The organism is Acinetobacter sp. 24-47-62, from assembly GCF_056779765.1.
Genome location: NZ_JBWYIN010000019.1, coordinates 1 through 56,350, shown reverse-complemented (window position 1 = coordinate 56,350; position 56,350 = coordinate 1). Strand labels below are relative to the sequence as shown.

The following is a 56,350-nucleotide window of genomic DNA, read 5'->3' as shown; positions in this document are numbered from 1 at the left end:
ACTTATTCTCAAAACTTAGATCCAACCTATTCAGCTAAATCCTTGTTTTTCAACAAGTTTTAATCAACATCACCGCCGATGGATGTGCATTATAGGCTATTTATTTTCTTACGCAACTACTTTTTTTAATATTTTAGAATTATTTTAAATTATGAGTATTGAGTGGGTATTTAATAATCAAATTCACATCATTCAGTATGATATTGATAAAAAATCGAACACTTTAACTTTACTAAAATTAGATTAGAATAGGAACTATTATTTAACTGACTAGAACTATGTTACTAAATGGCTATATTTAAAATCAAAAAAGCCGTATTGATCTCCCTACTGCTTTTGATGTGCAGCTTTAGCCATGCCAATTCCAACCAGAACATTTATCAAATGACTCTATCTATTTTGAGCTATGCCAAAATTTCATCTCCACAACCAGATTTATGTCTAATTGATAACACTTTGGCATTAGCAGAGTTTAATCAAATAATTCTAAAGCAAAATTCAAAGATCAAAGCACAAAATATTCATGATTACGATTTAAACAAGACTAATTGTGATGTTGTATTTTTTTCTAAATCTTCTCCAACAGTCGAACAAAAGCTCATCGGAGAATCACTAAACAAATCAATTCTCTCATTTTCGACAAATAATGAAGATTGCGAGGTTGGAAGTGTTTTCTGTCTCTATAGCAATAAAGCAGGTATTACAAAATTTAAAGTCAATTTAGACAGTCTTGCAAAAACCAAAATCCACGTTGATCCTCGTGTATTACTTCTTGCACAGAATATGGAGTAATTCAGATGATTGATAAATTTTTTGGATTAACTTCACTCCAATCACTATTTAGAAGATCACAATTTTTAATTTTTGCGATCACTTTTTTGATCTGCACTTTAATTTTTACAACGATTTCAATCTTTACGGTGAAATCATACGCCAATCAAAACTTAACCTTAGTGAGTCGCACAATTGCGGAACGCATTCAACCTGCTCTTGTTTTCCAAGATAAATACACTTTAGACAATATTTTACACGAGTACACACAACAACATTCAATTCGCCTTATCCAAGTATTGGATAGCAATAAAGTTAAAATCACTGAAAGCAGCAAACTGATAGATCGCCATTCAGAACTTCAAACTTGGTTTGATGGATTATTTTTTTCTAAGCCGATTCAAATTGAAGTTACTCACAATGGACAACTGGTCGGTGAGCTTCATCTATTCGGCAGTTCTCAAGATATCATTTTATTCATTATCAAGATTTGCTTAGCCTTGATCCTAGGTATGCTTTTTATGATTTTCGCCTTATGGTGGTCGGTTAATGCAACCTATCGTCATATTATGAATTCTATATCACCAATTATTCATACAGCACAATTAGTGAGTCAACAAAAAGCATATAATCTCCGCTTTCCAAAAAATGATATTCAAGAATTTCATCATCTAAACTCAGTATTTAATCAACTGTTAGAAGAAATTCAATCTTGGCACAATCAGTTACAGTCTGAAAATACCCAGCTTAATTATCAAGTGCAACATGATGAATTAACACAATTACCAAACCGACATTACTTTTATAAAGTTTTGTGTAACCTTTTCGATCAGCCTGATAAACGTGAAAATACTGTTTTGATTTTTATAGATAACAATAAATTTAAGTCTATTAACGATCAATATGGTCATTTAGTGGGGGATGAAGTGTTGAAAGAAATGGCAAAACGATTAAAACAAAACACACGTCAAAATGATTTTGTCGCAAGATTAAGCGGGGATGAATTTGCAATTATCCTAAGTCCTGTCAGCCAGGTTGATCACTTAATTTCGATTGCCGAAAATCTTATAAAATGTTCTGATGAGCCCTTAAAATATAACGGACAATCAATCCATTTTAGTTTTAGTCTTGGTATTGCTTTGGCTAAAGAAGCTCATACCCCTGAGGACTTAATTTCTCAAGCAGACCAAGCGATGTACAAAGCGAAGAATCTAAAACATCATTGGCACATATTTCAACAATAGAATTTTTACTGAGGATTAATACCTATGCTCAATCGTAGTTTCAAACTTTTTATCATGAGCATTCTTTGTATAGGATTAAGTGCATGCTTGGGTATGGGATCTTTAAGCTATAAACAAGTAAAAATGTTAAAACAACAAGGTTTCGTACTCACAGAGGAAGGTTGGAGTTTGGGACTACCCGAACGACTTCTTTTCGATTTCGATCAGGCTGAAATCTCTAAAAAAAATCGTGAACAGATTCAACATCTCGCAGCACAACTACAAAAGTACAATTTAAAGAAAGTCCGTATCGTCGGTCATACCGATCTTATTGGCAATCCAGATTATAATTTTAAACTTTCTGAAAGCCGTGCCCGAAGCGTAAGCACTATTTTTATTGAGGAGGGTTTTAACCCAGCTCATATCCAAACCATTGGTCGCGGTTCAACCCAACCTATTAATACTGCAAATACTGACGCTGCCCATGCAGAAAATAGACGCGTTGCTGTTATTATCGTGCCTTAAACACTCAACAAAAAAAGATCCTGATAGGATCTTTTTTTAACAGCAAAAATCAGACATAAAAAAACCGCTTAACGCGGTATCTTTTATCTGACCATTTATAATGAAATAAATGGTCGGAGCAGTAGGATTCGAACCTACGACCCCCTGGTCCCAAACCAGGTGCACTACCAGGCTGTGCTATACTCCGATTACATCGGTTTGTGTTGGGGTGAATGACGGGATTCGAACCCGCGACAACCGGAATCACAATCCGGGGCTCTACCAACTGAGCTACATCCACCATCACAAAATTTGGTTCTATAAAATCAAGCGACCAATGGCGCGCCTGACAGGATTCGAACCTGTGACCATCCGCTTAGAAGGCGGATGCTCTATCCAACTGAGCTACAGGCGCATTACCCATGATTGCGAGATCATTGGAAAACCTTTGCCTTGAAGAATTGGTCGGAGCAGTAGGATTCGAACCTACGACCCCCTGGTCCCAAACCAGGTGCACTACCAGGCTGTGCTATACTCCGATTCATCTCAGCTTTTGTACCGTTCAACTTATCGTTTGATGTATCGTTCGGTACGGTGTGCATTCTAGGCGTGACGCTGGATAACGTCAACACCTATCTTCAAAAAAATTCAAAAAAACACTTCAAATGTATATTTATCAAGCATTTTGACTAATATTAACGCTTTAATGACGCACTAAAGTTTAACATTCGATCTAATGGTAATTTAGCGCGCTCTGCTAAAGCGGGATCAACATACACTTCCTGATCACCATGTCGTAAAACATGCAAAATGCCATCCAATTCATTCATTGCCATCCATGGACAATGTGCACAAGAACGACAAGTCGCTCCCTCACCTGCCGTAGGAGCCTCAATCAAAGTCTTATTCGGCACCATTTGCTGCATCTTATAAAAAATACCGCGATCGGTCGCAACAATCATTGTTTCATGCGGTAGTTCTTTTGCAGCCTTAATCAATTGCGAAGTACTTCCTACTGCATCAGCAACATTAATCACCGATTCTGGAGATTCAGGATGGACTAAAACTGCAGCATCAGGATAGATGGCTTTCATCTGAGCGATGCCACGTGCTCTAAATTCTTCATGTACAATACAAGAACCATCCCAGAGCAACATATCCGCTCCAGTTTTCTTTTGAATGTAACGTCCTAAATGCTGATCAGGTGCCCAAATAATTTTTTCACCTAAACTATCTAAATGCTCAATAATTTCGACAGCACAACTTGATGTTACCACCCAATCTGCACGTGCTTTTACCGCAGCTGAGGTATTTGCATAAACCACAACAGTATGATCAGGATGAGCATCACAGAACTTGGTAAACTCATCTACAGGACAACCTAGATCGAGTGAACAAGTTGCCTCTAAAGTAGGCATTAAAATGGTTTTGTTAGGTGATAAAATTTTAGAAGTTTCACCCATAAACTTCACACCAGCCACAACGAGTGTTGTCGCATCATGATCACGTCCAAAACGTGCCATTTCAAGTGAATCTGAAACACAACCACCAGTAAGCTCCGCAAGCTCCTGTACGACCGGATCACAATAATAATGAGCAACCAATACCGCATTACGCTTTTCCAATTCAGCCTGGATCTCAGCAAATTTTTGCTGCTTTAACTCTGGTGTTAAATCTTGATTGTTAGATTCACCAATCAGGTCTAAATGAGCTTGAACAATTGCTTTCGCATCATTTGCAATTAAATTGGTTGCATCATTCATTATTTGCATCTCTATCCATAGCGCTTATCAATATAAGCAATTACACACCGATTGGATTTGACCAATCATTAAAATTTGATAAATAAAAAGCCTCAACAGGGAGGCTTAATTTATTTAAGAACGATAATCTGCGTTGATCTTGACATAATCATATGACAAATCACAGGTGTAAACCGTATCTTTGGCAGAACCACGGCCCAAATCAACGCGAATAGTAATTTCTGATTGATTCATCACTTTAGCACCAGCCTCTTCTGTGTAATCTGCCGCTGCACCACCATCTTTACAGATCTGGACATCATCTAACCATACTTGGATTTTGTCGACATTTAAATCTTGGACACCAGCATAACCAATTGCAGCCAAGATACGCCCCCAGTTAGGGTCAGAAGCAAAGAACGCTGTTTTTACCAAAGGTGAATGTGCAATGCTATAAGCGGTATCACAACACTCTTGCGTATTTGCACCACCTTCAACTGAAACAGTTATAAATTTGGTTGCACCCTCACCATCTCGAACGATTAACTGAGCCAAGCGCTTCATGACACGTGTAAGTACATCTAAAACAATAGAATAACGAGCATCTTCTTCAGATGTAATTTCAGCACCACCTGCTTGACCAGTTGCTGCAAAAATACAAGAGTCATTAGTAGATGTATCACCATCAATTGTGATGCGATTAAATGATTGTTCAACCGTGGTTTTTAATAGTTTTTGAACCAATTCACGAGCAATAGGCGCATCTGTCGCTACGAAGGACAACATCGTTGCCATATTAGGACGGATCATTCCTGCACCTTTTGAAATACCCGTCATTGTATAAACAACCCCGTCAATTTCAAATTGTTCAGAAGCGCCCTTAGGCAAAGTATCGGTCGTCATAATACCTGATGCTGCCTGAGACCATACATCATCTTCAAGACTCTCAAATGCTGGTTTTAACCCAGCAATCAAACGCTCCATGGGTAATTGTTCACCAATTACGCCTGTTGAGAATGGCAAAACCTCGTTCTCATTTACAACAGCAATTTTGGCAAATTCAGCACAAGTGTCCTTTGCATTTTTCATACCTGTAGGACCAGTACCTGCATTCGCATTGCCTGTATTAATTACAAGGTAACGTGGATTTGTTTGAGACAAATGCAGTTTTGAAATATGTACTGGCGCTGCGCAAAAAGCATTTTGGGTAAATACACCTGCAACTTGAGTGCCTTGTGCGAATTCAAATACAACCAAGTCACGTCGATTTGGGTAACGTATATACGCTTCTGCTGAGCCAATTTTCACACCCTTTACCACATGCATTTGTGGCATTGATACGTCACCCACCGCCATTTTTGATTGTCCGAATTAAAAAAAATGATGGCTAAGCTTATTAGAAATTAGAAAAAAAATCGAGTGAATAAGGCATTAGGGTTGATTGAAATGAATGATTTGAAATGAATCTCGATCCCTAAAAACAATAAAGCCAGTCAAAGACTGGCTTTTGTACGAAATTCTAAAATTAATTAGATACAGTTTGTTCCAATAAGGCTTGTTTTGCTTTTTCTTGACTTGAACTTGAAAGAGCTGGATTTGATGCAACAATACGATTTGCTGTAGCTGGAGTTGCTGGTGCTATTGCAGCTGTTTGAAGAATGATTGGTCGACCAGCTGTATTACCAAGTGTGTAACGAATACCAGTGCGAGGACTTATCACCGTTGTGGAGTCATTTTTAACTTCAGTTTGTGCTTGAGTAACACCCGCAGCTGCTTGAACTTTCGCTAGAGGTACAGTTTTTGTATCAGTATTGGCAAATGCAAAAGCTGGTAAAGCAAAAACTGCAAATAAAGCCGGTTTTAGTATTTTTTTCATTGTCGCTTCCATATATTCAATCATGCAAAATTAAATAGCATTAACTGAGAAAATTGGCAATGCTTATTCACATGAACTGACCAAGCACTATAATAAAATAAAAAAAGCAGAACCTAAGTTCTGCTTCATGAAATTTAGATTTTACCGTGACACTGCTTGTATTTTAAACCAGAACCACATGGACAAGGTGCATTACGGCTTTGAGGTGGCGTAATCTCAACTTCATTCTGATCCAATTCTTGAGTATTAACTGTTTGCTCACCTGTTATACCATCAACTTCAGCATGAGAAAGTGAAAGTTGCATCGCTTCAGCTTGAGCTTGCTGCTGTGCTTCCATTTCTGCCAGCTCTTCAGGCGTTGGTAAACGTACCAATGAAAGATCTGTCACAACATCAGACTTAATGACAGCTAACATATTTACAAACAGATTGAATGCTTCTTTCTTATATTCCTGCTCAGGATTCTTTTGCGCATAACCGCGTAAATGAATACCTTGACGTAAATAATCCATCGCTGCTAAATGATCTTTCCAGTGGCGATCTAAAGAACTTAACATAAAGTTTCGTTCTAACACTGCTGCAGATTCAGCACCCATTTGTTCACGACGCGCACGATAGCGTTGTAAAACCTCATCAGTGATACGACGTGCTAATGCCTCTTCATCTAATCGACGATCTTGATCCAACCATTGCTGCACAGGAAGATCAATATTAAAGTCTGAGCGTAATGCAGATTCTAGACCTGGGACATCCCACTGATCATGAATTGATTCAGGTGGGATATACGTTTCAATCACCCCTTTCATCACTTCTTCATGCATTGACTCGATGTATTCTTGCAATGTACTTTCTGCCAGAATTTCATCACGCTGTGAGTATATAATTTTACGTTGTTCGTTATTTACATCATCATACTTCAACAGGTTCTTACGAATATCGAAGTTACGTGCTTCAACCTTACGTTGGGCGTTTTCAATCGAACGAGACACCATTTTATGTTCAATGGCTTCATTTTCTTGCAGACCCATTGCACGCATCATTGCGACGACACGATCACCTGCAAAGATACGCATCAAATCATCTTCTAACGATAAGAAGAAACGCGAAACACCTGGATCACCTTGACGACCTGAACGACCACGTAATTGGTTATCAATACGACGAGATTCATGACGTTCAGAACCAATAATGTGTAAACCACCAGAATTCAGCACCAGTTGGTTATTTTGTTCCCATTCTGCTTTTAAACGTGCTTCATCTTCAGGAGTTGGATTTTCAATTTTCGCCAGTTTCGCTTTCCAGTTACCACCGAGCAAGATATCCGTACCACGCCCTGCCATGTTGGTCGCAATAGTCACGGCACGTGGAGAGCCGGCTTGTGCAATAATATCCGCTTCACGCTCATGCTGTTTGGCATTCAGTACTTCGTGTGCGATACCCGCTTCTTTCAGTTTATCCGATAAGATTTCAGAAGCTTCAATTGTTGCCGTACCAATCAAAATCGGTGCAACACCAGCTTCATGAATTTTCTTAATTTCTTCAATAATCGCATTGTATTTACCATTACGATTCAAATAAATTAAGTCATTCAGATCTTTACGAATCATTGGACGATGGGTTGGAATCAACACCACATCTAAGCCATAAATTTCTTTCATTTCAGCAGCTTCAGTATCTGCTGTACCTGTCATACCTGAAAGTTTACGGTATAAACGGAAATAGTTTTGGAATGTGGTCGTTGCAAGCGTTTGGTTTTCAGGTTGAATTTCTAAACCTTCTTTCGCTTCTACCGCTTGATGTAAACCTTCAGACCAACGACGACCAGGCATCGTACGACCTGTATTTTCGTCGACAATAATCACTTCACCGTCATGGACAATATAATGCACGTTACGTTGATACAAGTAATGTGCGCGAATAGAAGCTGTCACATGATGAACAAGATTTAAGTTGGCTGCAGAATATAGACTCTCACCTTCTGCCAATAATCCCATCGCAATAAGTTCACTTTCAATGGCTTCAAAACCAGCTTCTGTGATTTCGACTGAACGTTGCTTTTCATCGATCCAGAAGTGCCCACCATCTGCAACTTTTTCTTCTTTTTGAGCATGTAACTTTGGCGGAATCGCATTCATTGCCGCGTAAAGTTGTGAGGAATCTTCGCTTTGACCCGAAATAATAAGTGGAGTACGTGCTTCGTCAATTAAGATTGAGTCAACCTCATCGATAATCGCATAGGCAAGACCACGTTGTTTTTTCTCGGCTAACGAGAACACCATATTGTCACGAAGATAGTCGAAACCAAATTCGTTGTTTGTACCGTAGGTAATGTCTGCTCGATAAGCTTCTGCTTTTTCGACAGGATTTTGCATGGAGTAAATCACCCCAACAGATAATCCCAAAAATTCATAAAGTGGACGGTTTAACTCAGCATCACGTTGCGCCAGATAATCATTGACAGTAATAACGTGAACACCTTGTTCACTAATTGCATTTAAATATACAGCCAAAGTACCCATTAGGGTTTTACCTTCACCTGTACGCATTTCTGCAATTTTACCTTCATGTAGGGTAATACCACCAATCAACTGTACGTCATAATGACGCATACCCATAATACGCTTACCAGCTTCACGACATACTGCGAAAGCTTCTGGTAACAAGCGATCAAGACTTTCGCCGTTTTTATAACGTTGTTTGAATTCTTCTGTTTTTGCAGATAAGTCTGCATCACTTAACACAGATATCGTCGGCTCGAGCGCATTGATCTTCTCGACAATTTTACGCATACGCTTCAATTCGCGCTCGTTTTTAGTACCGAAGATTCCTCCGATCAGACTTGCCAACATATAGACTCTCTAAAACTTACTTATCAAAATGATTTTTCTCAAACGTTATTATGGTGCTAGAAATTTGAAGTACAAGGGTTTTAAACAAATGCAATAAAAAATTTCTGGATTATTTTCCATGACGCATGAGCAACGGCGAGTTAATGTAGCAAATTTGATCAAAAATATATATCGTTCAAATTCAAATTTATGAACGTTTATTTGCCTTCAGACATTCAAATAAATCTGTTTTTTTCATAACTAAATAAAAAAACACTATTTTTAATTATAAAGAGTTTCCGCCATATTAATTTCAGCACATTAAGGTTTTGATAAAAATAGAGGTTTATATGGCATTACGTTTAGGTGACACTGCTCCAGACTTTGAACAGCAATCGAGCGAAGGAGTAATTAATTTTTATGATTTTTTAGGAGATCATTGGGGAGTTTTATTTTCACACCCTGCCGACTACACTCCCGTATGTACGACGGAATTAGGTTTTACAGCAAAACTAAAAGACGAGTTTGAAAAACGTAATGTTAAAGCGATTGCTCTCTCTGTAGATGATGTTGAATCACATCATGGTTGGATTAAAGATATCAATGAAACTCAGTCTTCCACTGTAAACTTCCCAATCATTGCTGATCAGGATCGTAAAGTTTCGACTTTATATGATTTCATCCATCCCAATGCCAGCGAGACCCTAACCGTCCGATCTCTTGTGATCATTGATCCAAATAAAAAAGTACGCTTGATTATTACATATCCAGCGTCAACTGGTCGAAATTTCCATGAAATTTTACGTGTTATAGATTCATTACAATTAACAGATAACTATAAAGTGGCAACACCTGCCAACTGGCAACATGGTGAAGATGTTGTGATTGTTCCCTCCATTAAAGACGAAAATGAGATTCAACAACGCTTCCCTAAAGGATACAAAGCCGTGACACCTTATTTACGTCTAACACCTCAACCTGATCTTGATTAACTTTGACGAGCCATTAAGTTTCAGCGTTCAGCCTATCCTCAGATAGGCTTTTTTTGATTATGGCTTATATTCTTTAACATATTGATTTAAAAAAAGGATTCAAATTATAGTTTGAATCCTTTTTTCTAAAACAAAGCAAGAAACTATTGACGCTTATCCAGTGGTACCCAATCAATCACCCATGCTGATTTCATATTTAAACTTGCATCACTGTTAATTTTCTTACGTAACGCATCTGCCGAATCACGATCTTTAGATGGACCAACCATAATTCGAATACCTTTCGACGTTGGACTCTTCGTTACCTTATATCCTTTGGCACGAAGCTTAGCCGCAAGCGCATCTGCATTCGCCTCATTCGCAGCCAATGCCACTTGAACCATCCATTGACGATCTCCATTTTCCAGCAGATCACGAGCTTTTTCTGCCTCAGCTTTTTTCTTCGCTTCTTCAGCAGCTTTGCGCTTTTTCTCTTCTGCAGCTTTTTTATCAGCTTCAGCTTTCTTCTTCGCTTCTTCTGCTTTACGTTTTTCCTCAGCAGCTTTTTGCTCTGCTGCTTTCTTTTCAGCTGCACGTTTTTCTGCTTCGGCTTTACGCTTTTGTTCTTCTGAGGATTTCGCCTGTTGTTCTTTTTGCTCAGCTAAACGCTTCTGTTCAGCTATGCGTTTTTCTTCAGCCAAATGCTTTTTCTTTTCAGCTTCATCCTCAACCAATTCAGGAGGAATATTGTCTGAACTTTGCTGAGCAGCGTTTCGACGAGCATTCATTGCAGCATATTCTTCAGCAGCGCGACGTGCGGCTTCAGCTTCGGCCTCTTGTTGCATTCTTAAATATTCAGCAGCACGAGCCTCTTGCTCTGCCACAGCTTTCTCACGAGCACGTCGTTGCTCTTCAAGTAAACGCTTTTCAGTTTCCACATCAACTGTGAGAGGTTGAAGTTGTACTGCTTCAGGTTCATTCTTTTTTTGTTGAACAGCTTCCACCGGTTGTTCAACATTATTTTGGTGGATCTCTTCTTTGCCTTTTAGAAGTAATGCTGCCAATAAAACACCACCACCCAATAAAACAACACCACCCATCCAGCGTTGTTTGTTATTCATTGACATTCTCTAAATACTCCCAGACCGCTTCTAAGGTATGAAACGAACCACACACCAAAATCAGCTGATTATTTTTTGTTTCTTCAAGTGCTGATTTAAATGCGACCTGTACATTTGAATACTGTTGTACTGTCTCACCTTGAAGCGCTGACTCTAATTGTTTTAATGGTGCTGCACGAGGCACATCCATCGGCGCAATTTTCCACATAAATACCGTGTTTTTCAATAAATTAACGACTGAATCTATATCTTTATCCGCTAACATCGAAAACACAGCGATAACTTCTGTGTACTGTTTATTGTATTCTAAATAATTTCGCAATTGCTTTAACAAAAATTCTACACCGTGCGGATTATGTCCCGCATCGAAAATCACTGTTTTTCCTGCGATTTCCCTTATTTCAAATCGACCTGGTAAATGTGCTTGAATAATGCCCTGCTCTAGTGCAGTTTGAGAAATTTTCAATCCACTAACCAATAATGCAGCCACGGCAGTAGAAACATTATCTAGGGCCAACTGACCACATGGTAATTTTAAGGTCAGTGCTGAACTTGAAAATGTCCAAGTTTTACCATCACCATTTGCTTGATAAAAATAATCCTGATTTAGACATGACAGCGTCGCATTACATGCAATGACTTTATCCTGAATTGATGTTGGAAGTATTTGTTGCCCACCAAAAATGACTGGAATATCTGGACGAATAATACCCGCTTTCTCAAAAGCAATTTTTTCAATGGTGTCACCCAGCCAATCTGTGTGATCCAATCCAATATTGGTAATGACCGCAACATTTGGATTAACGACATTCACAACATCCAAACGTCCCCCAAGTCCAACTTCCAATACCCAAACATCACATTTCTGTTGTTTGAAGATGACAAAAGCTGCAAGGGTTGTTGCTTCAAAAAAAGATAAACTCAAATCACATTCACGTCGTGCTTGATCAACTTGAACAAATGCTTCGATCAGAAGCTCATCTGAAACTTCCTGACCTGCGAGTTTTACACGCTCATTGAAACGATGGATATGCGGAGATTGATACAAACCGACTTGATATCCTTGCGCATTCAGAATAGAAGCTAAGGTTGTGGTTGTTGAACCCTTACCATTCGTACCAGCAACGGTAATGACTTTCGCTTGCGGATGTGTGACGCCCAATTTTTCAGCCACAGGAATGACGCGTTCAAGCCCTAAATCAATTCCTGTAACGTGAACATGGCTCCAATAATCGAGCCATGTGTGTAAATTATCTGTACTGAGTGGAGCAGTGAGGTTCAAGGCAAATTCATCAATTTCGCTACGATACGATAAACTGTATCACGTAATGCGTGACGATGAACAATTTGATCGACTACACCATGATCAAGCAAGAATTCAGCACGTTGAAACGGCTCTTCTAACTTTTCGCGTACAGTCTGTTCAATGACACGTTTACCAGCGAAACCAATCATTGCTTTAGGCTCAGCGATATGCACATCACCCAACATGGCTAAAGATGCGGTCACACCACCATATACTGGATGAGTTAATACGACAATGTACGGAATACGAGCATCTTTCATTTTTTGAATCGCTGCTGATGTACGTGCCATCTGCATTAAAGAAAGCATTCCTTCTTGCATACGAGCACCACCAGAGGCAGCAAAACAAATCATTGGCTGTTTGGTTTCAATCGCACGCTCTGCTGCTTGTACAAATCGATCACCAACTACAGTACCCATCGAACCGCCCATGAAATCAAATTCAAATGCACAAGCGATTAATGATAAACCTTTGATTTGTCCTTCCATAACCACGAGTGCTTCAGTTTCGCCAGTTTTCTCTTGTGCTTCTTTCATACGCACAGGATAAGCTTTGCTATCCACAAACTTGAGTGGGTCTTTTGCAACAAACTCTTGACCTAATTCTTTTGCGGTTTGATCAAAGAACCAATTTAAACGGTCACGTGCTTTCATTTTTAAATGCTCATCACATTGAGGACAAACATAAGCATTGAAAGACATCGCCGTACGAGTCACCAGAGCATGACATTCTGGACATTCAATCGTAGGCTCAGTAAACGTCGCTTTTAACGATTGCTGTTGATCAGGGATTTGAATACCTGGTACTGAACGATCTGTCCAAGGTGTTGCAGGTGCTAAAGTTTTCCCTGATTTAACTTCTTGATTCATACTAACTCATCGAGCGCTGCTCGAAGCTCCTTGACTTTATTGACCGCCTGTTCAACTGCTTGATCAGGAGTTGTCTGTGCAAATGGTTTAACAAAAGCACTACCAACAATGACCGCATCCGCTGCGCTTCCGATTGCTTTTGCAGAGGCTGCATCACTAATACCAAAACCTACACCAACAGGTACATCCGTCATCGACTTAATTTTTTCGATGCGTTGAGCAGCTTCATTCACATCTAAAGTCGCTGCACCTGTTACACCCTTCAAAGACACGTAATAAATAAAACCACTCGCATGATTAGCGACATGTTGAATACGTTGATCTGTAGATGTTGGCGCCAACAAGAAGATCTGATCCATATCAAACTTTTTCAAGACAACATCGAGCGCTTGTGCTTCTTCAGGTGGTAAGTCCACCAACAGAATACCGTCCACACCACAGTCATGAGCAGTTGATACAAATTTCTCATATCCAATGACTTCTACAGGATTCAAATAACCCATCAACACCACTGGTGTATCTGTGTCCTTTTCACGGAATTGCTTGACCATTTCCAATGCATCCAATGTATTTGTACCGGCTGCCAATGCACGCTCAGCCGCAAGTGCAATCACTGGACCATCGGCCATTGGATCTGAAAATGGTAAGCCAAGTTCAATTACATCCACACCTGCTTCCACCATTTGATGTAACAAAGGAACCGTTACGTGTGGATGAGGGTCACCTGCCATGACATAAGAAACTAGAGCCTTACGCTGTTGAGATTTAAGCTGTGCAAATCGTGTGGCTAAACGTGACATAGGGATGTACTTTCCTTGAATTGTATAGAATTGAGGAGTTGGTTTTGTAAAATACAAGACGGCCCATTGTAACGCTATTTTTTACTCATTGAACAGAGTGTGATGAAAAGCACCAAACACTCTTTTCAGTTAAGTATTCCAAGTGCATATTTATCAATGTTTTGATTTTTTTAACAATGATCAAAAAGCTCGATTTTTTCTGTTTTTTCTAAATCATGAATATTTATATGAACTTATGTTTATTGATTAAAAATGTTTAAAAACAAATAGCTTAGCACTTACATTTTAACTTTTCTGAATTAGCCAAAGCTGTTCTATACTATACATGCTTACTCTTTTATTTCTTATGTTATGACCACAATCTCCCCAGGCAAAGCTTCTCCGCGAGCGCTTGCCCTTCTACCGCTTATTGTGTTTTTAGCCATTTTTTTGGGCAGCGGTATTTATCACACTCTGATTGGCACTGAGTTTGCCTTCTACCAAATTAAAGCACCCATTGCTGCTATCCCTGCCCTCATTCTTGCGGTATTACTTTATCGTGGCAAATTAAACACAGGTATAGATGAGTTTCTCCGTGGGGCAAGCCATCCTAATCTTATTTTAATGTTTATGGTCTTTATGCTGGCAGGTGCTTTTGCCAGTATTAGTAGCGCCATTGGTAGTGTTGATGCAACAGTACAATTAGGTTTATCTCTCATTCCTTCGGCTTTTGTCCTGCCAATGCTCTTTGTTATTTCAGCATTTATTGCTACCGCGATGGGAACCTCGATGGGTACTATCGCTGCTTGTGCACCGATCGCATTTGGCTTCACTCAAGTCACCGATATAAATCCTGTTGTTGCGATTGGTGCTGTGGTTGGAGGAGCCATGTTTGGTGATAACTTGTCTATGATTTCAGATACCACTATCGCTGCAACTCGTAGCCAACGTGTAGAACTAAAGGATAAATTTAAAGTCAATGTATGGATTGCAGTACCAGCAGCGCTTTTCACGATTTTGATTTATTTTGTGATGAGTCGTGATACGCAACAAATTTCTTTCAATGACTATAATTTTTGGCTGATTTTGCCTTATTTAGCCGTATTTACTTTGGCTTTTAGCCGATTACATGTGTTGGCTGTACTTATGCTGGGCATTGTTATGTCTGGACTCGTCGGTCTGATTCAAGCCCCTGACTTTAACCTACTTAAATTAAATAATGCGATTTACGATGGCTTTTTGGGCATGTTTGAAGTCGCATTGCTTTCAATGTTACTCGGTGGTATTTCAGCCATTATGCGAAAAGAAGGTGGCTTAGAGTGGCTAATACAACGCATTTATCAACTTACGCGTTTATTCAAAGTGGGAACGCAAAGAGCTGGTGAAATCGGAATCTGCCTTCTGGTAATCTTGTCTAATTTCTTTGTGGCAAATAATACGGTTGCCATTATTCTATCTGGCGATATGGCACGTGAAGTTGCTAAAGAATATGGTGTTGACCCAAAACGCTCGGCTGCTTTGTTGGATATTTTTTCTTGTGTTGTTCAAGGCTTAATTCCGTTTGGCGCACAATTATTATTGGCGTGTTCAATTGCAAAATTATCGCCAATGGAAATGATCCAAAACGTTTATTACTGTTGGATCTTAGCGGTGATTGCTATACTCTCCATTGCTTTTAGATATCCCAAAATACAGATGAATCAAATTTAGACTGGCATAAAAATAGAGTCTTTAAAGGTAAGCTAGATGCTTACCTTTTTTATTTTTCATGTTCTAACTTAGATTATGACGATGAATTGGACGTTGTTTAAGTTGTTTTTTAAACTGCAACAGCGTTATTCCATTATACATTTTAAATGCTCTAGCAAGCGCAGACTGATCTGAGTAACCGAGTTGCACGGCGATATCCGTTAACTCTAGCCCCTGATTTAATAGGCGCTCACATTGTGACATCCGTTCTTGCTCAAGTATGCGTTTAAATGATGTTCCGCGATCTTTTAATTGTCGTTGCAAAGTCCTCACCGACAAACATAATTCTGTCGCAATATCTTCAATCTTTGGCGCTTCGTGACGAATACGCAAATACTCAGCAATAATTAAGTGGAGTTGCCGATCAAGACTCGATTGCACGGGTTTTGATGCAATCGCCTCTTCCGCTTGTTGAACCAACAATTGCATAAGTGAAGGATCTGCTTGTTGAGGTTTTAGCTGCAACCCCTGCGTGCGAATTTGAAACTGATATTCAACTTGGCTGAACTCTACCTGACAACCATAGAACTTTTGATATTCATACAATGGTGCGATAGCTTCATGCGCCATGATCACTTTATACAGTGGAAAGGTATCGTGCACTAATATTTGCTTTGCCAATGAAACCATCATGGCATTCGTCAGCTCATTGATAAAATTATAGTCATCACAAATAAACGGCCAGCTTAAAATCAGTATTTCACCGTTCTGGTGAATCTGCATGGGTGTAATCTCTTCACCATCAATCACCAAGCGGCTAAATCTTAAAATATAGTTCAGTGCTTCCGCCACCGTCTCACTTCGTGTCGCCATATATCCAAGCACACCAAAATGCTCAGGTTTCACATATTGAGCCATTTCAAAAATATAATTGGCGCGATTCAAATAAACCTGCGTGAGAGAATTAAGTTTTAAGAAAAAAGAATAAGAGGATTGCATGGCAATCGGTGCTGCCAAAATCTTATTCAGCGTATCAACATCCTGATTTAATGCAGTCTTTATCTCTTTATCGAGCTGTTTCACTTGAATAAATGTTTGCCATAAATGGAAATATCCATTGGGTATTTGAATATCTTTCACGATGCACTATTCCTTTAGGCAAAATTGACTTTATTCATTTTCATTTGTCGTAAAATGTATAAAAAATGGCAAGTACTGTCAAAACAATCAGACCAATGCCATACATACTTAAACGATCTAAAGCGGATGAATGAAAATAAGATGAACGCATTGGTAAAATATCAGGTTGATCCTGTCGTACGCACGAATCTCAATTTCAAGCTCTCAGAAATTCCTCGTTTTTGGTTTGGTGGAGATCCATTCAAAACCCGTATGTTTGATGCATTGAGTCTAACTTTCCCAGACGGAGAGCGCTACTTCATTGAATCAGTTCGATTATTTAGAGATAAAATCAAAGACCCTGAATTACAAAAACGAGTCGCAGATTTTATTCGACAAGAAGCACAGCATGGAATTGCGCATGACAAGATGAATCAGGTCATGAAAGATCAAGGTATGCCTGTCGATCAATTTATTAAGGTTCTTAACAAAATTTTTAAATTCGAACTGACACGTCATTCACCTCAATACAATATTGCCATGACTGCTGCAGCCGAACACTTAACTGCATTAATGGCTGATACTTTTTATAGTCAAAAAGCAACCCTTGAAGATGCTCACCCCTATGTGCGCGCGCTTTTAGCATGGCATGCTATCGAAGAGATGGAGCATCGTGATGTGGCTTTTGATGTCATGAAACAAGTCGGTGATGTTCCAGAACTTACTCGACAATTTGCTTTGGCATTTACAACTTTCATGATGCTTGGATTTACAACTTATCGTGCCAATATCATGTTGAAGTATGACGGATTTAGTCGTTTAGACCGTTTCAAAATGACCGTCAAAGGACTTCCATGGTTTATCGGTCGAAATGGCATGTTAACGAGAATGAAAGGTCCATACCTAGATTGGTTTAAAAAAGACTTCCATCCAAGCCAACATCCTGTGATTGCCCAATATGATGTCTGGGTAAAAACATTAGCCGAGACCAATGATCCAATTCAAGCTGGTGAAGCATTCTGGCAAGCAGCTCGATAATATTCCTATTGCCGGCTGGATCATTTTTATTCAGATGATTTAGCCGACATTACTTACAGTTTTAATCTCCTTCTCTCTCTTCTTTTGTCCTGTAGAGATAATGACCTCAATGTGATTTTTTTACATACTTGTTCTTTCTGCATAAGTGATAAAATAAAATGAATGCAATTACCACATACCATCCAGTGATTCGTAAGCACCTTGATTTCCGACTCAACGAAGTACCACGATTTTGGTTTAACAACGATCCTTTTAAAACACGTGTATTTGATGCTTTGAGTTTGACATTTCCAGATGGAGAACGATATTTCATACAGTGTGTCCGACTATTTCAACCGCATATTCAAGATCCTGTCTTAGCCAAACGTGTGAAAGACTTTATTCAACAAGAAGCGCAACACGGTATTGCCCATGACAAAATGAATAAAATTTTAATTGAGCAAGGTATGCCGATTGAAAAATATATTCATCAAGTCAATCAACGTTTCAAACATGCGTTAAAAAGGTATCCTGATCGTTTTAATATTGCGATCACCGCTTCATGCGAACACTTAACCGCTTTAATGGCAACGACCTTTTTCAGTCATAAAAGTACGATGGCCCATGCACATCCTTTTGTCCGTGGTTTATTTGCATGGCATAGTATTGAAGAAATGGAACATCGCGATGTTGCTTATGATGTTATGATCGAGGTAGCGCAGACTTCAAACCTTACACGTTATACCGCCTTGGTTTTAGTTACGCTTATGATGTTTGGATTTACCATGCAAAGAACACATGGACTTCTCAAACAAGATGGTTTTACTCGAATTGAAAGGTTAAAAATGTTTGCTCAAGGCTTGAAATGGTTGCTTGGAAAAGATGGCATTTTAACGGCAAAAAAACGAGAATATTTAGACTGGTTTAAGCCTGATTTCCACCCAAACCAACACCCTATTATTCATCAATACCAAGTTTGGGTTGATACGCTCGCTGAAACTCAAGATCCAATTCAAGCAGGTGAAGCTTTTTGGCAAGCTGCGATATAAAAAAGAATGTAAAAAAAGTCCGATCAATCGGACTTTTTTGTTGTTATGACGCCATTACCATTTAGCGTAATGTTGCTCTAATAGTCCATACTCTTGATTAAGCTCAATATGCTGACCATCATCTGAAATAATAAAACCCGTAATTTTAGATTGCCACTGACTGAACTGGCTGCCTACCATTCTAAGATTAAGATTTTCATAACGGCGCCAGCCTGTTTCAATGGTCAATTGTAATTTGTCATCCATAGATCGTATGGTCCACATCTGATCATTTTGCATTTCAAAAAGAACATCCGTCAACGCATAAAGGCGTCCATTAATCCACAAACAGTTTTCATTGCCAAAACTTTCATTCACGCCAGAGGCAAGATTCAAACCCACACGGTTTCCTTGCGCATCCCAAAAATTTGAAGATAGCCAAAACCAAGCCGTTTCAGGTCTTAGAAAACCGCAAGTATCATCAAGCGAAGCTAAAGTTCGTGAGTTAAATTCAATTTTTTCTTTTTGTTTATTAATGAAATACCCTTCAACGGCCAATGTAGTTAGTTTCTGAGTATAGGTCCAACCATTAATCCCAGTAGGACTGCACATCGACAAAGGATCTGTTCCAGCACAAAAGATTCGCGCAGACAGTTTTTCTTCACCATGTTTGATCACTTTGATATAACGAACACCATTGGCATGTTGGATATCGAGTTGGATTTTTCCATGTTGAAAATGGCTATGATTAAATAGTGGCTGTTCATCTAGAACCGTACTGAGCGCCAATACATTAATCGCATTCCACTCGACGACTTGTCCGGTGTTATGGTCATAAATATAGATGAAACCATGTCCCGCCCAAGCGATATTGACGATAGCCATCCCAATGCTGTAATGCTCATGTTGGATACTACAAAACTTAAATTTCTTATATTTAAGTTTTTTTCTCCATCCTTTGAGCACTTTGCCATATGGCGTTTTATAAATATATTTTGAGACAGAAATTGCACTTGGCAATTCTGTAAAACGCCCATAGCGCGGTTGACCATTTACTTGAATTAAATCCATTGGGACTCAGCCTAATTTCATTCCATGACAATTATAGACTTTAGTCTAAAGTATTTCATTTACTGTATGAAAACATAGATTAAAGAACCGATACAGACGGCCTCTTTTTTCTTATATATTCAATACTTTGACTACCAGTTCCCTTCACCCAGTGTTTGGCCGATATAATGATATTGTGCCTTGGATCTTGAAAATTTAATTGGACAAGCCAACTGTTTTTCTACCTCATTTGCATCTTTCCTTAGAGGTACATCTACTGTCCAAGCACGTTGTTGAGCCAAATCTGACGTCAGAGCTTCGTCTAGATTTAACACAGGTTCTACACATACGTCTAATTCAGAAAATGTTTTACGCCATACATCAAAACTTTTTTCCTTGATTTTATCAGCGATGGCAGTCTTGACTGCTTTTCGATCTTCAAGATCAAATGAAGTTCCTTTTTCCAATAAGATAGGCAGTTCTAATACAGTTGCCAGACCTGTCATAAATTGAGGTTCTAAACTTCCAATTGAGATATAGCGCCCGTCTTGCGTTTGATAATAGTCATAAAATGTTCCCCCGTTCAGATGTTCATTTTCAGGGTACTGATTCTGCCCACCTGCAAGTACAGCTGCCGCGGCCATATTGTTTAAGGTCACCGCACAATCCGTCATGGAGATATCAATATATTGACCTAAACCGCTTCGTTGCCTTTCAATCACGGCTGTTAAAATGCCGATCACTGCGTGTAAAGAACCGCCTGCGACATCAGCAATTTGAATCCCCATAGGTGGTGGTCCACTTTCCTGCCGACCTGAATGCCCAGCAATCCCTGAGAGCGATACATAATTAATGTCATGTCCCGCTTTATCTTTATAAGGACCTGTTTGCCCATATCCTGTTATTGAACAATAAATCAAACGTGGGTTTATTTCAGATAAAGTTTGATAGTCGAGTCCTAAACGTCGCATCACTTCAGGACGGAACTGCTCAATGACGATATCGTATTCTGAAATTTTTGATTTAATGAGTTCAATACTCTGACTATCTTTTAAATCTAGAGCAATCGACTGCTTGTTGCGATTCAAATAACTGTGCGCTGTGGCTTGACCATTTGCATAAGGTGGCAACAATCTGACAAGGTCTGGTCGATTTGGTGACTCTATATGGACTACCTCTGCCCCTAGATCTGCTAGGTACAAGGTTGCAAAAGGTCCGGGTAATAATGTGGAAAAATCTAAAACTTTCAATCCCTTTAATGCAGCTGTCATTGTTATTTTCACCAAGAATATGTTGATTTTTCACCCATAATAGAAATATAAAACAAGATTAACAATGTCATGTTCAGCCATTTACCTTGATCATTTCGGCAATTTATGATGTAAAAGAGCAATTACTCTAGTGATAATTGCCAATTAAATTATTTTTTGTGTCATTTAGGTCAAGTAGCAGTGAACATCAAAGAGACTGAAGGATTTAACATGAGTCGCGATACGATAAGTATCCATTTTGTGAATGCAGCCCTGACTGGGGTAAAACGTCTAGGGATGGATGTTGACACTTTACTTTCACATGTCGGCATTGAAGCTGAACTACTCCGCCAACCTAAAGCACGTATTTCTCCTGAGCAGTACACACGCTTTGTTAAAATGCTGTGGATGGTCACCCAAGATGAACACGTTGGTTTTGATATCCAGCCACGTCGCTTAGGGACCTTTGCGATCATGTGTCAATTGATCATACATGCCAAAACTTTAGGTGATGCGCTTGAGTTATCATCACAGTTCTATAAGCTATTCGGTGATGAGTGGTCTGTGACTTTAGAGCGCGATAAGCATGAAGCACGCTTAGTTCCACTGATTCCAAAAACAATGGATCCTGACCATTTCATTACTGAAAGTATGCTCATGATCTGGCATGGTTTGGCATCGTGGCTCATTGAACGTCGCATCCCCTTAGAGCGTGTACATTTTTCTTATCCACGCCCACAACATGCAGATGAATATGATGCGTTATTTTTTGCGCCAGTGATCCAATTTGATTCAGCTCGTACTGAAATCACATTTGCTGCAGACTACTTAGATCTTCCAATTCGCCAAGATGAAAACACCTTGGAAGAGTTTCTAAAAGGTGCTCCAGCGAAACTGTTGGTGAAATTCAAAAATACCAATTCGCTCACATCACGTATTCGTGAAGTATTGAAGAGCCAAATTGGTGAAGAAATGCCAACATTAAATGATGTTGCTGCCATGCTTTATTTATCACCACAGACGCTTCGCCGTCGCTTAGCTGCTGAAGGTAAGAGCTATCAAGGTGTAAAAGATGCCTTACGTCGAGACGCCGCAATTCACTTACTGTTAAACCCATCTTTAACTTTAGAAGATGTTGCACAACAAGTCGGCTTTAGTGAAACCAGTACCTTCCACCGAGCATTTAAAAAGTGGACAGGTGTCACACCAGGACTGTATCGTCAATTACATGGTTATCATTAATTTATTCAAACATAAAAAAGTCTGACATTGTTCAGGCTTTTTTTATTACAAATGGATTTAAGTGCTTATTTATTTTGCAAAAATATTCAAGTTGAAATTAAACTATTCGGAATATCTAAAGGAATAATAAGATGACACTTACTGCAATCTTAATCTCAATTTTGATTGGAATAGCGCTTTATTTTTACAGTGCAAAATCACACAGTTATCGACCTCAAGTTGATATACGGTACACTTATAATATTGTCGGAGAAAATGCATATCAAAAAAATTTACTTAAAATAGCTGGTCAAAAAAATCTGTATCTAAATTTCATGAATGTACTGCTCATGTTCTGTCAGAACCATTTAACCAATACGATCCAAATGCGATCAAAGTTGAAATCAACGGATTAACAGTTGGCTATTTAAGTAAATTAGAAGCTGAAAAACTGAAAGGGCAGATTATCAATAAAAAAGTGCCCGCTGTAATTAACGGTGGTTGGTATGTTTATGAAGATAATGAAGGTTCTTATGGTGTAAAGCTTGCCATATCAAACGCCAAAGATTTGATATAGCAAAATTATAATCAAAGCATTCACAATACAAATTTGTTTTTTAATTCGTCAAAAACTTTCATTTCACAATCTAAAACATTTAATTTTTCAGTGACCAAAAATATCAAACGACTCATCCGTTCTCGTCATTGCACAATCACATAGATCATCTACACTCAAAACACCATAACAATTTCAACCTATAAAAAAGGAACTATTATGAGCGAGGCTTACATCATTGATGCCATTCGCACACCACGCGGAAAAGGAAAAAAAGATGGTTCTTTACATGAAGTAAAACCAATCACATTACTCACAACGCTGTTAAATGAACTTCAAACTCGCCATCAACTCGATACTTCTAAAGTCGATGACATCGTACTGGGTTGTGTAACTCCAATTGGTGATCAAGGCGGTGATATCGCTAAAACTGCTGCAATTGCAGCAGGCTGGAATAATGATGTAGCAGGCGTTCAAATCAACCGTTTTTGTGCTTCAGGACTAGAAGCTGTCAATCTTGCTGCACAGAAAGTTCGTTCAGGCTGGGAAGATATTGTCGTTGCAGGTGGTGTAGAGTCAATGTCGCGTATTCCAATGGGCTCCGATGGTGGGCCATGGGCACTCGATCCAGAAACAAACCTAAAATCTACCTTTGTTCCACAAGGGATTGGTGCTGATTTAATCGCAACTTTAGATGGATACTCTCGTGCTGATGTAGATGCTTTTGCTGCAGATTCACAAAAGAAAGCAGCAGCGGCTCAAGCGAATGGTTACTTCAATAAATCAGTTGTACCAGTAAAAGATAAAGCTGGCGTTGTCGTTTTAGATAAAGACGAGTTCATCAAACCAACGACTACCGTTGAAGGCTTAGCCAAATTAAATCCAAGCTTTGAAATGATGGGCGGTATGGGATTTGATGCAGTCGCATTACAAAAATATCCAGAAGCTCAGAAGATTAATCACGTTCACCATGCAGGAAACTCTTCAGGCATTGTAGACGGCGCTGCTGTTGTTCTACTTGCATCTGAAAAAGCGGTTCAAGAACAAGGCTTAAAACCACGTGCCAAAGTATTAGCAACTGCGCTTGTCGGAACTGATCCAACAATCATGTTAACTGGTCCAGCACCTGCGGCACGCAAAGCTTTGGAAAAAGCTGGCTTAACCATTGATGATATCGATTTATTTGAAGTGAACGAGGCGTTTGCGGCTGTAGTAATGCGCTTTATTAATGAACTCAATGTCGATCCTGCAAAAGTCAATGTAAATGGTGGTGCAATTGCAATGGGTCATCCACTCGGTGCGACAGGTGCCATGATTTTAGGTACGTTGCTCGATGAACTTGAACGTCAAGGTAAAAAACGTGGCTTGGCTACACTGTGTGTAGGTGGTGGTATGGGTATCGCAACGATCATTGAATTGGTATAAGGAGAAGAATAATGAGTGCAATTCAATTTGAAAAAAATGCTGATGGCATTGTTATTCTCACCTTAGACTCACCTAATCAGTCTGCCAATACCATGAATGCAGATTTCCGAGTTGCTTTGGAAGAGACGGTAACAAAACTGAAAGCCGAATCTGGCATTACAGGTATCATTTTTAAATCTGCAAAGAAAACCTTTTTTGCAGGCGGTGATTTGGATGAGTTGATTCAAGCTCAACCAGAACACGCCACTGAATTCTTTGGCATGATCCAAAAAATGAAAGCGGAATTCCGCTATATTGAAACCTTGGGTGTACCTGTTGTTGCTGCATTAAATGGAACAGCGCTCGGTGGTGGTTGGGAAATCGCACTAGGCTGTCATGCTCGTATTGCATTAAATGATCCTAAAGCGAAATTTGGTCTACCTGAAGTTACCTTAGGATTGTTACCAGGTGGCGGTGGTATCGTGCGTATGGTACGACTGCTCGGCTTGCAGAATGCTTTTCCTTTCTTGATGGAAGGTAAACAATTTGGTGTAGAAAAAGCAAAATCTCTAGGCTTAATTCAAGATACGGCTGATTCTGAACAAGAGCTCATGGATAAAGCGATTGCTTGGGTTAAAGCAAATCCAAAATCTCAACAACCATTCGATGTTAAAGGATACAAAATTCCAGGTGGTACGCCATCATCACCTCAAGTGGCTCAAGTCCTTGCGATTGCACCAGCAATGTTGCGTGACAAAACAAAAGGTTGCTATCCAGCCCCTGAAGCCATTATGGCTGCTGCCGTTGAAGGTGCTCAGGTAGATGTTGATACTGCGTTAACTATTGAGTCTCGCTATTTTACGTATCTGGCAACTGGTCAAGTTGCGAAAAACATGATTGGTACGTTCTGGCATGGACTGAATGCAATCAAATCAGGTGAAAGCCGCCCTAAAGAGCCTGCAAAATGGCAAGCGACCAAAGTAGGTGTTTTAGGCGCTGGAATGATGGGGGCTGGCATTGCCTACTCGACAGCGATTAAGGGGATTCAAGTCGTCCTTAAAGATGTATCGATTGAAAATGCAGAAAAAGGTAAGGCGTATAGTCAAAAACTGTTAGATAAACGTGTTTCACAAGGTCGAATGACTGCTGAAAAACGCGAACAAATTTTATCTCTCATTACCCCTACAGCGAATGCATCTGATCTACAAGGCTGTGATTTAATCATTGAAGCTGTATTCGAAAATCAAGAACTCAAAGCCAAAGTAACTCAAGAAGCTGAGCAATATTTAGTTGACGGCGGTGTGATGGCTTCTAATACATCCACCTTACCGATCACAGGTCTTGCAACAGCAAGTAAAGATTCGAAAAACTTTATTGGACTGCATTTCTTTAGCCCTGTTGATAAAATGCAGTTGGTTGAAATTATTAAAGGTAAAGAGACTTCAGCTGAGACACTAGCTAAAGCCTATGATTATGTTCAACAAATTGGAAAAACACCTATTGTTGTGAATGATAGTCGTGGTTTCTTCACCAGCCGCGTATTTGGTACTTTTGTCAACGAAGGTTTGCGTTTACTGGCTGAGGGAGTACATCCAGCCAAAATTGAAATGGCTGCTTTAAAAGCAGGTATGCCAGTCGGTCCATTAGCAATCCAAGATGAAGTCGCATTAACCTTGTCTGAGCATGTGACCAACGAAACGCGTAAAGCGCTTCAGGCTGAAGGCAAAGATTTACCACACTCCCCTGCTGAAGATGTTTTAAAGCAAATGATCCATGAGTTTGGGCGTAAAGGGAAAGCTGCTGGTGCTGGTTTTTATGAATATCCTGAAAGTGGTAAAAAATACCTTTGGGATGGTTTAAACCATTGGACGAAAGAGACTGATATTTCTGAGCAAGAAATGATTGATCGCTTCTTGTTTGTGCAATCTTTAGATACCTTACGTTGTCTTGAAGAGGGTGTTTTAGAGTCTGTCATTGATGGAAATATCGGTTCTATTTTTGGCATAGGATTCGCCCCTTGGACTGGCGGCGCTTTACAGTTCCTCAATCAATATGGACTCGCACAAGCGCTTGACCGCGCGAATCAGCTTGAAGCGAAGTATGGTGAGCGTTTTAAAGCACCTCAACTCCTCAAGGACAAAGTTCAGTCTGGTCAGTCGATTTGATTGATATAAACTAAAAACCTCTCTTCGGAGAGGTTTTTCAATCTAAAGTAACTGGAAATCCCTTAAAAGTCTTAATCTCTTTGAGCGTAAACATGCTCTGCATTTCCTTGATACCAGGGAGTCTTCTAATTGTTTTCATAGCAAAATCTGCATAAGTATCGAGATCTCGAGACACAACTTGAAGCAAAAAATCTGCATCTCCGCCAATACTATAACAAGCGACTACGTTATCTAACTCTAGAACCTTTTCTTCAAATTTTTTGGCTTCAACTTCACTATGTCTATCAATTGACACTCGTATAAAGACCATTACACCCAAATTAATTTTTCTTCTATCAAGGTTAACACCATATCCTTTGATAATTTTTTCGTCTTCTAATCGTTTAACACGACGCCAACATGGTGATGGAGAAATACCGACTTGTTCCGCCAGTATTTGATTGGTCACTCGTGAATCTTGTTGAAGTAGTCTTAAAATTTTTTTGTCAAATCTATCAAAGTTCATAATGAAAATTTTAACCTTTTTTATTTTATTTATAGAAAGGATATACCTCAATCAATAGAAAAGGCAAACGAAAACGATCACTTTGTGCTTTGTATTTGATTGAAAATGTTCTTACCTTCACAAAAAACAAGATATCCATGTTTGTAGAACAAAACTTTTGCACTTATCTTTTAGCTCTGACTATTGCTGCCGCTGTACCCGGGCCAGGTATGATCACAATTCTAATTAATACAATTAAAAATACCAAAATGCATGGCTGGTTTACTCTATTTGGATTAATCACAGGTGATTTCTTATATTTAACCTTATCTCTTATCTTTATTAAATTTCTTCACCAATTTATAGATCCTAAAATAATTCAGATCATTATCATCATCGGTGCATTTTATTTACTATACATAGCAATACAAATTTGGGCATCCAATATCCGTGAAATGAACCAAAATCATTTCAAGTTTTCACCAACAAATAAAAAAATTTACAAAACCTCCTATGGACAAGGCCTACTTGTCACAATTAGCAATCCTAAAACGATGACGTTTTACATTGCACTATTACCCCCATTTCTTTCCGCTAATACCATGTTCAGCTTAGAGCAGATCTTTAGTGTATATGTCGCGACGATGTTCGTCTTAGTTTTGATTGGAGGACTGTATATTTCTTTGGCTATCATCATTATGAAATATTTATGTTCTCAAAGAAAAATGGATATCATTATGAAATTATTAGCATCAATTATGGCATTTATATCACTAAGCCTGATCTATTCGAACATTTCAGCTTTTACATAGTGATCATTAAAATATGCTTATAAGTACAACAATATTTTGTTGTGAACATTTCTATATTTCTATTCTGTGTTATAAAGTAACATATTCTCAGATTCATTTTACCCAACTTGGTATAGCATTATGACTGATCACTCTTCACCAGAAAAATCTCCTTGGGGTTGGAAAGCGCTAATTATCGCGATCATTTTAAGTATTATATTTATGGTGATTTTCTATATAGCCATTGAAAATGAACCTGACTATATGCCAAGTAAACAACGAACAGAAACCAGTGAACATCATGCATTCAAAGCATCACCTGTGATGTCTGAAGAAGCAGCAGCAAAAATAGAAGCCAACAAAGCTGCTCAAGCTAGTGCAACTGAGCACAATATGACTGAAGAAGAACACGCAGCAATGGGCGAACACAGTCATACACATGATGGTCAATCAGGTTCACATAGTCATTGATATTTGTGATGAAAAAACGGAGCATTGCTCCGTTTTTTTATTCAAGCTGCATCGTCATATAAACATGAGGAATACCACAATCTAAGTATTCCTTACCTTGGGGCTCAAACCCTAAACGTTGATAAAATGGTAATGCATGAACTTGAGCAGAAAGATTCAAGGTTGGTCGCTTTTCCCTTTGAGCAAACTCAATTATAAATTTCATGAGCTCAAACCCAACACCTTTTCCTCGATAAGCCTTTATGACTGCTACCCTTCCAATACTATGGTTTTGAAGTAGTCGAGCCGTGGCGATTGCCTCACATTCATGGAAAACAACGAAATGAATCGATGTCTCATCTTCCATATCCCATTCGTCTTCAGGTGAAATTAGTTGTTCCAGAATAAATACTTGCTCTCGTATCTGCATCGCGTAGCACTTTAATTGCGACCATGAACCTACTTGAACATCAAAGACATTACTCATATGTTAATTCCCAAAGGGGTGTTAGCACTTTTCACCAATATTTTGTTGCTCCCACTCACCTTTTAGAAGCAACTCTAATGAGTGCTTTTGAATACCATACATATTTTTTAATGCAATGATTTGACCTAACACTTGCTGATCTGGTGCGTTCAAATCTTTGCGCTTGGTGGCTAAAATCATTTTATTTTTGCTGGTATGTTCCAAAGCCACAAATTCAAAAACTTTAGTCTCGTAACCATAGGCTTTTAACAATAGCGCTCGAATTGTATCTGTCAGCATTTCAGCTTGTTGCCCCTCATGAATACCAAACTGCAACATTGGTTTTAATACAGAGGGACTTTGCATTTGAGGTCTCAACTCTTTGTGGCAGCACGGCGCGCACATAATCATTTGCGCATTCAATCGAATACCGGTATGAATCGCAAAATCAGTTGCTACATCACAGGCATGCAACGCAATCATGACATCGAGTTTTTCAGGCGAGTAAGTTCGTACATCTCCTTGGAAAAAATCTAAATGCTTAAAATCTGATTTACGGGCAACATCTTGACAGAATTGAACCATTTTCTCATTCAGTTCCACACCTGTAACATAAGGATTGTAATCATTTTTTTGTAAGTAATCATACAGTGCAAAGGTGAGATAACCTTTACCTGAGCCAAAATCGACAACGTTGAGCTGCTGATCAACTTGAATTTGGTTTAATGCGCCTGAGCAAATCTCAACAAATTTATTAATCTGTTTCCACTTACGCGCCATGCTTGGAATAATTTGTTCTTTTTGATCCGTAATACCCAACGGTTGAAGAAAATAACTTTCTTGCTCAACAAACCGGTGTTTTTGACGGTCATGTGATTTTTCAATGATCTTGGAGACTGAAGCCTTTTTACTTTGAGTTAAGATGGCTTTTTTCTTATTTTTCTTGAGCTGTAACTCGCTGTCCAATGTAAAAAGATTGGCTTGTTTGCATTCACTGACCAATTTACTCACCAACGGATCAGCTTCATCAATTGGAAAATTTTTGGTCACATCTTGAGTTTTAAAGCGATACAGAACATTCAGCATCCATTCATCTTGTAATCGAATCATGCGTAAAGTCATCTTCTCTAAAGCTTCTATCTCGCCCTGATATTGACTCAGAATCATACGATCAAAACGCTGAGAAGCTAATGCTTGATGAAATGCTTCAAGAAATTGTTGCTCTTGCGGGGTGGAAGATGCCGAAACGGTCATAAACAGTGCCAAAAAAAGAAATGCTATTAAATTTTAATGCGTCTTACGCGAAAAGCAAAATTCAATTACGATACAGATGTATAATTAAATGTGTAAGTGAACAATGAAAGCATCTCCTGCTTCGTATGATCCATTAGAAGAAAAAATTAATTTCATCAGTCATGCCATTGGTGCTGTCTTGGCCGTCATCGGTGCCATTTTATTGATTATAAAAGGTACTGCTTATCCTTTGGCACAATGGATCGGGCTTTGGGTCTATGGACTTAGTTTAGTTCTACTCTTTACGGCGTCTAGTCTTTATCATTTTGCGGAAACACCTGACCGTCGGGGTTGGTTTAAAAAATTGGACCACACGGCTATTTATTATCTCATCGCAGGAACATACACTCCTTTTCTATCTATAGCTTTACCAACGCAAAAAGCTCACTATTTATTAATTGCGCTTTGGGTAATTGCGGCGATTGGCACTTTGTTCAAATTAGTATTTATTCACCATTTTCAAAAAATATCGCTTTTTGCCTATCTTGCAATGGGATGGTTAGCATTACTTGTGATCGATGATATGCGTACATATTTATCTGATCAAAGTTTAAGCTTACTTATAATTGGTGGCCTTGCTTACACCATAGGCGCATTGTTTTATGCTTTAAAAAAGGTAAGATACACTCACGCTATCTGGCATATTTTTGTATTGATAGGTGCAGGATCACATTTCTTGTCTATTTATCTTTACGTGCTATAACCACTTTAACTACATCGTCTAGCAACCCTAACACCGTAGAGCGAGTTGGTATTTCGTATTTTTTTAAGAAATTACGCCTTTTTTAAAAAGATTACGCTATTAAATCTAAGTTTTTTATTTTTAGTAAGTGTAAGGTCTCTCATGGCGTCTAATACAGCATCACAACAAGCTCAACCCGCAAACTCTAAAACTCGGGTATTAACTGCAAGTCTCGTTGGTACAACCATCGAGTTCTTCGATTTTTATATTTACGCAACAGCTGCAGTCATTATTTTCCCCTACTTGTTCTTTCCAACAAGTACAGATCCTATGACAGCAACGATTCAATCATTAGCAACTTTTGCAATCGCATTCATCGCACGTCCTATCGGCGCCGCACTATTCGGTCATTTGGGAGATCGAATCGGTCGTAAAGCAACCTTAGTGGCAGCCTTGCTAACCATGGGACTTTCTACCGTTGCGATTGGTTTACTTCCAACCTATGCGCAAATTGGCATTGTGGCACCCTTACTTTTAGCTTTGTGCCGATTAGGTCAGGGCTTAGGTTTAGGTGGCGAATGGTCAGGTGCAGTTCTACTCGCAACTGAAAATGCGCCAGAAGGCAAACGTGCTTGGTACGGTATGTTCCCTCAACTTGGTGCACCTATCGGCTTCATCCTTGCCACAGGCTCTTTCCTTACGCTTGGGGCATTCATGAGTGAAGAAGCATTCATGTCATGGGGATGGCGTATTCCATTTATTTCAAGTGCCTTATTGGTGATTGTAGGCTTGTGGATTCGCTTAAAGTTGCATGAAACGCCAGCATTCCAAAACGTGCTTGATAAACAAAAAGAAGTGAATGTCCCTTTTGTACAAGTTTTTAAAAAGCATTCAAAAATGCTTGTACTCGGAACGATTGCAGCCATTTGTACTTTCGTAGTTTTTTACTTAACCACTGTATTTGCATTGCAATGGGGTACAAAACAATTAGGTTACTCTCGTGAAGAGTTCCTACAACTTCAGTTGGTTGCAACGCTTTGTTTTGCAGCATTTATTCCCCTTTCTGCAATTTTTGCGGAAAAGTTCGGTCGTAAAACCACTTCGATCGCGGTGTGTGTAATTTCTGCTATTTTTGGTATTTTCTTTGCGGACATGTTGGAGTCAGGAAGCACACTGATTGTGTTCTTATTCTTATGTATTGGTCTTGCGATTATGGGCTTAACCTATGGTCCAATCGGTACGGTACTTTCAGAAATCTTCCCGACATCGGTGCGTTATACTGGTTCGGCGTTAACATTTAACCTTGCTGGTATTTTTGGTGCATCTTTCGCACCTTTGATTGCAACGAAATTGGCAACTGAATATGGTTTGTCTGCAGTAGGCTATTATTTGACGGCTGCATCAATCCTTTCACTGATTGCTTTCCTGATGATTCGCGAAACGAAACATGATGATGTGAATAATCAAATTTGATGTTTTCATCTAAAAAAACCGGCTTAAGCCGGTTTTTTTATTAGCTGAGTTCAATGATATCAATCATCGGTGGTACTCTGAATCTGAATGGGACACCTACCATGCCAGTACCTACGGACACATAAACATTGGCATGTTCATGCTTATATAAACCACGTTTATGACCCAAGATAGACACTTTTTTCATGATGTAATCTGTCAACCACGGAAGCTCCACTTGTCCCCCATGTGTATGCCCTGACAACATCAACGGATGAGTTGGCAATTTTGGCACCATATCCACCGTATCCGGATTATGTGACAGAATTAACCACGGCTTATCTTGTGGTAAATCAGGCATATCCCGCATGTCAGCCTTACCTGCCCACAAATCCCCCACACCAATCAATCTAAACTCATCAAACTCAACAATCTTACCTTCAATATCCATCACCTGATTTGAAGCTAGCGCATCTTTTAATAATGCCTGAATTGGTGGACCTGGATATTGCTCATCATGATTACCATTCACAGAATAGACAGGCGCTTGGATTTCTCTCAATACTCGGAGCTCTTCTGCCAGCTTATTTTCTGGTTCGTAGGTCCAATCTCCTGCCACAACCACTAAATCTGGTTGAACTTGATTAATCTTATTTACGATAATTTTCAGTTGTCTTTCATGCCCAGAAAACAATCCAATATGTAGGTCTGCAATTAATGCCACTTTAATCGGACGTTTAAAGGGTTGCGTTGAACTTAACTTGTAACTCAGGTTATTCACTACTACACGATGTGGCTCAATGAAACGTGCATAAATCAATATACTGCTCAACAAGAAAATAAACACACCTTCATGCAATGAAAATATACCTTGCCAAGTAGCAAAAATACTAAAAAACCACAACGGAACAAGTAAATAAGAAAGATAAAATGCCAAGAGATGAACAAAGGCTTTAAATGGATGTATGGTTTCAGTTCGAGATTGGCTCATCCATGCTTGCGTGACTCCCCAAATAGCGAAGAGCGAGAAAATAATATAGAACGCAGCAAGGATGTTATTTGTTGTCCACATATTCAATCTCTTTCATTAAATCAGACGAATAATCTGAGTGGTTCATTTATCTTTTAAATGGTGCTCTTTATACTTTAGCACACTGAGTTCAAAGAATAGATTATGCAAGCAAATCACATGGAAAAGAATCAATCTCAACAATTGAATCGCCAAAAGAAAACATCTTTTAAAATGCGCTTCATCATGAGTTCATGTTTGGTTCTTGCTTTACCTGCATGCTCAACTTTACCTACTCAACAAGCTATTGCACCTCAATATGCGTACGACATCGACACTCATGACACCTCATTGGCACAAATTGTCGAACCATTGAAAATTAAGAATCCTGAATTAACAGGTTTTCATGTTTTATATGATCCAATCGAAGCGATAGCTGCACGTTTTCAATTAATTGAGAAAGCTGAGAAAACACTCGACCTTCAATATTACATTTGGGATAACGACCGTGTAGGTGCATTGGCTCTTTATAAAATCATTCAAGCTGCTGATCGTGGTGTAAAAGTCAGATTGTTAATGGATGACAACAACGCTAAGCCGATGGAAAGTATTTATCTCGCGCTGGATCAACATCAAAACATTGACGTAAAGTTATTCAATCCTTATAAATTCCGACGCCTTAGACCCGTTGATATGATTTTGGATCTGAAACGTATCAATCGACGGATGCACAACAAAACGTTTACAGCTGACAATCAAATTACCCTGATTGGCGGCCGAAATATGAGTAATCAATACTACAATGTCAGTGACCGATATCAATTTTCAGATGTTGATGTCATGCTTGTCGGTCATGCAGTAAGTGATATTACACACTCATTTGATGAGTACTGGAATCATGAATATGCCTATCCAGTTAAAAATATTGTCAATCATCAACAATATACATTGCGCTATGAAGGTTTAAAACAGCAACTGCAAGAGCACTTTGATGATGGTGCTGTACGTAGTTATGTTGAAATTACTCGTGAATCTCATGATTTTGATCGTTGGCTCAATCAAGAAATTAAGCTGGATTGGGTGAAAGCAGAAGTCATCAAAGATTCTCCTGAAAAAATCAAAGCGAAAGCAAAGAAAGAGGAACATCTCAACTTTCAACTGGTTGAACGCTTAGAGAAACCAGAAAAAAGTGTCGATATCATTTCCGCTTACTTCGTTCCTGAACGCAAGGGTGAGCAACGCTTAAGTGCGATCGCACAAGATGGCGTTAAAGTTCGCGTACTGACCAACTCTTTTAAAGCCAATGATGTTGCGCTTGTACATGCATTTTATGCGAAATATCGTCAGGATTTACTGCAAAACGGCGTAGAGTTATATGAGTTCCTCCCTGCTTTGCCAGAAGAATTCCAAAATAAAAATAATATTGAAATTTCTAAGCAATCCAAAGTGAGCCTTAAAGGGCTGAGTCGCTCAAGCCTACATGCAAAAATGATGGCTTTGGATGACAAGCAAGTATTTATCGGATCATTTAATTTTGATCCACGTTCAGCCAATCTAAATACTGAAATTGGCGTCATTTTAAACAGCCAACCCCTAGCGCAAGCTGTCCATAAAACCATGGATCAGAACCTAAAAAAATATGCCTATAAATTAGTTCTAGATTCACAAAATAATATTAATTGGAAACAAGCGACACCTGAAGGTATTAAAATCTATACCAAAGAACCAAAAATGAAATGGTGGCAAAAAGCAAGCTTGAAAGTTATCTCGTGGTTGCCAATCGAAGGATTCATGTAAAAGCAGGGATCATCATGATCCCTGCTTTACTTCTACTGATTTAGCTTTGAGTACTTTTTGATGTAATGCTTCCAATCCTTCCTGCATTCTGAGTTGCACTTCTCTCGTTAAGCTTTCTACTGTATGCCCAGTAACATCAATCGTGGGCAAAGCTGTTAAATGTGCAACGACTTGAGGCATTTCCAATACCGCTTTGAGATGCGCGGTAAATCCAATATTTCCAATAAAGGGAGCAACCTGATCTAACTCCCCCTCTTGATTGACATAACAGATTAAACAAACTTGCACTGGTTTTTGAGCCTCAATAGCTGCAGCTAAAAGTCTTCCATGCACTTTTTTGACTTTGGTTCCATCAGTCGTGGTTGCTTCTGGAAAAAATAAGACAGGGATATTTTGCTTCAAAAATTCCGTGATTTGCTCTTTAATACGGACCGAATCTCCTGAACCTCGTTTAATGAACAGTGTTCCACCCCCTTTGGCAAGTTTCCCAAAAATCGGCCAATTTTCAATTTCTGCTTTTGCTAAGAAAAATACACGCGCACTCGAACCCAATACAGGAATATCTAACCAAGAGATATGATTGCTCACCCATAATGCGGGTTCACGAGGAATGTTGCCATGCACTTGTAAATCGATATTAAAAACTTTGCATAAGCGACGGCAAAAATGTTGTACATAGCGAGTATTGTTTGGATTATTCGGATTTTTATACATTTGATGCCTAAAAATTAAATAAAACCCTTCAGTGACAGCAGCAGTACCTGAGATGATTTTTTGGCTATATAGCGCTGTTTTTGAAAATAAATTGAGTTTTTTAGGCGTTAATGTTGTCATAAATTATTTCACTAAATAATAACAGGCGTTATCCACTATAGCTCCATTCTATACTGAGCTCACCAGAGATGCATTGATTATAAAAACCGTATACATAGATTTGAAAATTCAATTTCAATTCAAATACCCAATAAAATATAATTTTTAAATCGAATTTATAGATTTAAAAATTATGCAAACTCCAACTCAATCACCATCAAATCAAGTCATTCCCATCTGGTCGGCACTCTTCTCATTGGCATCAATTGTCGGTGGCGTCTTTTTATTTATGCTGGCGTTTATACTTATGTTCAAAACCGCTTTAGGTTAATTTAAATCTATTTCCCTCAATTGTTCAATTTCCTCTACACTAGAGTTTTGATGTGGAGTATTAGCTGAGTGGAAGTTACTGGACAAAATCAAGCAAATGAACGTGCGGTCTTGGTGAGTGTTAATGTCCAAATATTAGAAGATCTTGATCAAGAAGAATTTCGTTTATTGGCCAAATCTGCTGGTGCAGAGATTCTTGAACATATACAAGCTCAACGTATTAAACCGGATCCTAAATTTTTTATTGGTTCGGGTAAAGCTGAAGAAATCGCCGAATTTGTTGCAGCGGTAGAAGCTGATATTGTCATTTTCGATCATTCCCTCACACCATCTCAAGAACGTAATCTCGAGCGTGTTATTCAATGTCGTGTCATCGATCGTACTCGCCTTATCTTAGATATTTTTGCACAACGCGCACGAACACATGAAGGTAAACTACAAGTTGAATTGGCTCAGTTAGACCATCTCGCTTCACGTTTAGTGGGTGGTCGCATGGGCTTAGATGGTCAAAAAGGTGGTATTGGTCTACGTGGTCCAGGTGAAACACAATTAGAAACAGACCGTCGTTTACTCCGCCTCCGCATAACCCAGCTCAAAGACAAACTTGAAAAAGTCCGCCAGACACGAATTCAAGGTCGTGCAGCGCGTCAAAAAGCGTCTATTCCAACAGTGTCTCTTGTCGGTTATACCAACGCAGGAAAATCCACCCTATTTAATATTCTTGCTGAAAGTGATGTGTATGCAGCAGATCAATTGTTCGCAACTCTTGACCCAACTTTAAGAAGATTAAATTGGGATGGCATTGGAACATTGGTCTTGGCTGACACAGTGGGATTCGTTCGCAATCTTGCACACTCCTTAGTAGAGTCATTCAAAGCAACCCTTGAAGAAACACTTGAGGCGACTTTGCTTTTGCATGTTATCGATTCAAATAGTCCAGAAAAGCTTGAGCAAATTGATGCTGTTGAAAAAGTCCTGAAAGAAATTGGGGCTCAGGTGCCAATATTACGCGTATACAATAAAATTGATCAAACGGGTGAAGAGCCTAAAATCATTTATGCTTCTCCCAATTTGCCCGATCGAGTCTATGTTTCAGCACACTCAAGTCAAGGTTTAGATTTACTGCAACAAGCGGTTCAAGAATGTTTAATGGGGCAAATACATCAATTTGAACTCACACTCAAACCTGAATATGGCAAATTACGCAATCAACTGTATGAATTAAATGTGATTCAGTCTGAACATTATGATGATCTAGGTCATTTGATTTTAAATATTCAAATTGCGCCACATAAATTAGAGCAACTTATAAAACAAGCACATTTACCAATTGATCAAATTCTTGGTAATAAGGCGCAACAATTTAAAAGACCTTTAGAAGAGTTTGAAATCAAATCATAAATCAGTTAAAACGTGATAAATAATGTTAAAAGTATAATCATGATGCAGTGGATGAAAACGATAGATTGGCCAGCATGGATTGGCACCATAGTGCTTATTATTGGCTTCCGAGAAGGTTCAGTTTGGCTTATGACTCAATTGAATCATCCCGAACTGGGCAATCTTGTCGGGTTGCTTTCCTTACTACTTGTACTGTTTGCTTGGCGTAGATTTGGCACTCTTCCAACCAGAGTTGTCGATGTAAATAATAAAATCATGAAAGAAAGTGCTTTTGCATTTTTACCAATTAGTGCTGGGGCATTGGTTATGTTGGTTCATATGGGTAAAGAAATTCCTCTTTTTTTACTCGTACTCACGTTAAGTACACTTATTCCACTTTGGGTTTACGCCAAAATGGCAAAACGCTGGTTATAGGAGAGAAATATGCTCGCAATTTTAATCGGCTTTGCTATTACGTTATTCGCCTATTTAATTTCAAAACCCTGTAACCGTGTCGTACCACAGATTCCTGTCATTGTATTCGGGATGTTCTTTGTGATCGTCATCTTACTGATTATTGGTATTCCTTATGATCACTACATGAAAGATGTCAATCCGATTTTTGATCATTTATTAGGATACGTCACAGTGGCTCTCGCGATCCCACTTGCAGCGATGCGTTATGACGATTTACCACTAAAAGGCATTTTAGGAATATTAGTGTTTGCTAGTGTCAGTGCTGTCGCATTGCCTATGGGCTTAGCGTATCTACTGCATATGGCAGATTCGACCATTATGGCTTTCGCTACACGTGCAGTGACAACACCAATCGCAATTAATATTGCGACCTTACTCCATGCACCAATTAGCTTAGCAATTTTAATCGTTATTTTATCTGGTGTGATTGGCGCAGCTTTTTCACCACTCATACTACGTCATATTAATGATGAGCGTGCCTCAGGCTTAGCACTCGGTTTAGCAGCCCATGCGATTGGGACAGCTCAAGCTTGGCAACGAGGCAGTGTAGCTGGTCGTTATGCTGCATTTGGTATGGCGGTAAATGCAACGTTTACAGCCGTTTGGCTCCCTACTTTTATTCACTTTTTAAAAGCGACCTCTTGATATACCCACAACTGAAAATAAAAAAGCCACTGATGAGTGGCTTTTTTATTAGACGAAAACGACCAAAAGTAGATTCTATGCAAACATAGGATTATCAACAGCAAACATTTGCTGATCTTCAAGACGATACGCCATTAATTGATTGCCCCAGACACAACCACCGTCAACATTCTGAATATGCGCAGATATTGTTTTGCCCTGTAAGGCAGCCCAATGTCCAAAAATGACTTGATGAGTTTGAGCAGCTTTTGACTCATATTCAAACCATGGCTGATAGCCAGCTGGCATCGGCTCATCTAAAGCGTCTTTAAAACTAAATTCAAGTCGACCCTCTGGATCAGTCAAACGCATACGGGTTAGATAATTCACGATACATCGTAAGCGCTCATATCCTGTTAAATCATCTGACCATAATGTAGGTTCTTTACCATACATTTCTTTCAAAAATGCATCCAGAACATCAAAATCATCATGCGCAATAACCGTTTCAACCTCTTGAGCAAACTGTTTCACTTGCTCTACTGTCCAAATATGTGGAATACCCGCATGTGTAATGACAATATTTTCATTTGGACATAAACATAAGGGTTGTTTGCGTAACCAGTCGATTAAATCATCACTGTCAATCGCATCAATCACATCACGAGTATTGTCTTTCTCTTTAATATCTTTAATGCCCCTTGCGCCCGCTAACAAGGTCAAATCATGATTACCCAAGACTGTCGCAGCAACGCCTCGATCGACCAGTTTCTTGATAAAACGTAAAGCGCCAATCGAGTTTTCACCACGTGCGACTAAATCACCCGCAAACCATAAAAAATCCTGATCAGGATCAAATTTGATTTCCTTGAGTAACATTTTCAAAGCTTCAAAACAGCCCTGAACATCACCAATCACGTAATTATATCGAATGTTTTCACCAGCCATTTATGCATCTACCATTTGATCTGCAAGTGCAACAAATTGAGCAAGTGTTAATGTTTCTGGACGCGCCATTGGATCAACACCAGCTTTTTCAAATCCTTCCTCTTGCAACATGCCTTTTAAACTGTTGCGAAGTGTCTTACGGCGTTGTGTAAATACATGGGAGACTAAACGTGCCAAGGCTTTTTCATTCTTCGCCACTATTGGCTTTACATCATACGGCTCTAAGCGAAATACCGCAGAAGTTACTTTGGGTGGTGGGTTGAACGAACCTGGTGGCACTTCAAACAAGAATGTCGGTTTACAGTAGTACTGAATCATGACTGATAAACGACCATATTCTTTGGTATTTGGTGATGCCGTAATACGATCGACCACTTCTTTTTGCAACATGAAGTGCATGTCTTTGACTTTGTCACCAAACTCTAAGAGATGAAATAACAAAGGTGTAGAAATGTTATAAGGTAAGTTACCGACAACACGCAACGGACGACCATCAAACAATTCAGTGAAGTCGTAGCGTAAAGCATCAGTTTCCACAATAGTTAAACGTTCAGGATGCGGTACACGACCCGGTAATCCAGCTGCTAAATCACGGTCTAACTCAATGACAGTCAAAGCATCACATTCACCAATTAAAGGCGATGTTAAAGCAGCAAGACCTGGACCAATTTCAACAATATTGTCACCAGTACGCGGGTTCACCGAACGCACAATTTTGGCAATGACACGTTGGTCATGTAAGAAGTTTTGACCAAAACGCTTACGCGTGTGATGCCCTTCATCTTTCGGGTTTAAGGCATTAATCTGATACATAAAGATTTCCAACGTGTAATTAAGACAAGATCACTGACGCGCTAAATCGAGCGCTAAGTCCACAGCCACATGTAAGCTCGAGCTTTTCGCAAGTCCAGTACCTGCGAGGGAGAGTGCTGTGCCATGATCGACAGAGGTGCGAATAAACGGCAAGCCCAAAGTAATATTAATGGCTTCACCAAATCCTTGCGATTTTAACACAGGTAATCCCTGATCGTGATACATGGCTAAAACTGCATCGGCATCTTTTAAATTTTCTGGTGTAAATAAGGTATCTGCAGGCAGACATAAACTCATGTCTATCCCTTGCGCACGATAGCGTTCAAGTACAGGATTAATCACTTCGATCTCCTCCACTCCTAAATAACCATCTTCACCTGCATGAGGATTTAAACCGCACACCAAAATTTTGGGAGATTCGATTTTAAATTTTGATTTTAAATCATGAATCAGAATGTCGATGACCTGATGCAAGCGCTCAGCTGTAATCGCATCCGCAACCGCACGAAGGGGTAAGTGCGTGGTTGCAAGTGCAACACGTAAGGTTTTGGTTGCCAGCATCATGACCACGCGTAACACACCAGCAAACTCTTGGTAAAACTCAGTGTGACCACTGAAATGAATACCTGCCTCATTAATCACTGACTTTTGTACAGGTGCTGTCGCCACGCCAACGCTTTTACCTGACATCGCATAATCTGCAGAACGGCGGAGTTGCTCTAAGACATAACTCGCATTTTGAGCATTTAACTCACCCAGTACTACTCTTTCATTTAAAGGAATATGTTCCACATAAAGCTGACCCACTTTTGACGATGTTTGTTGCCCTTGATACTCAATCACTTCAACTTCAAGATGAAGTATTTCTGCACGTTGCTTGAGCATTTGTATATCAGCAAGCACGACGAGTGGACGCTCATCCAGACGTTGCGCAAGGCTTAAACAGATATCAGGACCAATTCCAGCAGGCTCACCGCTGGTGACATACAAAGGAAGCATAACGATCATCATTCAAGGATTTTTATTATTTTAATACAGATCGAATGTGCGATGTTCAACAATCCCAAAATGGTAAAATCTTAGCCCTCTGATTTTTTAATCGTTCTTTTGAGTCTTTTAGCGCCAATCCATACGAAATCTTGCATCTAATAGACCAATTGCATGAGCCATCTCGGATACACATACAATCACGATAACGAGGAACAAACCTAACAAAAGAATCCGTCCAATCGTTGAACGCACTGAATAAAACGCTGAGTCTTTAATGCACAAGAAACCAAAGCCACCGATTGAATAAATAAACCAAGGGAAAATCATAAAATGTGCATACATTGAATATATAAGAATGACACTTAAAACATCGATTCCATAAATAGTGCCAAACACAATGCCTAACGCTAAATATATTCCGAGAAAAATGAATAAAAATCCGGTCAAAAATTTCGTCACCTTGCTCACTTTGATTTGATCATGGCGTGAAGATAAATCTGAATGATGAACAGGAGGAGAGAAACGATCATTATTATTTAATGAACTCATCAAAACTCCGAGCTATTATTATGATTATTTCCTCATTCTAAAAGAAATTGATTAAATAAACCGCTATACTTTTCAATCTAAATTAAATAGAATATGCTCCTCGAAATCTTAATATTTTGATTGTGGTTCTAGTGTTTTTCCGCTAGAATTCGCTCTCCTTTTTGTTTGGACAGATTCCACCGTCCAAACCAACTATAATAGGTAGTGGTTAATGAAAACTCTCAGCGCTAAGCCAGCTGAAGTTCAACACGACTGGTACGTTGTTGATGCTTCTGGCAAAACTTTAGGTCGTCTTGCGACTGAAATCGCACGTCGTTTACGCGGTAAGCACAAAACTTCTTATACTCCTCACGTTGACACTGGTGATTACATCGTAATTATCAATGCTGAGCAAGTTCAAGTAACTGGTAATAAGTCACTTGATAAGAAATACTATCGCCACACTGGTTTCCCTGGTGGTATCCGTGAAACTAACTTTGAAAAATTAGTTGCTCACAAGCCAGAAGAAATCTTCCAACGCGCTGTAAAAGGCATGTTGCCAAAAGGTCCTCTTGGTTATGCTATGATCAAGAAAATGAAAGTGTATGCTGGTGCTGAGCATCCTCACACAGCTCAACAGCCACAAGTTTTGGACATCTAAGGGATACAGCACATGGCTACTAACTATGGTACAGGTCGCCGTAAGACCGCAACTGCACGTGTTTTCCTATCTGCTGGTACTGGTAAACTCGTTATTAACAACCGTTCTTTAGAACAATACTTCGGTCGTGAAACTGCTCGTATGGTTGTACGTCAACCACTTGAGCTTTTAGATGCTACTGAGAAATATGACCTTTACATCACTGTTGCTGGTGGTGGTATCGGTGGTCAAGCTGGCGCAATCCGTCACGGTATTACTCGTGCATTGATCGCTGCTGACGAAACTTTAAAACCTGCTCTTCGTCAAGCTGGTTTCGTTACTCGTGATGCTCGTGAAGTTGAACGTAAGAAACTTGGTTTACGTAAAGCTCGTAAACGTCCACAATTCTCTAAACGTTAATTCGTTTTCCGAATTCGGACAAAAAAACCTTGGCTTATGCCAAGGTTTTTTTTCATCTTTATATTTTCCCTTACTCATGAAAATCAGTCGTACACGATACTTTAAAATGAATATTAAACTCTGATATCAATAAAAAGATGCTAGTTTTTATTGCTCTATTTTGACTGACTTAAACAAACATATGCTTAATCATCTATCCCAATTTGAGGATTGTTAACTTTTTATAACTTCATTAAAAAATACTTTCATGCAGTTTTTTAAATTAAGGGGATAAAAATGTTAAATAGGGAAATATGTTTATCATTCGCCGTAGCCGCTACAATATTAGGTACATCCAATATTGCACAAGCAAATAACTCACAATCGATAGATGCTTTAGCCGTGTGCTGGCAATCCAATACGGGTAAGCATGTTTGTGATGGACCCATACAAAGATTAATGTCTTCATATGAAAACATAAATAAAGCATTAGAGTTAGTTGGATGCTCAGATGGATACCCTGTACAAAATAACAGTCTGGTACATCGATCTTTAGGTCAAAAATTCTCAGTGGTTTACAAGTGTGGCTATAAACTTAGACCAGGCGACACAAGTGCATTAACTAACAATCGCGACGTCCGTCAATGGTGGAGTGGAATCATACATTAGTGAACAAGGCCGATTTAAAGATCGGCTTTTTACATCGCTTTGGATAAAAAAGTTAAAGATTGAATTTCAACAATGCAAGGATAGAAGTTAATAAAAAACGTTCCAGACATAAATACGAATCAATATAAAATCCAAGTGTTTTAATATGCATCGCTCATTAAACGATGATTTTAGCGTGCTTTTTTAGTATCCTTATCTATTCATTAATACTTTGATTGGAATATGTCAGTCGAAACCACCCCATTACAAGGCATCACCATTTATAGTCATGCAGATGACTTTCGATCGCATTGGATTCGCTTCTTACTGGCAGAAAAACAAATTAAACACAATTTATTTATTGTCGACGAAGACAACGAGGATCTTGCGAGTTTAAATCCATACAATCGACTCCCGATGATGATTGAAAATGAGTTAAAACTTTTCAATACATCCATCATTTCTGAATATTTAGATGATCGCTATCGTCAGAATAAGTTATATGCAGATGCTCCTGCTCCACGTGCAGAACAACGCCAATATATATGGCGTTTTGAAAATGACTGGTTAAAACTTGCAGATGATATGTTGCGCCACCCAGACACACTTGATGTTGACGCACAAAAGGCAGCTCAAAAAAAGTTAAAAGATACGCTTATCTCGCTGACACCTTTGTTTCAGCACTATCCTTATTTCATGTCTGAACAATTTACAATTTTAGATTGCATGTTGGCACCGATTTTTATACGGTTAAGAACGATGGGTATTGAGCTTCCAAAGCAACAATGCCGCCCGTTTTATTTATATTGCCAGCGTGTTTTCAGTCGTCCAGCCTTCCTTAAGTCCATGACGGTTCAGGAAAAAAATCGTTATAGTCCTGAATTAAAATCCGCTTAAAAAAGCAAAAGAGTGAGTCACATGTCTGATCAAGAAATCAAATTAAGTCCAACTCGCCCGTATTTAGCACGTGCGATTTATGAATGGATTTGCGATAACAATCTCACCCCATATCTACTGGTAGATGCCACACAGCCTTATACCGATGTACCTACACAGTTCGTTCAAGACGGTCAGATTGTTTTAAATATCGTGCCACATGCTGTGCATCAACTACACATGAGCAATGAAGCGATTACCTTTTCTGCACGTTTTGGTGGTGTTTCCAAAGATATTTATGTGCCAATCAATGCTGTACTCGGGTTATATGCAAAAGAAAATGGTCAAGGATTATTCTTTGATCCTGATGAATATGCCAATGCACAAACGGATGAAAATCCGATAGAATCTAAACAGCAACAAAATCAAGAAAATGAAGCACCAAAGAAAAAACCGAGTTTAAGAATTTTGGATTAAAAACTTACAGGAGAGTTGAATGGCTTTTGATTTAGTACAATATTTTGTTGAGCAGACCAAAATTCAAAAGCCTCAGCTGTTGAAACAGTATCCAGCTGAACAACGGCATGAATATCTCAATGAATTAAATATCTTAGCTTTAGGTAAACTCATCAGCCTATGGCGTAAAGACGAAAAAAAAATATACCAAGAAATTCATGCCGCTGACCAACTTTATATTCAAGAAGTCGCACGGCATTTGACGACATCTCAACATAATCAGTCTACGCTGTCTCATCAAGAACTTGAAACTGCGACATCAGAGATTTTGACCTTACAGCTTAATGAACTTAAACAACTTGATGTAACAGGTCATTATCAACTACAAGGCATGAATGAATTACTTCAGGGTCAAGTTGAACATCTCTCTGGTAAAGCAAAAGATTGGGTTTGGCTAACAAATAACCTAAATGAGTTGATTGGTTCTCAACCTGTCATTCAAGAAGAGATATCATTAGACCAAACGATGAAGGAGTTTCATGACATGGTCAATCAAGTTCAACATGATCACCACGATGTTGCTGAGCCAGAAGTAGTGGCTACACCAACTTGGGCAAAAGTTTTAGAACCTGTAGTTGCGATTGCAATTCTTTGGGTGCTTTACTGTGCCGTACAAACAGTATTTGCATAAATCCGGTCATAAAAAAAGCCATCGTTAGATGGCTTTTTTTATTGCTTATTCAGCATCAACCTCAATATTCATCAAGATTTGACGTTTTTTCACTTGCTGACCAACTTGCCCTACGATTTCACCCACAACACCGTCCACATCTGACTTAATTTGCTGTTGGATTTTCATCGCTTCAAGAATCAATAATGTTTGCCCTTTTGTTACACGCTCTCCAGGTTGAGCAATGACATTTATAATTGCACCATCCATTGGGGCACGAATTTTACCATCCCCTGCCACATCGGCAGTCTCAGGTGGTAAATAGGTAATATTTTCCACCATGATGTTGCCATTCGCGCGATCTAAATAAACGAAATTACCATCAAGAACATAGTCGATTCGACGTCGAATTCCATGAATGCTATAAATCAATTGCTGTGTATTTTGCGCTACAACCTCAATCGACTGGCTTTCACCACAGATTTCAACACTCACTGAACGACCATCACGATGCACAATGAGATCTAACTTTTGATCATCATATCTAAGTTTCAGTGGCAAAGCTGAAGAAACCCCTGTGTTCCAATCTGTTTGCGCAGATGCATTTGTCAACAACGCTGCAACCAATGCTAAGCTTTCTAAATTTAGACTCTGCTTATTCAAACTCACATCACTTTGGAAATGCTGTTGAATAAAACCAGTATTAACATCACCTTCCACCACAAGTGGATGACGTAATAAGTTAACTAAGAACTCCTTATTACTGTTTACACCTAACAGTACAGAATCATTTACGGCACGAGCAAGTAAACGGATCGCATCAGTACGTGTTTTACCATGTACGATGATTTTAGCCACCATTGGATCGTAGAATGGGCTAACTTCATCAGTTGGCATCATGCCGTGGTCGATACGTACACCTTCTAAATCTGCAGGTTGCCAACGCAATACTTTACCTGTTTGTGGTAAGAAGTCTTGGCGTGGGTCTTCTGCATATAAACGCACTTCAATGGCATGGCCATTCATGGTCAATTCTTCTTGCTTGAGTGGTAAAGTCTCACCATTTGCCACACGAAGTTGCCATTCAACAAGATCAAGACCTGTAATCATCTCAGTAACAGGATGCTCTACTTGTAGACGTGTGTTCATTTCTAAGAAATAGAACTCACCTGATTGGTCAAGTAAGAATTCAACTGTACCTGCACCCACGTAGTTACATGCTTTAGCGGCTGCAACTGCGGCATTCCCCATCGCTTGACGTGTTTCTTCTGTAAGAACTGGACATGGTGCTTCTTCAACCACTTTTTGGTGACGACGTTGAATCGAGCAATCACGTTCAAATAAATACACGTAGTTACCATGCGTATCACCAAACACTTGGATTTCCACGTGGCGAGGTGCAATCACTGCTTTCTCGATAATCAACTCACCCGAACCGAAGGCATTTTCTGCTTCAGAACGTGCCGTTTTTAAAGCTTCAAGCAAGTCCACTTCTTGGTGAACAAGACGCATACCACGTCCACCACCACCTGCTGATGCTTTTACCATCAGTGGGAAGCCTACTTTCTTCGCTTGATCTGCTAAAAAGTCGATATCTTGTTGGTCGCCTTCATAACCCGGTACACATGGTACGCCTGCTTCGATCATGGCGATTTTAGACAAACGCTTGCTACCCATGAGCTCAATCGCACCTGCAGGTGGACCGATAAAGATAATGCCATTTTCTGCACATGCTGCAGCAAAATCAGTATTTTCTGATAAGAAGCCATAACCCGGATGCACCGCATCTGCGCCAGTTTTCTTACATGCTTCGATAATATTTGGAATCGATAAATAAGATTCTGATACTTTTGAAGGACCGATATAAACCGCTTCATCTGCGACTTGTACGTGACGCGCATTTTTGTCGGCATCTGAGTACACAGCAACGGTTTCGTAACCTAAGGCTTTTGCTGTACGCATCACACGAGCAGCAATTTCACCACGGTTTGCAACTAATACTTTTGTAAACGCCATAGTTCCACCAATTTTTTAGGCTCCTCTTATTTTGAGGAGCGTATCCTTTTTAATTCACATTCATACAGGCGTTGGAATGTGGTTTATTCTGCCCAGCTTGGTTGGCGTTTTTGAATAAACGCCATTGTGCCTTCGATCCCTTCTGCGCTTGCCACGGCATCTGCAAATTGACGTGCTGCATCATCAAGTAACGGCCCCAATTCTTCTTTGGTGGTACGATGTAATAATGCTTTTGTTGCACGAGATGCCAATGGTGCACAACGTTTAATTTGGGTAATGGTTTCTTCAAGTGCTGATGCAAGTTCAACTTCATCTTCAACCACTTGATGCACAATCCCCACCTCTAAAGCGGTTTGACCCTTAAAGCGCATACCTAATAAGGCTAAACGACGTGCTTGAGTTAAGCCAACACGTGTCACCACAAACGGTGCAATTTGTGCAGGTAAAATCCCTAGACCAGTTTCTGGTAAGCCAAATTGTGCTTCTGCATGCGCAATTGCAACGTCTGAAACACATGCCAAACCGAAACCACCACCGAGTACAGCACCTTCAAGTACAGCCACAACCGTTTGCGGCGCTTGATCCACTTGCTCAATCAACGCACCAAAGGTACGGTTAAATTCGGTATATGGTGTGTTGTTTCCCACTTCCATCGCTTTAGCACGGATCGCTGCCATATCTTTGATATTACCACCTGCACAGAAGTGACCGCCTTTACCACGCAAAATCACTGCGCGTACAGACACATCATCTTTGATCGCAGCAAATACCGCTTGCATCGATTGCACCATTTTTAAGCTCATCGCATTACGGCTTTCAGGATGGTTTAACCATAAAGTTAAAATGCCACCGTCTTGCTCTAGGATGATGCTGCCATCAACTTCTAAATTGGCAATTGAACTTGATAATGTCATCTCAGATCTCCTGCTTATTTTTTCTTGCCAGGAAGGATGTCCATCATCTTACAGATAATGCCAAGCATGATTTCATCCGCACCACCGCCAATCGAAACTAAACGACCATCACGGTAGAATTGTGCTGCTGGGTTGTCTGCCATAAAGCCGTTACCACCCCAGAACTGTAAGCAACTATCTGCAACTTCACGTGTTAAGCGACCTGCTTTTAGTTTTGCCATAGACGCCATTTGCGTCACATTTTCGCCTTCGATATGAAGTTCACAAGCACGATAGGTTAATGCTTTAAGTGCTTCAATCTCAGTCATTAACTCGGCAAAACGGAAATGAATATATTGGTTGTCAATTAACGGCTGACCAAATGTGGTACGCTCTTTAGTGTACTGAATTGTTTTTTCGATACATTGCAACATACCACCCATGGCGTTAGCAGCACCCCACATACGCTCTTCTTGGAACTGAAGCATTTGCATCATAAAGCCCATGCCTTCTTGACCCACTAAGTTACGCTGTGGCACACGTACGTTGTCAAAGAACACCTGTGCAGTGGTACTTGAACGCATACCTAACTTGTCTAATGGCTCAGAGAATGTAATACCCGGTGTATTTGCAGGAACCACAATCATTGATTTGTTAAAGTGTGGCTTACCATCAGAGGTATTCGCTAATAAACAGAAGAAGTCTGCTTGTAGAGAGTTTGTAATCCACATTTTGTGACCATTGATGATGTAATCATCACCATCTTTAGTTGCTGTGGTTTTTAGTGCTGCAACGTCAGAACCTGCTTGAACCTCAGATACTGCAATCGCTGCAACTTTTTCACCTGCAACTGCTGGCGTTAAAAACTCATCACGTAACTCTTTAGAACCAAAACGTGCAATCGCAGGCGTTGCCATATCGGTTTGTACACCCATCGCAAGTGCAACACCACCAACATTGATACGACCTAATTCTTCTGCAACCACCAAGTTATAAGAATAATCGAGTGCCAAACCGCCATTTTCTTCAGGTTTACAGATACCCAATAAACCCAAATCACCCATTTTTTTGAATACTTCGTGGATTGGGAAACGACCTGCTTTTTCCCATTCTGCTGTATATGGGTTAATTTCGTTTTCTACAAATTGACGTGTTGTACGGCGTAGCGCTTCATGTTCTTCAGTAAATTTCATTTTTATCTTCCTTAAAATTTCAATATTTGTTTTTAATCTTTAATCTCCCTTGCGAAGCCATGCTTCTCACCACTTTAAAAAGAGGGGGAATTCCTCACTTTTCACAGGGATGAAGAATATATTCCGCAAGAGGGATTTATTAGAATCTTGGCACACCAAAACGTGTTGGATTCAACTCACGTGCTTGTGATTCATTAATCGTTTGCAATAAGAAAATCAGCAATTTACGTGTATCACGTGGATCTATAATGCCATCATCATGCAACATCGCTGTGTTGAATAATGCAGTCGATTGCGACTCTAATTTCATTGCTGTTGATTGTTCTAAGAAGTCCAACATTTGCTCATTGGGCTCCATGCCAGATTCACGTTGTTTCGCTTCCGCAACAATACGAAGTACCTTACCTGCTTGCGCACCACCCATCACCGCAACACGAGAGTTCGGCCATGAGAAAATAAATTGTGGGCCAAGTGGACGACCACACATTGCATAGTTACCTGCACCATATGAACCATGGGCAATGATCGAGATCTTCGGCACTGTACAGTTGGCAACAGCTTGGATCAGTTTAGAACCATGCTTAATGATGCCGTTTTGTTCTGCATCTGTACCCACCATAAAGCCTGTAGTGTTATGCAAGAATAAAATCGGGCGACGTGTTTGTTCACATAACTGAATAAACTGCGCTGCTTTTGCTGCACCTTGTGGGGTAATTGGGCCATTATTGGTAATGATGCCTAAATGCATACCACCAATTTGCGACCAACCACATACCGTATGTGAGTCATACTCATTTTTAAATTCGAAGAAATCAGAATCATCAACAATACGTGCAATGATTTCTTTCATATCCAATGGTTGTTTTGGATCTGATGGAATGATGCCAAGTAATTCTTCTGCTGAATAACGTGGCTCTTTATATTCTGGTGTTTCAAGCTTAACTTGCTCTTTCCAGTTTAAATGCTTAAAGATTTCACGTGCGATACGGATACCATCGGCATCATTTTCTGCCAAGTATTCTGCTGTACCTGCGACTTGAGCATGCATTTCCGCACCGCCCAATTCTTCAGCAGTTGCGACTTCACCTGTTGCAGCCAATAACAATGGCGGACCTGCAAGCAACATTTCAGTTTGCTTACGTACAGTAATCACATAATCAGAAAGACCCGGTTGGTATGCACCACCTGCTGTTGCGTTACCATGGACTACAGAAACTTGTGGAATCCCTTTTGCAGATAAACGTGCTTGGTTGGCAAATGTTGTACCACCGGCAGTAAATACTTCTGCTGCGTAGTTTAAGTTTGCACCACCACTTTCTGCCAAAGTAATGATTGGTAATTTTTGCTCTAACGCAATTTGGTGTAAACGAAGGCTTTTGTGTACACCCATTGGGGCAATCGTACCGCCTTTGATCGCACTGTTATTGGCAGCCACCATACAACGTGTACCATTTACAAAACCAATCCCTGCAATGATCCCGCCACCTGCTTCTGAACCATCTTTATCATCATGCATCTTGTAACCCACAAGACCACACAACTCTACAAATGGAGAATCTGCATCGAGCAACATACGTACACGCTCATGCGGTAAAATCTTTCCTTTTTTATCAAACTTAGGCTTAGCTTTATAAGAACGATCTAGCGCACTTTTTTGAATCGCTCGAATCTCTTCGATTTGCTCGAGCAATTTCGCTTTATTCTGTTCAAATACTTCGCTTCCTACTGCAACTTCGGACTGAATCACTGCCATTCCGTTTCCTCCTTGTTCCTTATAATCTCGATTAATTCTTTTCGTCTTTTTTCTTTAGTACATCTGGAATAAATGCACGGTGGAAGCCGTTATAAGACTCACTATTTTCTGCAGATGATAATGGGAATACGCGTGTACCTTGTGAAGCCGCACCATCAATACGTACTGTCATCCCTGAAACAAAGTTAGCAGCGTCAGATAATAGATAAACAATCGCCGAAGATACTTCCGACTCTGTTCCCATACGTTGTAAAGGCACATTGCTAGAAAGGTTAGGGATAATGAATTCTGCGACAGGGCCTGAATAGGTATCCATCCCTGATGAGATAATCCAACCCGGTGCCACACAGTTTACCCGCACACCTGATTTACCCCATTCCACCGCAGCCGTTTTGGTCAGGTTATCAACACCTGAACGTGCTGCACCTGAGTGCCCCATACCCGGCATACCGCCCCACATATCTGCTGCCATATTGACGATGGCTCCACCATTTTTTGCCATCCACTGGTTATAGGCTTCACGCATAAGATAAAAGGTCGAATGTAAGTTATTACGGATGACAGCATCAAAACCATTGGCAGAAATACTTTCTAATGTTGATGGGAACTGACCGCCTGCGTTATTCACTAAACCATCAATACGACCGAATTTTTCGATCACTTCCGCAATCATTTTTTTAACTTGTTCTTCTTCGCGGTTATCACACACGAAGCCATGTGCACGACCACCATCTTCAGTGATTTCAGCAATCACTTTTTCAAGTTTTTCGATCTTACGACCTGTAATCACCACTTGCGCACCAAGTGATGCAAGCTCATGCGCCGTACAACGACCAATGCCCGAGCCACCACCTGTGACAATCACGACTTTGCCAGCGAATGCATCATTTCTAAAAATTGATTGATAACCCATTGCGCATATTTCCATTTTTAATTGATGTAAATTGTTTTAGATTGGGGCACCATGGCGATGCCCAAATTTATGCTTACAGTAAATCTGCAGGCACTTTCACTGGCATATCTAATAATTGCTGTGCAAAGGCTTTACCTTGTGGGTCAATACGTAAACTTGCCACGCCACCACCGCCAAGTGCATCAATGAGTAAGAAGTTCATTGCATTTAAGCCCGGTAATTCATAGCGACGTACTTCGCCCCCTTCACCGCCTTCAAATACATGCTTCAAATATTCAGCAACATTGGCTTCAGTTAAAGATGCACGAATCCAAGGTAAAAATTCTGGTTTACGTGCAAGTACACCGATGTTGCTGTAGTTACCTTTATCACCACTACGTGCATGTGCAACTTGAACTAAAGGCACTTCAATTTCGTTACCAGTTAAAGTTGCCACTTCCCCTGCTGGGATGGTTGGAATTTCAGCAAGTGGCTCACCATGTGGTACAGAAACTTTATGACGCTCACCATTGATATCCACTTCAACATTTAGTTGAGATTTCTCTACCAAGAACGAGAATAATTTAATCACTGGAGATGGTTTTGGACGACCACCGACAATACCTGTTAATGCAGGTGCCATACCTGTAGAAGCTTGTGCAATCTCAGAAGCAAAGAACATACATGCTTCTTTAAACATATGTTTAACGGCAATTTTCACCACAACTTCACGTGGTTTTTCTACACGGCGGTTTGCACCATAGGTTGTTTCTGTACCTAAAATCTCAATTGATTTTTCAGTAAATGGTGGAATCGAACGAAGCGCCATTACACGCTCAACTTTATTTAAAATTGCGTTTGATACTGCATACGCTTTTTCTTCTGCATCCTGCCCTGCAAGTAAGAAGCTGACTAAAACACGGTTACCATCAGGATAGGTCGTGCTGACTTTGTAGTGTTGTGTCGGTGCTGTACCTTTTGCACCTGTCACAAGTACACGATGTTCACCGACTTGCTCAAGTTTGACTTGGCTAAAATCAGCAGTCACATCAGGCAATAAATACGCTTGTGGATGACCAATTTCATACACAATTTGCTCGCCGACAGTTCCTGTAGACACTAAACCACCTGTACCGTTTGGCTTAGTCACCACAAATGATGAATCTGCTTTTACTTCAACAATTGGGAAGCCCATATTGTCAAAGCCTTCAACCAAACGCCAATCTGTGAAGTTACCGCCAGTACATTGTGCACCACACTCAATCACATGACCTGCAAGTGCCGCTTGTGCCAATTTATCGTAATCTGCTAAATCCCATTTGTATTCATGCAATAAAGGCCCAATCACCACAGCCGAATCCACAACACGACCTGTGATCACAATGTCTGCACCTAAATCCAGAGCGTCACGAATCCCTACAGCACCCAAATAAGCATTACTACTTGCGACATGTGGAGGAAGATCCTCACCATTAAACATTTCTTTTATATTTTGTTTTTGAAGTTCAACGTGCTGATCCATTAAATCATCACCAAGTACCACCGCAACTTTCAAATCTAAACCAGCATTTTTGATCACTTCTTGAAGTGCATCACGGCATGCCAATGGATTTACACCGCCAGCATTACTTACAACTTTGATTTTCTTGTCCGCAATTTTTTTGATGAGCGGTGTCATAACACGACTAACAAAGTCCAATGCATATCCATGAGAAGGATCTTTCATTTTGGCTTTTGCCATGATAGACATGGTGATTTCTGAAAGATAATCAAATACTAAATAGTTAATATCCGACATGTGTACCAATTGAAATGCAGCTGTGTTGGTATCTCCCCAGAAACCTGAAGCACAGCCAATTTTTACAATTTTTTGTTCGTCCTGAATATTTGTCATAACCATCTCATTATTCTGTTTAGAATTTGAGCTTAATCTACCAAGCAAGCGCTTGGTTTGTAAAGAGCAAAATGTTATTATTATTTGCAAATCTGCTTATTGCGCTAAAATTTGCATGGAAGCAACGCGTTTAGAAAACAAAATAGGATAAAATAACAAGATGATCGCGACCTCTATTGACCAAATTCAACCAATAGCCTGCTTTGACGATACACCACGTGGTCGTTTACTTTTGGGGGCAGCTTATTTATTCCATAAACAAGGTTATGCCAAAACCACTGTTCGTGAACTCGCTCAGTTTATTGGTATCCAATCTGGAAGTTTATTTCATCATTTCAAAACCAAAGACGATATTTTGGCACATGTGATGGAACAAACCATCATTTACAATCACGCTTGCCTTGAAAGTGCCATATCCACTTCAGACCATCCAGAGCAACAACTCAAGGCTCTGATTAAAGCTGAACTCGATGCGATCTCTGGGGATACAGGTTCCGCTATGGCTGTATTGGTCTATGAATGGTTTTCACTTTCTGAGGAAAATCAGAAGAAACTATTAAAATTAAGAAATGATTATGAAGAGATATGGCTGAGTGTCATCAAGGTATTACATGACAAAGGCAAAATTAAGCACGATCCTTTTATCTGGCGAAGACTGATTGGTGGGTCAATCGCTTGGACCGTAACTTGGTACAATCCAGAAGGGAAAATGTCACTTGATGAGTTAACCAATATCGTCTGGGATATGGCAATGAATGCTTAACTTTATATCTGATCAATTAAAAAAGGTGGCTTTAGCCACCTTTTTATTTCTTTTAGAAGCCCAGCTGTCGGCTTGCCAAATCTTTCATAATTTCCTCAGCTCCACCGCCTATCATATTCACTTTAACTTCGCGATATATACGTTCAGATTTCATGCCACGCATAAAGCCCATGCCACCTAGTGTTTGAACGGCTGCATCAGCACAGAATTGCATAGTTTGCGTTGCTACATTTTTGAGCATACAAATTTGTGCAATCATCTCATTCCCCTGAAGTTCAGGACGACCCATTTTATATGCCGTATCTTCAAGTAAAGCACGAGTCGTTTGTAAACGTGTTGCCATATCTACCAATTTATGACGAACAACTTGATGATCTACCAAGCGTTTACCAAAAGTACGTCGCTGTTGAGCCCAATCTAGAGCTTCTTCATAACAAACTTTTGCATAACCATAACTACTCGCAGCCAAGAAAAAACGTTCCATATTGAAGTTATTCATGATAACAAAGAAGCCCATATTCTCAGGACCAATCAAATTTTTTGCAGGCACTTTAACTTGATCGAAGTGCAAATGAGCGGTATCAGACGCCCACCATCCCATTTTATCTAACTTCGTTTTTGTAATACCTGGCGTATGGGCATCAATCAGTAGCATTGAGATACCATTTGGTCCCTTTCCTTCAGGATCAGTTCGAACGGCAACAGTATAGTAATCAGCACGAATACCAGAAGTAATAAATGTTTTTTCACCACTGACTATATAGTAATCACCTTCTTTTACTGCTTTTGTTTTAAGTGCTGCAACATCAGACCCCCCTCCCGGTTCTGTTATTGCTAAAGCAGAAATCTTCTCACCTGATAAGATTTGTGGCAAAACCTCTGCTTTCACTTCTTCACTTGCAAAGCTATTGATTGGCGGTGCACCGATCATATGTGAAAGTAATGAAGCGATTAACCCTCCTGATGCAGCCTTTGCCAACTCCACACACCCCAATAAAGTATAGAATGCATCTGTATCAGGGATACCACCGTATTTTTCATCAAAACCTGATGCCATCAATCCAACTGCTGCAGCTTTTTTGTAGAGTTCTCGTGGAAAAGTTTCAGCTTCGTCCCACTCATTTACATAGGGAATAATTTCTTTTTCTACAAATTTTTTTACTGCATCGGCAAATGCAAAGTGTTCATCTGTGTAATAGATCGGATTGTATTGCATCAACTATGTCCCTGAAATTATTTAAATCCTCATAGGCATACTGACATTTATTGTTGTTTTTTTAATTGCAAGAATCATCAATCTTTTGGCATAAATTAACTGAATGGAGCTTCTTATTTAAGTTAAAAGGATTTAATTATTTTCAAATTCAATTTATATATATAAAAAAACACCCCCTTCTATTGAAGGGGGTGTTTAGAATAATGAGCTGGCGATGACTTACTC

The 56,350-nt window shown here is 39.6% G+C and carries 52 protein-coding genes and 4 tRNA genes; 25 read left to right on the top strand and 31 right to left on the bottom strand.

The window, feature by feature from the left end:
* The first annotated feature begins 288 nt into the window (after nt 1-288).
* The 3 genes from yfiR to yfiB are packed head-to-tail and all read left to right on the top strand — an operon-like array spanning nt 289 to nt 2,519.
* Complete coding sequence (gene yfiR, locus AC1M87_RS13890; RefSeq protein ID WP_481594026.1) at nt 289-792, top strand: regulatory sequestration protein YfiR; 504 nt, start codon at nt 289-291, stop codon at nt 790-792.
* Nucleotides 793-797: 5 nt separating this feature from the next.
* Nucleotides 798-2,015, top strand: coding sequence for a diguanylate cyclase DgcN/YfiN (gene dgcN, locus AC1M87_RS13885; protein ID WP_481589531.1), 1,218 nt, complete (start codon nt 798-800; stop codon nt 2,013-2,015).
* A gap of 24 nt (nt 2,016-2,039) precedes the next feature.
* A complete protein-coding gene (gene yfiB / locus AC1M87_RS13880) occupies nt 2,040-2,519 on the top strand; it encodes an outer membrane lipoprotein YfiB (RefSeq protein WP_035267906.1) in 480 nt (159 codons plus the stop codon).
* 110 nt (nt 2,520-2,629) lie between these two features.
* On the opposite strand, the gene AC1M87_RS13875 is transcribed toward yfiB, so the two are convergent.
* The 8 genes from AC1M87_RS13875 to secA all read right to left on the bottom strand — a co-directional run bounded on the left by AC1M87_RS13875 (nt 2,630) and on the right by secA (nt 8,965).
* A tRNA-Pro gene (locus AC1M87_RS13875) sits at nt 2,630-2,706 on the bottom strand.
* 17 nt (nt 2,707-2,723) lie between these two features.
* A tRNA-His gene (locus tag AC1M87_RS13870) sits at nt 2,724-2,799 on the bottom strand.
* A 37-nt stretch (nt 2,800-2,836) separates the two neighbouring features.
* Nucleotides 2,837-2,913 (bottom strand) — tRNA-Arg (locus tag AC1M87_RS13865).
* A gap of 47 nt (nt 2,914-2,960) precedes the next feature.
* Nucleotides 2,961-3,037, bottom strand: a tRNA-Pro gene (locus AC1M87_RS13860).
* Nucleotides 3,038-3,193: 156 nt separating this feature from the next.
* On the bottom strand, nt 3,194-4,261 hold the full coding sequence (gene nadA / locus AC1M87_RS13855; RefSeq protein WP_481594028.1) for a quinolinate synthase NadA: 1,068 nt from the start codon (nt 4,259-4,261) through the stop codon (nt 3,194-3,196).
* A gap of 114 nt (nt 4,262-4,375) precedes the next feature.
* Complete coding sequence (gene argJ / locus AC1M87_RS13850; RefSeq protein ID WP_481594025.1) at nt 4,376-5,596, bottom strand: bifunctional glutamate N-acetyltransferase/amino-acid acetyltransferase ArgJ; 1,221 nt, start codon at nt 5,594-5,596, stop codon at nt 4,376-4,378.
* A gap of 169 nt (nt 5,597-5,765) precedes the next feature.
* Nucleotides 5,766-6,116, bottom strand: coding sequence for a hypothetical protein (locus AC1M87_RS13845; protein WP_092768561.1), 351 nt, complete (start codon nt 6,114-6,116; stop codon nt 5,766-5,768).
* 134 nt (nt 6,117-6,250) lie between these two features.
* The gene (secA, locus tag AC1M87_RS13840) at nt 6,251-8,965 is read right to left on the bottom strand and encodes a preprotein translocase subunit SecA (protein WP_481589533.1); all 2,715 of its coding nucleotides are present in this window, start codon (nt 8,963-8,965) and stop codon (nt 6,251-6,253) included.
* Nucleotides 8,966-9,294: 329 nt separating this feature from the next.
* Here secA and AC1M87_RS13835 point away from each other — a divergent pair, with 329 nt between their 5' ends.
* Entirely contained in the window at nt 9,295-9,936 is a 642-nt protein-coding gene (locus AC1M87_RS13835) for a peroxiredoxin (protein ID WP_481594024.1), read from the top strand.
* A 143-nt stretch (nt 9,937-10,079) separates the two neighbouring features.
* Here AC1M87_RS13835 and AC1M87_RS13830 read toward each other — a convergent pair whose 3' ends face one another.
* Genes AC1M87_RS13830 through trpA form a run of 4 tightly spaced genes read right to left on the bottom strand, consistent with a single transcriptional unit; the run spans nt 10,080 to nt 14,011 of the window.
* Complete coding sequence (locus AC1M87_RS13830; protein ID WP_481594023.1) at nt 10,080-11,042, bottom strand: SPOR domain-containing protein; 963 nt, start codon at nt 11,040-11,042, stop codon at nt 10,080-10,082.
* Entirely contained in the window at nt 11,029-12,318 is a 1,290-nt protein-coding gene (folC, locus tag AC1M87_RS13825; RefSeq protein WP_481594022.1) for a bifunctional tetrahydrofolate synthase/dihydrofolate synthase, read from the bottom strand. Before folC ends, AC1M87_RS13830 begins: the two co-directional genes overlap by 14 nt.
* Complete coding sequence (accD, locus tag AC1M87_RS13820; RefSeq protein ID WP_035267924.1) at nt 12,315-13,211, bottom strand: acetyl-CoA carboxylase, carboxyltransferase subunit beta; 897 nt, start codon at nt 13,209-13,211, stop codon at nt 12,315-12,317. The genes folC and accD overlap by 4 nt, the downstream gene beginning before the upstream one ends.
* Nucleotides 13,208-14,011, bottom strand: a complete 804-nt coding sequence (gene trpA / locus AC1M87_RS13815) for a tryptophan synthase subunit alpha (RefSeq protein ID WP_481594021.1) — start codon at nt 14,009-14,011, stop codon at nt 13,208-13,210. Before trpA ends, accD begins: the two co-directional genes overlap by 4 nt.
* 351 nt (nt 14,012-14,362) lie before the next feature.
* On the opposite strand from trpA, the gene AC1M87_RS13810 reads away from it, so the two are divergent.
* Nucleotides 14,363-15,700, top strand: a complete 1,338-nt coding sequence (locus tag AC1M87_RS13810) for a Na+/H+ antiporter NhaC family protein (RefSeq protein WP_481594020.1) — start codon at nt 14,363-14,365, stop codon at nt 15,698-15,700.
* A gap of 63 nt (nt 15,701-15,763) precedes the next feature.
* Here the strand turns inward: AC1M87_RS13810 and AC1M87_RS13805 are convergent, their stop codons facing one another.
* The gene (locus AC1M87_RS13805) at nt 15,764-16,819 is read right to left on the bottom strand and encodes an AraC family transcriptional regulator (protein ID WP_481587987.1); all 1,056 of its coding nucleotides are present in this window, start codon (nt 16,817-16,819) and stop codon (nt 15,764-15,766) included.
* Nucleotides 16,820-16,960: 141 nt separating this feature from the next.
* Here AC1M87_RS13805 and AC1M87_RS13800 point away from each other — a divergent pair, with 141 nt between their 5' ends.
* Nucleotides 16,961-17,836 (top strand): metal-dependent hydrolase, encoded by an 876-nt coding sequence (locus AC1M87_RS13800; RefSeq protein ID WP_481594019.1) that lies wholly within the window; start codon nt 16,961-16,963, stop codon nt 17,834-17,836.
* A 158-nt stretch (nt 17,837-17,994) separates the two neighbouring features.
* Entirely contained in the window at nt 17,995-18,864 is an 870-nt protein-coding gene (locus AC1M87_RS13795; protein WP_481594018.1) for a metal-dependent hydrolase, read from the top strand.
* Nucleotides 18,865-18,918: 54 nt separating this feature from the next.
* Here AC1M87_RS13795 and AC1M87_RS13790 read toward each other — a convergent pair whose 3' ends face one another.
* Together AC1M87_RS13790 and AC1M87_RS13785 are read right to left on the bottom strand one after the other, a co-directional pair.
* Nucleotides 18,919-19,914, bottom strand: coding sequence for a DUF2804 domain-containing protein (locus AC1M87_RS13790; RefSeq protein ID WP_481594017.1), 996 nt, complete (start codon nt 19,912-19,914; stop codon nt 18,919-18,921).
* Nucleotides 19,915-20,045: 131 nt separating this feature from the next.
* Nucleotides 20,046-21,164 (bottom strand): CaiB/BaiF CoA transferase family protein, encoded by a 1,119-nt coding sequence (locus AC1M87_RS13785; RefSeq protein ID WP_481589543.1) that lies wholly within the window; start codon nt 21,162-21,164, stop codon nt 20,046-20,048.
* Nucleotides 21,165-21,374: 210 nt separating this feature from the next.
* Here AC1M87_RS13785 and AC1M87_RS13780 point away from each other — a divergent pair, with 210 nt between their 5' ends.
* The 4 genes from AC1M87_RS13780 (at nt 21,375) to AC1M87_RS13765 (ending at nt 26,489) form a co-directional block, all read left to right on the top strand.
* Complete coding sequence (locus tag AC1M87_RS13780) at nt 21,375-22,385, top strand: AraC family transcriptional regulator (protein WP_092768523.1); 1,011 nt, start codon at nt 21,375-21,377, stop codon at nt 22,383-22,385.
* Between the two features lie 131 nt (nt 22,386-22,516).
* On the top strand, nt 22,517-22,780 hold the full coding sequence (locus AC1M87_RS13775) for a hypothetical protein (RefSeq protein ID WP_481594016.1): 264 nt from the start codon (nt 22,517-22,519) through the stop codon (nt 22,778-22,780).
* 359 nt (nt 22,781-23,139) lie between these two features.
* Nucleotides 23,140-24,345: an acetyl-CoA C-acetyltransferase gene (locus AC1M87_RS13770; protein ID WP_481594015.1), complete on the top strand. Its 1,206-nt coding sequence runs from the start codon at nt 23,140-23,142 to the stop codon at nt 24,343-24,345.
* 11 nt (nt 24,346-24,356) lie between these two features.
* The gene (locus tag AC1M87_RS13765) at nt 24,357-26,489 is read left to right on the top strand and encodes a 3-hydroxyacyl-CoA dehydrogenase NAD-binding domain-containing protein (RefSeq protein WP_481594014.1); all 2,133 of its coding nucleotides are present in this window, start codon (nt 24,357-24,359) and stop codon (nt 26,487-26,489) included.
* 37 nt (nt 26,490-26,526) lie between these two features.
* Here the strand turns inward: AC1M87_RS13765 and AC1M87_RS13760 are convergent, their stop codons facing one another.
* Nucleotides 26,527-26,994, bottom strand: a complete 468-nt coding sequence (locus AC1M87_RS13760) for an Lrp/AsnC family transcriptional regulator (protein WP_179999864.1) — start codon at nt 26,992-26,994, stop codon at nt 26,527-26,529.
* 137 nt (nt 26,995-27,131) lie between these two features.
* On the opposite strand from AC1M87_RS13760, the gene AC1M87_RS13755 reads away from it, so the two are divergent.
* Together AC1M87_RS13755 and AC1M87_RS13750 are read left to right on the top strand one after the other, a co-directional pair.
* A complete protein-coding gene (locus tag AC1M87_RS13755) occupies nt 27,132-27,785 on the top strand; it encodes a LysE family translocator (protein WP_481594013.1) in 654 nt (217 codons plus the stop codon).
* Nucleotides 27,786-27,905: 120 nt separating this feature from the next.
* Nucleotides 27,906-28,235 (top strand): hypothetical protein, encoded by a 330-nt coding sequence (locus AC1M87_RS13750; protein ID WP_481594012.1) that lies wholly within the window; start codon nt 27,906-27,908, stop codon nt 28,233-28,235.
* A 37-nt stretch (nt 28,236-28,272) separates the two neighbouring features.
* Here AC1M87_RS13750 and AC1M87_RS13745 read toward each other — a convergent pair whose 3' ends face one another.
* Complete coding sequence (locus tag AC1M87_RS13745) at nt 28,273-28,701, bottom strand: GNAT family N-acetyltransferase (RefSeq protein WP_481594011.1); 429 nt, start codon at nt 28,699-28,701, stop codon at nt 28,273-28,275.
* 21 nt (nt 28,702-28,722) lie between these two features.
* Entirely contained in the window at nt 28,723-29,934 is a 1,212-nt protein-coding gene (locus AC1M87_RS13740) for a class I SAM-dependent methyltransferase (protein WP_481594010.1), read from the bottom strand.
* Nucleotides 29,935-30,037: 103 nt separating this feature from the next.
* On the opposite strand from AC1M87_RS13740, the gene trhA reads away from it, so the two are divergent.
* Entirely contained in the window at nt 30,038-30,676 is a 639-nt protein-coding gene (gene trhA / locus AC1M87_RS13735) for a PAQR family membrane homeostasis protein TrhA (RefSeq protein WP_481587998.1), read from the top strand.
* Nucleotides 30,677-30,817: 141 nt separating this feature from the next.
* Nucleotides 30,818-32,128: an MFS transporter gene (locus AC1M87_RS13730; protein WP_035267948.1), complete on the top strand. Its 1,311-nt coding sequence runs from the start codon at nt 30,818-30,820 to the stop codon at nt 32,126-32,128.
* A 40-nt stretch (nt 32,129-32,168) separates the two neighbouring features.
* Here AC1M87_RS13730 and AC1M87_RS13725 read toward each other — a convergent pair whose 3' ends face one another.
* Entirely contained in the window at nt 32,169-33,179 is a 1,011-nt protein-coding gene (locus tag AC1M87_RS13725; protein WP_481594009.1) for a metallophosphoesterase, read from the bottom strand.
* 171 nt (nt 33,180-33,350) lie between these two features.
* Between AC1M87_RS13725 and AC1M87_RS13720 the strand changes: the two genes are divergently transcribed.
* Nucleotides 33,351-34,913, top strand: a complete 1,563-nt coding sequence (locus tag AC1M87_RS13720; RefSeq protein WP_481594027.1) for a phospholipase D family protein — start codon at nt 33,351-33,353, stop codon at nt 34,911-34,913.
* 12 nt (nt 34,914-34,925) lie between these two features.
* Here the strand turns inward: AC1M87_RS13720 and AC1M87_RS13715 are convergent, their stop codons facing one another.
* Complete coding sequence (locus tag AC1M87_RS13715; protein ID WP_481594008.1) at nt 34,926-35,747, bottom strand: lysophospholipid acyltransferase family protein; 822 nt, start codon at nt 35,745-35,747, stop codon at nt 34,926-34,928.
* A 378-nt stretch (nt 35,748-36,125) separates the two neighbouring features.
* On the opposite strand from AC1M87_RS13715, the gene hflX reads away from it, so the two are divergent.
* From hflX to AC1M87_RS13700, 3 genes are read left to right on the top strand one after another with little or no spacing between them, the layout of a single operon-like run.
* Nucleotides 36,126-37,457, top strand: a complete 1,332-nt coding sequence (gene hflX / locus AC1M87_RS13710; RefSeq protein ID WP_481594007.1) for a ribosome rescue GTPase HflX — start codon at nt 36,126-36,128, stop codon at nt 37,455-37,457.
* A gap of 42 nt (nt 37,458-37,499) precedes the next feature.
* Complete coding sequence (locus AC1M87_RS13705) at nt 37,500-37,871, top strand: hypothetical protein (protein WP_092768555.1); 372 nt, start codon at nt 37,500-37,502, stop codon at nt 37,869-37,871.
* Between the two features lie 9 nt (nt 37,872-37,880).
* A complete protein-coding gene (locus AC1M87_RS13700; protein WP_035270007.1) occupies nt 37,881-38,558 on the top strand; it encodes an LrgB family protein in 678 nt (225 codons plus the stop codon).
* Between the two features lie 75 nt (nt 38,559-38,633).
* Here the strand turns inward: AC1M87_RS13700 and AC1M87_RS13695 are convergent, their stop codons facing one another.
* From AC1M87_RS13695 to AC1M87_RS13680, 4 genes are all read right to left on the bottom strand, one after another.
* Nucleotides 38,634-39,485, bottom strand: coding sequence for a symmetrical bis(5'-nucleosyl)-tetraphosphatase (locus AC1M87_RS13695; protein ID WP_481594006.1), 852 nt, complete (start codon nt 39,483-39,485; stop codon nt 38,634-38,636).
* The gene (rsmA, locus tag AC1M87_RS13690; RefSeq protein WP_035270009.1) at nt 39,486-40,298 is read right to left on the bottom strand and encodes a 16S rRNA (adenine(1518)-N(6)/adenine(1519)-N(6))-dimethyltransferase RsmA; all 813 of its coding nucleotides are present in this window, start codon (nt 40,296-40,298) and stop codon (nt 39,486-39,488) included.
* Nucleotides 40,299-40,328: 30 nt separating this feature from the next.
* Entirely contained in the window at nt 40,329-41,297 is a 969-nt protein-coding gene (gene pdxA, locus AC1M87_RS13685) for a 4-hydroxythreonine-4-phosphate dehydrogenase PdxA (RefSeq protein WP_481590903.1), read from the bottom strand.
* A gap of 117 nt (nt 41,298-41,414) precedes the next feature.
* Complete coding sequence (locus AC1M87_RS13680) at nt 41,415-41,837, bottom strand: hypothetical protein (RefSeq protein WP_481594005.1); 423 nt, start codon at nt 41,835-41,837, stop codon at nt 41,415-41,417.
* A 211-nt stretch (nt 41,838-42,048) separates the two neighbouring features.
* On the opposite strand from AC1M87_RS13680, the gene rplM reads away from it, so the two are divergent.
* The 5 genes from rplM (at nt 42,049) to AC1M87_RS13655 (ending at nt 45,526) form a co-directional block, all read left to right on the top strand.
* The gene (rplM, locus tag AC1M87_RS13675; protein ID WP_035270016.1) at nt 42,049-42,477 is read left to right on the top strand and encodes a 50S ribosomal protein L13; all 429 of its coding nucleotides are present in this window, start codon (nt 42,049-42,051) and stop codon (nt 42,475-42,477) included.
* A gap of 12 nt (nt 42,478-42,489) precedes the next feature.
* A complete protein-coding gene (gene rpsI / locus AC1M87_RS13670; protein WP_035270019.1) occupies nt 42,490-42,876 on the top strand; it encodes a 30S ribosomal protein S9 in 387 nt (128 codons plus the stop codon).
* An 870-nt stretch (nt 42,877-43,746) separates the two neighbouring features.
* Complete coding sequence (locus tag AC1M87_RS13665; RefSeq protein ID WP_481589553.1) at nt 43,747-44,400, top strand: glutathione S-transferase N-terminal domain-containing protein; 654 nt, start codon at nt 43,747-43,749, stop codon at nt 44,398-44,400.
* A gap of 21 nt (nt 44,401-44,421) precedes the next feature.
* A complete protein-coding gene (locus tag AC1M87_RS13660) occupies nt 44,422-44,856 on the top strand; it encodes a ClpXP protease specificity-enhancing factor (protein ID WP_035269488.1) in 435 nt (144 codons plus the stop codon).
* A 19-nt stretch (nt 44,857-44,875) separates the two neighbouring features.
* A complete protein-coding gene (locus AC1M87_RS13655; protein ID WP_035269490.1) occupies nt 44,876-45,526 on the top strand; it encodes a hypothetical protein in 651 nt (216 codons plus the stop codon).
* A gap of 45 nt (nt 45,527-45,571) precedes the next feature.
* Here AC1M87_RS13655 and AC1M87_RS13650 read toward each other — a convergent pair whose 3' ends face one another.
* The 6 genes from AC1M87_RS13650 to AC1M87_RS13625 all read right to left on the bottom strand — a co-directional run bounded on the left by AC1M87_RS13650 (nt 45,572) and on the right by AC1M87_RS13625 (nt 54,146).
* Nucleotides 45,572-47,521, bottom strand: a complete 1,950-nt coding sequence (locus AC1M87_RS13650; RefSeq protein WP_481594004.1) for an acetyl/propionyl/methylcrotonyl-CoA carboxylase subunit alpha — start codon at nt 47,519-47,521, stop codon at nt 45,572-45,574.
* Nucleotides 47,522-47,604: 83 nt separating this feature from the next.
* Nucleotides 47,605-48,435, bottom strand: coding sequence for an enoyl-CoA hydratase/isomerase family protein (locus AC1M87_RS13645; protein WP_481594003.1), 831 nt, complete (start codon nt 48,433-48,435; stop codon nt 47,605-47,607).
* Nucleotides 48,436-48,449: 14 nt separating this feature from the next.
* Nucleotides 48,450-49,607, bottom strand: coding sequence for an acyl-CoA dehydrogenase family protein (locus tag AC1M87_RS13640; RefSeq protein WP_481594002.1), 1,158 nt, complete (start codon nt 49,605-49,607; stop codon nt 48,450-48,452).
* A gap of 139 nt (nt 49,608-49,746) precedes the next feature.
* Entirely contained in the window at nt 49,747-51,360 is a 1,614-nt protein-coding gene (locus AC1M87_RS13635; protein WP_179999828.1) for an acyl-CoA carboxylase subunit beta, read from the bottom strand.
* 31 nt (nt 51,361-51,391) lie between these two features.
* A complete protein-coding gene (locus AC1M87_RS13630) occupies nt 51,392-52,273 on the bottom strand; it encodes an SDR family oxidoreductase (protein WP_481594001.1) in 882 nt (293 codons plus the stop codon).
* 73 nt (nt 52,274-52,346) lie between these two features.
* Nucleotides 52,347-54,146, bottom strand: a complete 1,800-nt coding sequence (locus AC1M87_RS13625) for an acyclic terpene utilization AtuA family protein (RefSeq protein WP_481594000.1) — start codon at nt 54,144-54,146, stop codon at nt 52,347-52,349.
* 160 nt (nt 54,147-54,306) lie between these two features.
* Between AC1M87_RS13625 and AC1M87_RS13620 the strand changes: the two genes are divergently transcribed.
* The gene (locus AC1M87_RS13620) at nt 54,307-54,909 is read left to right on the top strand and encodes a TetR/AcrR family transcriptional regulator (protein WP_481593999.1); all 603 of its coding nucleotides are present in this window, start codon (nt 54,307-54,309) and stop codon (nt 54,907-54,909) included.
* 52 nt (nt 54,910-54,961) lie between these two features.
* On the opposite strand, the gene AC1M87_RS13615 is transcribed toward AC1M87_RS13620, so the two are convergent.
* On the bottom strand, nt 54,962-56,125 hold the full coding sequence (locus AC1M87_RS13615) for an acyl-CoA dehydrogenase family protein (RefSeq protein ID WP_481593998.1): 1,164 nt from the start codon (nt 56,123-56,125) through the stop codon (nt 54,962-54,964).
* Nucleotides 56,126-56,350 lie beyond the last annotated feature (225 nt).

Excerpts from the sequence above, each read along its gene's own strand:
- yfiR (WP_481594026.1), top strand. The coding sequence starts at position 289 with ATGGCTATATTTAAAATCAAAAAAGCCGTATTGATCTCCCTACTGCTT.
- dgcN (WP_481589531.1), top strand. The coding sequence starts at position 798 with ATGATTGATAAATTTTTTGGATTAACTTCACTCCAATCACTATTTAGA.
- yfiB (WP_035267906.1), top strand. The coding sequence starts at position 2,040 with ATGCTCAATCGTAGTTTCAAACTTTTTATCATGAGCATTCTTTGTATA.
- nadA (WP_481594028.1), bottom strand. The coding sequence starts at position 4,261 with ATGAATGATGCAACCAATTTAATTGCAAATGATGCGAAAGCAATTGTT.
- argJ (WP_481594025.1), bottom strand. The coding sequence starts at position 5,596 with ATGGCGGTGGGTGACGTATCAATGCCACAAATGCATGTGGTAAAGGGT.
- AC1M87_RS13845 (WP_092768561.1), bottom strand. The coding sequence starts at position 6,116 with ATGAAAAAAATACTAAAACCGGCTTTATTTGCAGTTTTTGCTTTACCA.
- secA (WP_481589533.1), bottom strand. The coding sequence starts at position 8,965 with ATGTTGGCAAGTCTGATCGGAGGAATCTTCGGTACTAAAAACGAGCGC.
- AC1M87_RS13835 (WP_481594024.1), top strand. The coding sequence starts at position 9,295 with ATGGCATTACGTTTAGGTGACACTGCTCCAGACTTTGAACAGCAATCG.
- AC1M87_RS13830 (WP_481594023.1), bottom strand. The coding sequence starts at position 11,042 with ATGTCAATGAATAACAAACAACGCTGGATGGGTGGTGTTGTTTTATTG.
- accD (WP_035267924.1), bottom strand. The coding sequence starts at position 13,211 with ATGAATCAAGAAGTTAAATCAGGGAAAACTTTAGCACCTGCAACACCT.
- trpA (WP_481594021.1), bottom strand. The coding sequence starts at position 14,011 with ATGTCACGTTTAGCCACACGATTTGCACAGCTTAAATCTCAACAGCGT.
- AC1M87_RS13810 (WP_481594020.1), top strand. The coding sequence starts at position 14,363 with ATGACCACAATCTCCCCAGGCAAAGCTTCTCCGCGAGCGCTTGCCCTT.
- AC1M87_RS13800 (WP_481594019.1), top strand. The coding sequence starts at position 16,961 with ATGAACGCATTGGTAAAATATCAGGTTGATCCTGTCGTACGCACGAAT.
- AC1M87_RS13795 (WP_481594018.1), top strand. The coding sequence starts at position 17,995 with ATGAATGCAATTACCACATACCATCCAGTGATTCGTAAGCACCTTGAT.
- AC1M87_RS13790 (WP_481594017.1), bottom strand. The coding sequence starts at position 19,914 with ATGGATTTAATTCAAGTAAATGGTCAACCGCGCTATGGGCGTTTTACA.
- AC1M87_RS13785 (WP_481589543.1), bottom strand. The coding sequence starts at position 21,164 with ATGACAGCTGCATTAAAGGGATTGAAAGTTTTAGATTTTTCCACATTA.
- AC1M87_RS13780 (WP_092768523.1), top strand. The coding sequence starts at position 21,375 with ATGAGTCGCGATACGATAAGTATCCATTTTGTGAATGCAGCCCTGACT.
- AC1M87_RS13775 (WP_481594016.1), top strand. The coding sequence starts at position 22,517 with ATGACACTTACTGCAATCTTAATCTCAATTTTGATTGGAATAGCGCTT.
- AC1M87_RS13770 (WP_481594015.1), top strand. The coding sequence starts at position 23,140 with ATGAGCGAGGCTTACATCATTGATGCCATTCGCACACCACGCGGAAAA.
- AC1M87_RS13765 (WP_481594014.1), top strand. The coding sequence starts at position 24,357 with ATGAGTGCAATTCAATTTGAAAAAAATGCTGATGGCATTGTTATTCTC.
- AC1M87_RS13760 (WP_179999864.1), bottom strand. The coding sequence starts at position 26,994 with ATGAACTTTGATAGATTTGACAAAAAAATTTTAAGACTACTTCAACAA.
- AC1M87_RS13755 (WP_481594013.1), top strand. The coding sequence starts at position 27,132 with ATGTTTGTAGAACAAAACTTTTGCACTTATCTTTTAGCTCTGACTATT.
- AC1M87_RS13750 (WP_481594012.1), top strand. The coding sequence starts at position 27,906 with ATGACTGATCACTCTTCACCAGAAAAATCTCCTTGGGGTTGGAAAGCG.
- AC1M87_RS13745 (WP_481594011.1), bottom strand. The coding sequence starts at position 28,701 with ATGAGTAATGTCTTTGATGTTCAAGTAGGTTCATGGTCGCAATTAAAG.
- AC1M87_RS13740 (WP_481594010.1), bottom strand. The coding sequence starts at position 29,934 with ATGACCGTTTCGGCATCTTCCACCCCGCAAGAGCAACAATTTCTTGAA.
- trhA (WP_481587998.1), top strand. The coding sequence starts at position 30,038 with ATGAAAGCATCTCCTGCTTCGTATGATCCATTAGAAGAAAAAATTAAT.
- AC1M87_RS13730 (WP_035267948.1), top strand. The coding sequence starts at position 30,818 with ATGGCGTCTAATACAGCATCACAACAAGCTCAACCCGCAAACTCTAAA.
- AC1M87_RS13725 (WP_481594009.1), bottom strand. The coding sequence starts at position 33,179 with ATGTGGACAACAAATAACATCCTTGCTGCGTTCTATATTATTTTCTCG.
- AC1M87_RS13720 (WP_481594027.1), top strand. The coding sequence starts at position 33,351 with ATGCGCTTCATCATGAGTTCATGTTTGGTTCTTGCTTTACCTGCATGC.
- AC1M87_RS13715 (WP_481594008.1), bottom strand. The coding sequence starts at position 35,747 with ATGACAACATTAACGCCTAAAAAACTCAATTTATTTTCAAAAACAGCG.
- AC1M87_RS13705 (WP_092768555.1), top strand. The coding sequence starts at position 37,500 with ATGCAGTGGATGAAAACGATAGATTGGCCAGCATGGATTGGCACCATA.
- AC1M87_RS13700 (WP_035270007.1), top strand. The coding sequence starts at position 37,881 with ATGCTCGCAATTTTAATCGGCTTTGCTATTACGTTATTCGCCTATTTA.
- AC1M87_RS13695 (WP_481594006.1), bottom strand. The coding sequence starts at position 39,485 with ATGGCTGGTGAAAACATTCGATATAATTACGTGATTGGTGATGTTCAG.
- rsmA (WP_035270009.1), bottom strand. The coding sequence starts at position 40,298 with ATGTATCAGATTAATGCCTTAAACCCGAAAGATGAAGGGCATCACACG.
- pdxA (WP_481590903.1), bottom strand. The coding sequence starts at position 41,297 with ATGCTTCCTTTGTATGTCACCAGCGGTGAGCCTGCTGGAATTGGTCCT.
- AC1M87_RS13680 (WP_481594005.1), bottom strand. The coding sequence starts at position 41,837 with ATGAGTTCATTAAATAATAATGATCGTTTCTCTCCTCCTGTTCATCAT.
- rplM (WP_035270016.1), top strand. The coding sequence starts at position 42,049 with ATGAAAACTCTCAGCGCTAAGCCAGCTGAAGTTCAACACGACTGGTAC.
- rpsI (WP_035270019.1), top strand. The coding sequence starts at position 42,490 with ATGGCTACTAACTATGGTACAGGTCGCCGTAAGACCGCAACTGCACGT.
- AC1M87_RS13665 (WP_481589553.1), top strand. The coding sequence starts at position 43,747 with ATGTCAGTCGAAACCACCCCATTACAAGGCATCACCATTTATAGTCAT.
- AC1M87_RS13660 (WP_035269488.1), top strand. The coding sequence starts at position 44,422 with ATGTCTGATCAAGAAATCAAATTAAGTCCAACTCGCCCGTATTTAGCA.
- AC1M87_RS13655 (WP_035269490.1), top strand. The coding sequence starts at position 44,876 with ATGGCTTTTGATTTAGTACAATATTTTGTTGAGCAGACCAAAATTCAA.
- AC1M87_RS13650 (WP_481594004.1), bottom strand. The coding sequence starts at position 47,521 with ATGGCGTTTACAAAAGTATTAGTTGCAAACCGTGGTGAAATTGCTGCT.
- AC1M87_RS13645 (WP_481594003.1), bottom strand. The coding sequence starts at position 48,435 with ATGACATTATCAAGTTCAATTGCCAATTTAGAAGTTGATGGCAGCATC.
- AC1M87_RS13640 (WP_481594002.1), bottom strand. The coding sequence starts at position 49,607 with ATGAAATTTACTGAAGAACATGAAGCGCTACGCCGTACAACACGTCAA.
- AC1M87_RS13635 (WP_179999828.1), bottom strand. The coding sequence starts at position 51,360 with ATGGCAGTGATTCAGTCCGAAGTTGCAGTAGGAAGCGAAGTATTTGAA.
- AC1M87_RS13630 (WP_481594001.1), bottom strand. The coding sequence starts at position 52,273 with ATGGGTTATCAATCAATTTTTAGAAATGATGCATTCGCTGGCAAAGTC.
- AC1M87_RS13625 (WP_481594000.1), bottom strand. The coding sequence starts at position 54,146 with ATGACAAATATTCAGGACGAACAAAAAATTGTAAAAATTGGCTGTGCT.
- AC1M87_RS13620 (WP_481593999.1), top strand. The coding sequence starts at position 54,307 with ATGATCGCGACCTCTATTGACCAAATTCAACCAATAGCCTGCTTTGAC.
- AC1M87_RS13615 (WP_481593998.1), bottom strand. The coding sequence starts at position 56,125 with ATGCAATACAATCCGATCTATTACACAGATGAACACTTTGCATTTGCC.